The 55,903-nt window shown below is 67.2% G+C and carries 56 protein-coding genes and 1 pseudogene (1 of these 57 cut by a window edge); 19 read left to right on the forward strand and 38 right to left on the reverse strand.

Annotation, left to right across the window (positions count from 1 at the left end):
* Positions 1-86: 86 nt before the first annotated feature.
* Together RJ03_RS33670 and RJ03_RS33675 are read left to right on the forward strand one after the other, a co-directional pair.
* Positions 87-1,343, forward strand: a complete 1,257-nt coding sequence (locus RJ03_RS33670; RefSeq protein WP_083871546.1) for an MCE family protein — start codon at positions 87-89, stop codon at positions 1,341-1,343.
* Positions 1,344-1,372: 29 nt separating this feature from the next.
* Entirely contained in the window at positions 1,373-1,957 is a 585-nt protein-coding gene (locus tag RJ03_RS33675) for an Rv1363c family protein (RefSeq protein ID WP_036510987.1), read from the forward strand.
* A gap of 75 nt (positions 1,958-2,032) precedes the next feature.
* Here RJ03_RS33675 and RJ03_RS33680 read toward each other — a convergent pair whose 3' ends face one another.
* The 3 genes from RJ03_RS33680 to RJ03_RS35480 all read right to left on the reverse strand — a co-directional run bounded on the left by RJ03_RS33680 (position 2,033) and on the right by RJ03_RS35480 (position 4,369).
* Entirely contained in the window at positions 2,033-2,260 is a 228-nt protein-coding gene (locus RJ03_RS33680; RefSeq protein ID WP_036510989.1) for a hypothetical protein, read from the reverse strand.
* Between the two features lie 15 nt (positions 2,261-2,275).
* Positions 2,276-3,349 carry an oxygenase MpaB family protein gene (locus RJ03_RS33685; RefSeq protein WP_036510991.1) on the reverse strand — a complete coding sequence of 358 codons (1,074 nt, stop codon included), beginning with the start codon at positions 3,347-3,349 and terminating at the stop codon, positions 2,276-2,278.
* Positions 3,350-3,688: 339 nt separating this feature from the next.
* The gene (locus tag RJ03_RS35480; protein ID WP_167332044.1) at positions 3,689-4,369 is read right to left on the reverse strand and encodes a TetR/AcrR family transcriptional regulator; all 681 of its coding nucleotides are present in this window, start codon (positions 4,367-4,369) and stop codon (positions 3,689-3,691) included.
* Between the two features lie 82 nt (positions 4,370-4,451).
* Here RJ03_RS35480 and RJ03_RS33695 point away from each other — a divergent pair, with 82 nt between their 5' ends.
* Entirely contained in the window at positions 4,452-5,873 is a 1,422-nt protein-coding gene (locus tag RJ03_RS33695) for an amidase (RefSeq protein ID WP_036510994.1), read from the forward strand.
* Between the two features lie 340 nt (positions 5,874-6,213).
* On the opposite strand, the gene RJ03_RS33700 is transcribed toward RJ03_RS33695, so the two are convergent.
* A complete protein-coding gene (locus RJ03_RS33700; RefSeq protein ID WP_051025632.1) occupies positions 6,214-6,738 on the reverse strand; it encodes a hypothetical protein in 525 nt (174 codons plus the stop codon).
* Between the two features lie 327 nt (positions 6,739-7,065).
* Between RJ03_RS33700 and RJ03_RS33705 the strand changes: the two genes are divergently transcribed.
* Together RJ03_RS33705 and RJ03_RS35485 are read left to right on the forward strand one after the other, a co-directional pair.
* Positions 7,066-7,371: a hypothetical protein gene (locus RJ03_RS33705; protein WP_036510996.1), complete on the forward strand. Its 306-nt coding sequence runs from the start codon at positions 7,066-7,068 to the stop codon at positions 7,369-7,371.
* Positions 7,372-7,467: 96 nt separating this feature from the next.
* Positions 7,468-7,806: a hypothetical protein gene (locus tag RJ03_RS35485; protein ID WP_157163594.1), complete on the forward strand. Its 339-nt coding sequence runs from the start codon at positions 7,468-7,470 to the stop codon at positions 7,804-7,806.
* 122 nt (positions 7,807-7,928) lie between these two features.
* Here the strand turns inward: RJ03_RS35485 and RJ03_RS38765 are convergent, their stop codons facing one another.
* The gene (locus RJ03_RS38765) at positions 7,929-8,117 is read right to left on the reverse strand and encodes a hypothetical protein (RefSeq protein WP_051025634.1); all 189 of its coding nucleotides are present in this window, start codon (positions 8,115-8,117) and stop codon (positions 7,929-7,931) included.
* Here RJ03_RS38765 and RJ03_RS36630 point away from each other — a divergent pair.
* Together RJ03_RS36630 and RJ03_RS33715 are read left to right on the forward strand one after the other, a co-directional pair.
* Positions 8,064-8,600 carry a phosphatidylserine decarboxylase gene (locus tag RJ03_RS36630; protein ID WP_245552479.1) on the forward strand — a complete coding sequence of 179 codons (537 nt, stop codon included), beginning with the start codon at positions 8,064-8,066 and terminating at the stop codon, positions 8,598-8,600. The two genes, RJ03_RS38765 and RJ03_RS36630, sit on opposite strands and share 54 nt — an antisense overlap.
* A 709-nt stretch (positions 8,601-9,309) precedes the next feature.
* On the forward strand, positions 9,310-10,611 hold the full coding sequence (locus RJ03_RS33715; RefSeq protein ID WP_157163595.1) for a lipase family protein: 1,302 nt from the start codon (positions 9,310-9,312) through the stop codon (positions 10,609-10,611).
* 168 nt (positions 10,612-10,779) lie between these two features.
* Here the strand turns inward: RJ03_RS33715 and RJ03_RS33720 are convergent, their stop codons facing one another.
* The 7 genes and pseudogenes from RJ03_RS33720 to RJ03_RS33750 form a co-directional block, all read right to left on the reverse strand.
* Entirely contained in the window at positions 10,780-11,184 is a 405-nt protein-coding gene (locus RJ03_RS33720; RefSeq protein WP_036511002.1) for a DUF3052 family protein, read from the reverse strand.
* A 28-nt stretch (positions 11,185-11,212) separates the two neighbouring features.
* The gene (locus tag RJ03_RS38770) at positions 11,213-11,617 is read right to left on the reverse strand and encodes a zinc-binding dehydrogenase (protein ID WP_245552473.1); all 405 of its coding nucleotides are present in this window, start codon (positions 11,615-11,617) and stop codon (positions 11,213-11,215) included.
* A gap of 286 nt (positions 11,618-11,903) precedes the next feature.
* Positions 11,904-12,209: pseudogene (locus RJ03_RS38920) on the reverse strand (alcohol dehydrogenase catalytic domain-containing protein); the annotation flags it as partial.
* Positions 12,210-12,262: 53 nt separating this feature from the next.
* Positions 12,263-12,718 carry a pyridoxamine 5'-phosphate oxidase family protein gene (locus RJ03_RS33730; RefSeq protein WP_036511006.1) on the reverse strand — a complete coding sequence of 152 codons (456 nt, stop codon included), beginning with the start codon at positions 12,716-12,718 and terminating at the stop codon, positions 12,263-12,265.
* A gap of 1,026 nt (positions 12,719-13,744) precedes the next feature.
* Entirely contained in the window at positions 13,745-14,980 is a 1,236-nt protein-coding gene (locus RJ03_RS33740; protein ID WP_083871550.1) for an NAD(P)/FAD-dependent oxidoreductase, read from the reverse strand.
* An 83-nt stretch (positions 14,981-15,063) separates the two neighbouring features.
* Positions 15,064-16,005: an RNA polymerase sigma factor SigJ gene (gene sigJ, locus RJ03_RS33745; protein WP_036511268.1), complete on the reverse strand. Its 942-nt coding sequence runs from the start codon at positions 16,003-16,005 to the stop codon at positions 15,064-15,066.
* A 402-nt stretch (positions 16,006-16,407) separates the two neighbouring features.
* Positions 16,408-17,343, reverse strand: a complete 936-nt coding sequence (locus RJ03_RS33750; RefSeq protein WP_036511014.1) for an AraC family transcriptional regulator — start codon at positions 17,341-17,343, stop codon at positions 16,408-16,410.
* Positions 17,344-17,472: 129 nt separating this feature from the next.
* Here RJ03_RS33750 and RJ03_RS33755 point away from each other — a divergent pair, with 129 nt between their 5' ends.
* Together RJ03_RS33755 and RJ03_RS33760 are read left to right on the forward strand one after the other, a co-directional pair.
* Positions 17,473-18,165, forward strand: coding sequence for an NAD(P)H oxidoreductase (locus tag RJ03_RS33755; RefSeq protein ID WP_036511018.1), 693 nt, complete (start codon positions 17,473-17,475; stop codon positions 18,163-18,165).
* A 191-nt stretch (positions 18,166-18,356) separates the two neighbouring features.
* A complete protein-coding gene (locus tag RJ03_RS33760; RefSeq protein WP_036511271.1) occupies positions 18,357-19,142 on the forward strand; it encodes an SDR family NAD(P)-dependent oxidoreductase in 786 nt (261 codons plus the stop codon).
* A gap of 15 nt (positions 19,143-19,157) precedes the next feature.
* On the opposite strand, the gene RJ03_RS33765 is transcribed toward RJ03_RS33760, so the two are convergent.
* Complete coding sequence (locus tag RJ03_RS33765) at positions 19,158-20,063, reverse strand: class I SAM-dependent methyltransferase (RefSeq protein WP_036511023.1); 906 nt, start codon at positions 20,061-20,063, stop codon at positions 19,158-19,160.
* Positions 20,064-20,411: 348 nt separating this feature from the next.
* Between RJ03_RS33765 and RJ03_RS33770 the strand changes: the two genes are divergently transcribed.
* Both RJ03_RS33770 and RJ03_RS33775 read left to right on the forward strand, forming a co-directional pair.
* Entirely contained in the window at positions 20,412-21,224 is an 813-nt protein-coding gene (locus RJ03_RS33770) for an alpha/beta fold hydrolase (RefSeq protein ID WP_245552474.1), read from the forward strand.
* Positions 21,225-21,252: 28 nt separating this feature from the next.
* Positions 21,253-22,023, forward strand: a complete 771-nt coding sequence (locus RJ03_RS33775) for a helix-turn-helix domain-containing protein (protein WP_036511030.1) — start codon at positions 21,253-21,255, stop codon at positions 22,021-22,023.
* Positions 22,024-22,161: 138 nt separating this feature from the next.
* Here RJ03_RS33775 and RJ03_RS33780 read toward each other — a convergent pair whose 3' ends face one another.
* Genes RJ03_RS33780 through RJ03_RS33815 form a run of 8 tightly spaced genes read right to left on the reverse strand, consistent with a single transcriptional unit; the run spans position 22,162 to position 30,574 of the window.
* Positions 22,162-23,292: an NAD(P)/FAD-dependent oxidoreductase gene (locus RJ03_RS33780; RefSeq protein WP_036511034.1), complete on the reverse strand. Its 1,131-nt coding sequence runs from the start codon at positions 23,290-23,292 to the stop codon at positions 22,162-22,164.
* Complete coding sequence (locus tag RJ03_RS33785; RefSeq protein ID WP_036511037.1) at positions 23,289-23,486, reverse strand: ferredoxin; 198 nt, start codon at positions 23,484-23,486, stop codon at positions 23,289-23,291. Before RJ03_RS33785 ends, RJ03_RS33780 begins: the two co-directional genes overlap by 4 nt.
* Positions 23,487-23,500: 14 nt before the next feature.
* Entirely contained in the window at positions 23,501-24,685 is a 1,185-nt protein-coding gene (locus tag RJ03_RS33790; protein ID WP_036511041.1) for a cytochrome P450, read from the reverse strand.
* Positions 24,678-26,255 (reverse strand): bifunctional 3-(3-hydroxy-phenyl)propionate/3-hydroxycinnamic acid hydroxylase MhpA, encoded by a 1,578-nt coding sequence (gene mhpA, locus RJ03_RS33795; RefSeq protein ID WP_051025636.1) that lies wholly within the window; start codon positions 26,253-26,255, stop codon positions 24,678-24,680. Before mhpA ends, RJ03_RS33790 begins: the two co-directional genes overlap by 8 nt.
* Complete coding sequence (locus tag RJ03_RS33800) at positions 26,252-26,611, reverse strand: DoxX family protein (RefSeq protein ID WP_036511046.1); 360 nt, start codon at positions 26,609-26,611, stop codon at positions 26,252-26,254. Before RJ03_RS33800 ends, mhpA begins: the two co-directional genes overlap by 4 nt.
* Positions 26,608-28,509 (reverse strand): acyl-CoA synthetase, encoded by a 1,902-nt coding sequence (locus RJ03_RS33805; RefSeq protein ID WP_036511278.1) that lies wholly within the window; start codon positions 28,507-28,509, stop codon positions 26,608-26,610. The genes RJ03_RS33800 and RJ03_RS33805 overlap by 4 nt, the downstream gene beginning before the upstream one ends.
* Complete coding sequence (locus RJ03_RS33810; protein ID WP_036511052.1) at positions 28,506-29,444, reverse strand: fumarylacetoacetate hydrolase family protein; 939 nt, start codon at positions 29,442-29,444, stop codon at positions 28,506-28,508. The genes RJ03_RS33805 and RJ03_RS33810 overlap by 4 nt, the downstream gene beginning before the upstream one ends.
* Entirely contained in the window at positions 29,441-30,574 is a 1,134-nt protein-coding gene (locus tag RJ03_RS33815) for a VOC family protein (protein ID WP_036511055.1), read from the reverse strand. The genes RJ03_RS33810 and RJ03_RS33815 overlap by 4 nt, the downstream gene beginning before the upstream one ends.
* A gap of 132 nt (positions 30,575-30,706) precedes the next feature.
* On the opposite strand from RJ03_RS33815, the gene RJ03_RS33820 reads away from it, so the two are divergent.
* The gene (locus RJ03_RS33820; protein WP_036511058.1) at positions 30,707-31,369 is read left to right on the forward strand and encodes a TetR/AcrR family transcriptional regulator; all 663 of its coding nucleotides are present in this window, start codon (positions 30,707-30,709) and stop codon (positions 31,367-31,369) included.
* A 79-nt stretch (positions 31,370-31,448) separates the two neighbouring features.
* On the opposite strand, the gene RJ03_RS33825 is transcribed toward RJ03_RS33820, so the two are convergent.
* Positions 31,449-32,492, reverse strand: coding sequence for a YdcF family protein (locus RJ03_RS33825; protein ID WP_036511061.1), 1,044 nt, complete (start codon positions 32,490-32,492; stop codon positions 31,449-31,451).
* A gap of 391 nt (positions 32,493-32,883) precedes the next feature.
* On the opposite strand from RJ03_RS33825, the gene RJ03_RS33830 reads away from it, so the two are divergent.
* The gene (locus tag RJ03_RS33830) at positions 32,884-33,315 is read left to right on the forward strand and encodes a hypothetical protein (RefSeq protein ID WP_036511064.1); all 432 of its coding nucleotides are present in this window, start codon (positions 32,884-32,886) and stop codon (positions 33,313-33,315) included.
* On the opposite strand, the gene RJ03_RS33835 is transcribed toward RJ03_RS33830, so the two are convergent.
* On the reverse strand, positions 33,302-33,586 hold the full coding sequence (locus RJ03_RS33835; protein WP_036511068.1) for a hypothetical protein: 285 nt from the start codon (positions 33,584-33,586) through the stop codon (positions 33,302-33,304). The genes RJ03_RS33830 and RJ03_RS33835 overlap by 14 nt on opposite strands.
* Entirely contained in the window at positions 33,583-34,788 is a 1,206-nt protein-coding gene (locus tag RJ03_RS33840; protein WP_036511071.1) for a cytochrome P450, read from the reverse strand. Before RJ03_RS33840 ends, RJ03_RS33835 begins: the two co-directional genes overlap by 4 nt.
* Positions 34,789-34,858: 70 nt before the next feature.
* Between RJ03_RS33840 and RJ03_RS35500 the strand changes: the two genes are divergently transcribed.
* Positions 34,859-35,494: a TetR/AcrR family transcriptional regulator gene (locus tag RJ03_RS35500; RefSeq protein ID WP_051025637.1), complete on the forward strand. Its 636-nt coding sequence runs from the start codon at positions 34,859-34,861 to the stop codon at positions 35,492-35,494.
* Positions 35,495-35,772: 278 nt separating this feature from the next.
* Complete coding sequence (locus tag RJ03_RS33855; RefSeq protein ID WP_036511077.1) at positions 35,773-35,991, forward strand: dodecin; 219 nt, start codon at positions 35,773-35,775, stop codon at positions 35,989-35,991.
* A 35-nt stretch (positions 35,992-36,026) separates the two neighbouring features.
* Here the strand turns inward: RJ03_RS33855 and RJ03_RS33860 are convergent, their stop codons facing one another.
* Positions 36,027-37,034 carry an LLM class flavin-dependent oxidoreductase gene (locus RJ03_RS33860; protein ID WP_036511080.1) on the reverse strand — a complete coding sequence of 336 codons (1,008 nt, stop codon included), beginning with the start codon at positions 37,032-37,034 and terminating at the stop codon, positions 36,027-36,029.
* Positions 37,035-37,795: 761 nt separating this feature from the next.
* Between RJ03_RS33860 and RJ03_RS37665 the strand changes: the two genes are divergently transcribed.
* From RJ03_RS37665 to RJ03_RS33875, 3 genes are all read left to right on the forward strand, one after another.
* Positions 37,796-37,948 carry a hypothetical protein gene (locus RJ03_RS37665; protein ID WP_157163596.1) on the forward strand — a complete coding sequence of 51 codons (153 nt, stop codon included), beginning with the start codon at positions 37,796-37,798 and terminating at the stop codon, positions 37,946-37,948.
* Complete coding sequence (locus tag RJ03_RS33870) at positions 37,945-38,277, forward strand: hypothetical protein (RefSeq protein ID WP_036511087.1); 333 nt, start codon at positions 37,945-37,947, stop codon at positions 38,275-38,277. Before RJ03_RS37665 ends, RJ03_RS33870 begins: the two co-directional genes overlap by 4 nt.
* A 358-nt stretch (positions 38,278-38,635) precedes the next feature.
* A complete protein-coding gene (locus RJ03_RS33875; RefSeq protein WP_036511090.1) occupies positions 38,636-39,103 on the forward strand; it encodes a hypothetical protein in 468 nt (155 codons plus the stop codon).
* Between the two features lie 376 nt (positions 39,104-39,479).
* Here RJ03_RS33875 and RJ03_RS33880 read toward each other — a convergent pair whose 3' ends face one another.
* The 4 genes from RJ03_RS33880 to RJ03_RS33895 form a co-directional block, all read right to left on the reverse strand.
* On the reverse strand, positions 39,480-40,847 hold the full coding sequence (locus RJ03_RS33880) for a flavin monoamine oxidase family protein (protein WP_036511092.1): 1,368 nt from the start codon (positions 40,845-40,847) through the stop codon (positions 39,480-39,482).
* A 579-nt stretch (positions 40,848-41,426) separates the two neighbouring features.
* Positions 41,427-41,945 (reverse strand): TetR/AcrR family transcriptional regulator, encoded by a 519-nt coding sequence (locus RJ03_RS33885; RefSeq protein ID WP_245552475.1) that lies wholly within the window; start codon positions 41,943-41,945, stop codon positions 41,427-41,429.
* Positions 41,946-42,103: 158 nt separating this feature from the next.
* Positions 42,104-42,337: a DUF3263 domain-containing protein gene (locus RJ03_RS33890; RefSeq protein WP_036511095.1), complete on the reverse strand. Its 234-nt coding sequence runs from the start codon at positions 42,335-42,337 to the stop codon at positions 42,104-42,106.
* On the reverse strand, positions 42,334-42,966 hold the full coding sequence (locus RJ03_RS33895; protein WP_051025638.1) for a TetR/AcrR family transcriptional regulator: 633 nt from the start codon (positions 42,964-42,966) through the stop codon (positions 42,334-42,336). Before RJ03_RS33895 ends, RJ03_RS33890 begins: the two co-directional genes overlap by 4 nt.
* A 131-nt stretch (positions 42,967-43,097) precedes the next feature.
* On the opposite strand from RJ03_RS33895, the gene RJ03_RS33900 reads away from it, so the two are divergent.
* Positions 43,098-44,318 carry a PucR family transcriptional regulator gene (locus tag RJ03_RS33900; protein WP_232329620.1) on the forward strand — a complete coding sequence of 407 codons (1,221 nt, stop codon included), beginning with the start codon at positions 43,098-43,100 and terminating at the stop codon, positions 44,316-44,318.
* A 71-nt stretch (positions 44,319-44,389) separates the two neighbouring features.
* Here the strand turns inward: RJ03_RS33900 and RJ03_RS35505 are convergent, their stop codons facing one another.
* The 9 genes from RJ03_RS35505 to RJ03_RS33945 form a co-directional block, all read right to left on the reverse strand.
* Positions 44,390-45,268 (reverse strand): NAD(P)-dependent oxidoreductase, encoded by an 879-nt coding sequence (locus RJ03_RS35505; protein ID WP_051025639.1) that lies wholly within the window; start codon positions 45,266-45,268, stop codon positions 44,390-44,392.
* Between the two features lie 65 nt (positions 45,269-45,333).
* Positions 45,334-46,794 (reverse strand): aldehyde dehydrogenase family protein, encoded by a 1,461-nt coding sequence (locus RJ03_RS33910; RefSeq protein ID WP_036511100.1) that lies wholly within the window; start codon positions 46,792-46,794, stop codon positions 45,334-45,336.
* Positions 46,791-47,921 carry a Zn-dependent alcohol dehydrogenase gene (locus RJ03_RS33915; RefSeq protein WP_036511103.1) on the reverse strand — a complete coding sequence of 377 codons (1,131 nt, stop codon included), beginning with the start codon at positions 47,919-47,921 and terminating at the stop codon, positions 46,791-46,793. Before RJ03_RS33915 ends, RJ03_RS33910 begins: the two co-directional genes overlap by 4 nt.
* A complete protein-coding gene (locus RJ03_RS33920; protein WP_245552476.1) occupies positions 47,918-50,380 on the reverse strand; it encodes an AMP-binding protein in 2,463 nt (820 codons plus the stop codon). The genes RJ03_RS33915 and RJ03_RS33920 overlap by 4 nt, the downstream gene beginning before the upstream one ends.
* A complete protein-coding gene (locus RJ03_RS33925) occupies positions 50,356-51,138 on the reverse strand; it encodes a gamma-glutamyl-gamma-aminobutyrate hydrolase family protein (RefSeq protein WP_036511106.1) in 783 nt (260 codons plus the stop codon). The genes RJ03_RS33920 and RJ03_RS33925 overlap by 25 nt, the downstream gene beginning before the upstream one ends.
* Positions 51,135-52,508, reverse strand: coding sequence for a glutamine synthetase family protein (locus RJ03_RS33930; RefSeq protein WP_036511109.1), 1,374 nt, complete (start codon positions 52,506-52,508; stop codon positions 51,135-51,137). Before RJ03_RS33930 ends, RJ03_RS33925 begins: the two co-directional genes overlap by 4 nt.
* Positions 52,501-53,160 carry a hypothetical protein gene (locus tag RJ03_RS33935; RefSeq protein ID WP_036511112.1) on the reverse strand — a complete coding sequence of 220 codons (660 nt, stop codon included), beginning with the start codon at positions 53,158-53,160 and terminating at the stop codon, positions 52,501-52,503. The genes RJ03_RS33930 and RJ03_RS33935 overlap by 8 nt, the downstream gene beginning before the upstream one ends.
* A gap of 56 nt (positions 53,161-53,216) precedes the next feature.
* On the reverse strand, positions 53,217-54,644 hold the full coding sequence (locus tag RJ03_RS33940; RefSeq protein ID WP_036511115.1) for an APC family permease: 1,428 nt from the start codon (positions 54,642-54,644) through the stop codon (positions 53,217-53,219).
* A gap of 171 nt (positions 54,645-54,815) precedes the next feature.
* Positions 54,816-55,903: the 3' portion of a flavin monoamine oxidase family protein gene (locus RJ03_RS33945; RefSeq protein ID WP_036511118.1), read on the reverse strand. It continues 313 nt past the right edge of the window; the window shows 1,088 of its 1,401 coding nt (coding positions 314-1,401); its start codon lies beyond the right edge, outside the window; its stop codon occupies positions 54,816-54,818.

Here is a 55,903-nt window from a genome sequence, read left to right on the forward strand (position 1 = left end):
CCCGACGGATCCGATCTGAGCGCGTTCGCCGGCAGTCTCGCTCAGGTTCTGCAACGCGTGCTCGGCCGGCTACAGGGAGGCCATCGATGAAGCCCTCGGTGCGTACGCGGGTCACGAACGCCGCGATCCGCGCGGTCGGCGACCTCGACGAACTGCTCGACCTGGGCGCCTGGATTCTCGTGCGCCTCGGTGAGTGGGCCCGCCGCCACGTCGTGGCCTTCTCCACCGCCGGGCTGATCGTGCTGCTGATGGCCGGCACCGGATATCTCACCGTGGGCGTGGTCGGCGCCAACCCGCTGCGTCAGGTCTACACCGTGCGGGTGCAGCTGGCCGAGTCCGGAGGTCTGTTGCCCCGCAACGACGTCACCTTCCGCGGGGTACGGGTCGGCACCGTCCACGCCGTCGAACCGGCCGGAGCCGGCGTCGTCGCCCTCGCCGCCATCGATTCCTCGGTCCGCATTCCCGCCGGCGGTACGGTGGCGGTGGCACGACTGTCGGCGGCGGGAGAGCAGTACCTCGACTTCCGGCCCGTTTCCGACGGCGCGCCCTACCTGCGCGACGGCGCGGTCGTCGACGTCGCCGCCACCTCGACACCGGTCACGATCAACGAATTCCTCAGCAACACAAGCGCATTCGTCTCGGGGCTGAATCCGCGGCGCCTCGATGGCATCATCGCCGAACTCGACAAAGCCCTCGCCGGCGGCCCCGACCGGCTCCGCACGGTGATCAGCGGTCTCAGTCACGCCATGGCCGGCCTGACCGACCTGCTGCCCCAGACCCGCAGCCTGATCGAACATCTCGAGGTGATCGCCGAGACCACCTCGCACGCGCAACCGGATCTGGCCACACTCGTAGCGGGTTCCAGCGAACTGTTCAGGCAATTCAGCGACGCCGACGACGAACTGAAGCGACTGCTCGACACCGGGCCCGGCCGGCTCGCGACCCTGGGCGGGGTGGTCGCCGAAACCACCGACCCCGTCACCAACCTGGTCACCAACTTCCTCGCCATCACCCGCGCCGCCCGGCTGCGCACCCCCGCCCTGCGAGCGCTGTTCCCGGAGCTGAGGGCCGGCACGGGTGCCATGGGTGTTCCCGTGCACGACAACGCCTTTCACACCCTGATGGACATCTGGCCTCGTCCCACGTGTGAGTACGACAGCATCCCCGTGTCTCCGGTGCGGCTCAGCGACGGCAGGGCCCGCCTCTACAACTACTGCGTCACCACCGATCCGGGCATGCAGATCCGCGGCAGCGCCAACGCCCCGCGCCCGGATGCCGGTGCCACCGCGGCGCCGCCGGGCGCCGACCCCGACGCACAGACCCCGCCCCTGCTGCCGAAGTGAGCAGAAACCCATCACACGAAGGAACCACGATGACCTCGGACTCCGAGCGGACGACGACTCCCGCCGAACCCGTCACCGAACCCGCGGACGGTGATTCCACCACACCCCGGCAGCGCGGAAAGTGGTTGCGCCGCAGCGCATCCGCCCTCGCGGCGACGTGCGCCGTCGCGGCCGCGGCCTGTGCGGTGGTGTTCGGCACGAAATACGAGCAGGCCGATGCCCATGCCGAGGCCCGCGAGCAAGCACACCAGGCCGCGTGCGCTTTCGGCCCCATCCTGGCCACCTACGATTCCACGACGATCGATGCGTACTTCGCCGCGGTGCTCGACCACGCCACCGGTGACTGGAAAAAGGAATTCGACGCCACCAGCAAAGATCTTCGCGACGTCCTCACCCAGGGCCACGTGGTCGCGACAGCGGGAACCGTCCACTGTGCGATCGGATCCAACACCGACACCACCGCCGAGGCGATCCTCATCATCGACCAATCGATCACGAGCGTCGGCACCCAGGGCCAACCCCGCCACGGTCAGCTCGCCCTCACACTGACCCTGCAGAAGAGCGGAAACCGTTGGCTGATCGGCAAACTCGACTCCCCCGCCCTGCAACCCTGACGACCACGCAACACTCGAACGCCCGGCGGCACAAGGTGCCACCGGGCCCTTCATGTCCCGAGCCGTTTCCTCCGGTCACTTCAGGGTGATGTCGGAAATCACCAGCGGCGGCCACGCGATTATTTCTCCGATGACGGAAAAGAGTTTGTCGAACCCGTGCAGCTCACCCAGATGATCGTGGTGAGTCCACAGCCAGATCAGGCCGATGCCGAAGTACGGAATGCCGACCACGACAGCTGCCATGATCGCGAGATACAGCATCTGGCGGAAACTCAGCTGCCGATCGAGAAATTCTGTCAACACGCTTACTCCCCGCTCTCAGGCCATCCGACCGAGGATGGGTTCGGATTCGATGAGCCCCTCGTCACCGGGTGCCAGCCCTTTGTTCAACACCCGGTTGCGCTGCTTTTCACGCAGCTCATGATGCGCCGCAGCGGGAATCGCATACCCGTACCGCTTCTGCGCCTCTCGCGGCGTCGTCGTCACGGGAGCCACCGGCGCGATCTTCATCAACACCGGCGCCGCGATATCGACCGTCATGGGAGACAAGAAACGCAGGAGCACGATCTGGAGCCACACATTCATGCTGATCAGGGTGACTATCGCGCTGATCGGCGGAACGATCAGCAGATCCAGCCCCCGGTTGGTCGGCAAGCCGGCCATCTCCCGCATCCACCGCGGCATCGTGGCCAGCGTCGCGCGCCGCAGGAACGCTGCCACGATCGTGAAGAACGGCCTGACCACGAACGGCATCGGCGGCAGCATCACATCCGCTCGCAGCAGGTGCCGCATGGCCTTTCGCGCGATGTCGGAACCGATCAACTCCGGCCGAATTCGTTCGAAATATTCCCGGACGCCCTCCCGGGTCCTCGGTACATCGGCGGGGTCGCACGTCTGCAACTCGGCAGCGCGAGCGCACTCCTCCCAGAACTGATTCTCCTCGGCCTCCGACAGCCGCCCGGGACCGTACTTCTCGTAGGTGATCAATATCGAATGCCACGCGGTCAGATGAATCCACAACTGCGACTGCGGATCGTTGGCGTCGTAGATGCCGCCCGTCACCGGATCGATACCCACCGCCTTGGAATGCACCTTGACGAGCACGTCGGCCGCCTTCGCCGTCGACCGGCTGTCACCGAACAAGACCATCGCGAAATACCGCAGTGTCCGGTCGTAGCGAGTTCGCGGCCGACTGTAGATGGCACTGGTCTTGTCCACCGCCGCGATCAGCGCCGGATCGAGCTCTTCGATCACCACGGCTCGCTGGAAGCCGAGCGACAAACTCGTCGGATAACTCCACACCTTCCATGCGACGGAGTCGGGTCCGAAGAAGCCGTAATCCTCCGGCGGCTCCACCTCGGGCAGAAACAGCCATTCACGCAGCGTCGCCATCACAGCTCCTTTTCTACGGTTGCGTAGAGTGTTTTCTACGCTTGCGTAGGAATGCTAGGGGCGGCATTCCGCGACGTCAATAGGTGTATAGGGGCGGGGCCTACGCTCGGAAGAAGTTCGCCGTGGTCACGCTTCGTAGATGACAGCGGAGCCGATTCCGTGCCTGAAGATGCCAACAAGGCGGGCGGCCGCGCCCCATTCGCCGCTTCGAGCGACCACTCGCCGAGAGGCGCATGTCGGACGTCGGCCCACCAACTCGAACGCCGTCAGGTAAGCACCTGGCGCCGTTCGGCGTCGAGCGAAATCGGCATCCCCCGCACGCGTGAGCGAAAACCTTTGTCAGGCATCGGGTTCGGCAGATCGCCCATCATCCTCGGCCGGATCGACGTCCACCGACCCTTGTCGCCGCAGTCGCAGAGCCAGCTCGACATGTCCGTTGTCGAGCAGGAACCCCAGAAACAGCGCACGGAACGCCGCATGCACCGAATCCGGCGGCAGCGTGCCCGGGACGGCCATTTCGTGCAGCGCCAACCCGTGCGCCAGGGCGGTGAATGCCGGTGCGGCCGTGTCGGGTTCCGGCGATCCGGCCGCGCGAACGCCCGCGGCGGCGGCACGGCGTGCGGCATCCAGTGCCCGCGCGGCGGCGTCGCGGAACTCCGGGTGCCGCGCGGCGTGCAGATAGGCCTCGAACAACGCCGGTGTCTCCGGCGAGCGCGGGGTCGCGGCCGACGACAGCGCGGCGGCGATCTCGTCGGGTGTGCTGTGCGCCTCGGCCAGCGCCTCGGCGAGCGCGACCTGGGTATCGGCGTCGGCGTCGGTGTAGACGCGCAGCGCTTCCTCGGTCAGCGCGTCGATCGAGTCGAAGAAGTAGCCGACGGTGGTGAGCGGCAGGCCGGCTCTTTCGGTGACCGCGCGGTGGGTCACTCCGGCCACACCCACGGCCGCGGTGACCTCGACAGCGGCCGCGAGCAGGGCTTCGCGGCGAGCCTGAGCGCTGGGGCGGTGGCGGCGCGGAGTCACGCGGCCCACCCTAGGCCATCTCTGTAACTCCTTACAGTTTCCCTCTGGGCAGAGTCTGTAAATTCTTCTAGACTCAGCCGCCATGACGTCCCTTCACGCATTCCGCGACGATGCGCTCGGCGAGCACGACGCGGTCGCCCTCGCCGGACTGGTCCGCGACGGCTCGGTCAGCCCGCAGGAACTCGCCGCCGCCGCCATCGAGCGGGCGCGCGCGGTCGACCCGCAACTCGACGCCGTCGCCTGCGCGATCTACGACGCTCCGCGCTACCACTCGCGCTCCGATGCCGACCTCTACGGCGTGCCGACATTCGTGAAGGACAATTCCGACGTCGCGGGCCTGCCGACCAACCACGGCAGCGAGGCGTTCCGGGCGCGGCCCGCCGCGAAGAACGGCGCCTACACCGACCAGTTGCTCGGCACCGGGCTGACGCTGCTCGGTAAATCGCGATTGCCGGAGTTCGGCTTCAACGCCACCACCGAATTCATGACCGAACCGCCCGTACGCAATCCGTGGGATCTGGACCGCTCGGTCGGCGCCTCGTCCGGCGGGTCGGCCGCACTCGTCGCGGCGGGCGTGGTCCCGATCGCGCACGCCAACGACGGCGGCGGATCCATCCGCATCCCCGCCGCATGCGGCGGACTCGTCGGACTCAAGCCGAGCCGCGGCCGCCACATCGACGGCGAACAGGTGCGGAGCCTGCCGATCCGCATGATCTCCGAAGGCGTGCTCACCCGTACCGTACGTGACACCGCGGCATTCGTCGCCGCGGCCGAGAATGTCTGGCGCAACCCGAAACTCGCCCCCATCGGCGAAGTCCGAGGCCCGGCGCGACGACGGCTGCGAGTCGGTCTGGTCATGCACAGCGTCACCGGCGCCGAGGTCGACGCACCCACCCGGGCCGCGGTCGAGCACACCGCCACGCTGCTGGAAAAGGCCGGGCACGTCGTCGAACCGATCGCGCTCCCGGTCACCGAGGAGTTCGCCGCCGATTTCGTCCAATACTGGGCGCTGCTGGCCGACCTCGCGGTGAGCACGGGCAAGCTCATCCTGGATCGCTCGTTCGACGCCGCCGCCACCGACGGACTCACGCGCGGACTACGCGCCCATCACCGTCGCAACCTGCACCGCACACCGGCGGCACTGCGCCGGCTGCGACGCATCCCGGCCACCTACGCGCGAATGTTCACCCACCTGGAAGTCGTTGTGTCGCCGGTACTCTCGCACACGACGCCGCCGCTGGGCCACATCGCACCGACGGTCCCCTTCCCCGAACTCATCGACCGGCTCACCCGCTACGTCAGCTATACGCCGGTGAACAACATCGCGGGCACCCCGGCCGTCTCGCTCCCCATGGGCCGCACCCCCGACGGCCTGCCGGTCGGCGTGCAACTGTCGGCCGCATACGGCGACGAGCGCACACTGATCGAACTGGCCTACCTCCTCGAAGCCGAACAACCCTTCCCCCGCATCCAGGAGCAGGCGGCGAACTCCTCACCTCGGTGATGTCCCGATCGTTCCCGACTTCTCAGCGACCCGCGGCAGCAAACCCGCCGCGCGCAGTGGCGGCATGCCGTTCGTCGACTCGGTGCACCCTCGGTGACGTGGAGGGAAACGTCGATCGAATACTTCCGCCCAACCGGCGATTGTGATTCGAATCCGAGCGCTGAAGGTTTGCTGACGATAGCGGAGCGGGTAACAGAGAAGTGCGGCCGACGTCCTGCCCGGCGCCGGCCCGCGCGTAGGCCGACGGCATGACGGGCTGCGCGAAAGTCGTTGCGATGCCGCCGGGCCGATCGCCACCCCGGCGGCATCGCTTCGTTCGGCGACACGAGTCTGGCGTCGGTCAGGGCGACGGTGGCAGCATCCGGGACGGAGACTCCTGCACCGTGACGAGAACGACGACGTCGCCGTAGGGGGCATTTCCCCGCGCCAGCCGGTGGCCGAACTTCGCCAGCGGAATTCGCCACCGATACTTGGCCTCGATCTCGGCCTGAACGAACGACACCAGCGTGCCCGCGGTCACCACCTGCGCGTGTCCCTGGCGCTGGTGGGATCCCAGCGCCGGATGACCGCGCCAATCACCGGCCTGGACCAGCACCCGGCCGTCGCGCACCAGATCGCCGGCTTCCGGCGTCCGCGACGAGATACGAAACGCCAACTGGCCGAACCCGATAGGAACGACCAGCCGCGGGACGGTCACCAACTGCTGCGGGCCGGCGACGCGGGTGACGAGCACCGTCTTCGCCTCATGCCACTCGCTCGCGGCCCCGGTCACCGGGACCGGGCGGGCCGAGGTCGCCCGCGCGACCGGGACGGGCCGTGCGAGCCGAAGGGGTGCGGTGGGAATATCGGTCAGGGTGTCTGTCATCGCATTCGCTCCTCTCCGCGACGATTCCGTTCGCTGCTACCACCGCCAAGGTCTGCCGAGGCCGGCGCGGAACACCAGCCGTGACCGGGAGCAGGGCTCACCGTTCACGATGTGAGAGTGACGAGTCGCCAAGGGATTTCACGCATTCGGCGGCCGGGCCCGCTCGGTCCTGCACGAGCATCCTTGATCGGCCGATTTCGATAGTGCACGCACATTCGCGCGTCGGCAACGATGCTGGTCACAGCTGGTAGACCTGCCGGGAAAACCCGCAGCCGACACGAGCCCGCACACCGTGCTCGCGACGGAATCGGCGGCTAAGTTGCCGATATGGTTCTCGCGCTCGACCCACCCGTGGTCGCCTCCGCGACCGACACCGGCCTGATCCTCGACATCGCCGGCATCGCCCTCGCCGACCCCCTCGGCCGCGGCGAACCCCACCTACGACTACGCGACGGAACCACGCTCACCCTGCCCGTGCCGCTGCGCGACTGGGCGATGGCCATGCTCGTCACTCATCATCACCGCGCCGACGCCGAAGTCCCGAGCTTTCCCTGCCGCATCGAATTCGGCATCCGCGACGGCCACATGTATGCCCGCCCACTGACCGCCGGCGAACACCACGACGTGCCGTAGCTCTGCGAAGGTGCAGCACCGAGGCACCACAGGCACGGTGTAGACGAGGCTACGGGGGTAATCGGACGGTGGGGCGGTGAGCGGAAGGAGTTCGACGTGAGTGATATGGCGATCGGGCAGCGGCTCAGAGACCTTCTCGACGAGGATCCGGACTTGGCCGACGGCCTGGAGCGATCATTGGTGCAGGCGCGTCAGGTCGCCGAGCAAGGGCTGAAGGACGAACTGCTGGCGGCGTTACCGTGGCCGCAGTCGGTCGCGGAATATATCGACTACATCGATGATTTCGCTCGCTGGGTACCGCGGGAGACCGACTCGCCCGCATGGCGCGCACAAGCACCACAGCACCGGTACACCCAGGAGGTCAGCGACCGGCTTTCCCACTTCTTCTGGATCATCGACCAGAAGACGGACGACCATGACACATCCGTGGCGTAAGGCTCGGACACATTCCGGGAATGGGTCACCGACTTCGCCCGCGACTGGGGCAGCTTTCTCGACACTCCCGAATCCTTCGGGCCGGACGTGCTGAAATCGTTCGTCGACAATGCTCCGGAATATCACGTGGGCGATTCCATGATCGACGGCAAGCCGAACGCCCCCAGCAGTTCCAGCACCGTTACGGCATCGACGACGCCTCGAACATTCCGGCGACGACGATCAAAGGCACGCACAAGTACGGAAATATCGAACCGCTGCTCACCGGCAGCGAATACGCCGCGAAATTCGCCGGCGGAACCTTTGCCCATTACATGCTGCCGACCAACGCCTATCACCGCTTCCACCTACCGGTGAGCGGTATCGTCAAAGAGTCGTTCGTGACTCACGGGCAAGCGTTCATGCAGGTCGAGCTGTCCGACCACGGCTTGAAGGGCCAGGACAACGCCGAAACCGGCTTCGAGTTCTTCCAGACCCGCGGCGTGGTCGTCATCGACACCGCCGAATCGCCCGACGGCGACATCGGAACGGTCGCGGTCGTGTGCGTCGGCATGCAGAACGTCGCATCGGTCACTCTCACCTGCACCCCCGGAAAACACATGGCCAAGGGAGACGAATTCGGGCTGACCCGGTCAGCGTCACACTCGAGGCACGACGTGAACCCGGACCACACCGTCGTCGGTGCGGCGGCAAGCTGTCACCCGATATGCCGGCCTGGGCCGATCGTGATCGAATTCCCTTGCTGGACAGTCGATCCGAGGTTTTCCTCCTCCGCCCACCGCGGCCCAGCTTAGCGTTACGGCTATTTACAAGTTGTCGGCGGTCGCCTCGGTGCCGCGCTGGCGTGGACCGACGCGATCGACCTCGCGTCCTTCAGCGGCGCATGCAGATGAACGTTCTCGCTCGCATCCTACGGCGGACTTACCGGAACACCCACGCACGGCAACCCGCCGATCACATGCGGAAGCCGAACTGACACAGTCGGTTCGGCGACGAACGGTCGAAGCACACCGACGGGTGTCTCAGCCGGAACAATGTTCGTGCCGGTGCCGCTTCGGCCGTTCACCACTACTTTCCGCGAGTGGTCGGCGCGAGATCCCCTGCGCTGCCGAATCACCCAATTCATCTCTGCCGCTGTGTCATACGGCTCGAGCCCCTGGGGCACCGCATGCTTCCGACGCTGCCACGACCTTCCATATCCGGAGAGAAAAGTCCGGTTGGAGAGAAGTAGTGTGCGCGCAACGATGTCGCCGCGTCAAGACCACAACCGATATCGAATGCCGCTAGCTCACCGGCCGACACGACGCTACGCTGTTCTACGTCCTGCGCTCCTTGCGGACGTGGTGAAAGTGGTCTGGTTGTTCCGGGCGATTGCGCTCCGTAGAAAAAGCCGGTCCCGAAGCAATGATGGTCGTTCGTAGCCTCGACAGCAGAGGCGGCCGGCTTCCCGCACGAGGGAGTTGCTTCACGTGCTCCCACAGACGACGAGGGAGAGTGGCACGAATGAGTAGTGCTGCGACGGTGAACCAGAACGTCGATTCGATGATGACTCTGTGCGCCTTTTCGCCGATCGCCGCCGTTCCGCTTCCGGACGGCGAGACGTCGGTACAGCAACAGCAGCGAATGCTCGACGGAATCCGATCGATGATGGCCAAGACCCCCGGCCTCGACTCGTGGAAAGTCGTGTGGCTGGGGATGAGTTCTCTTCGCGCGAACATGGCGTTCGTGGTCCAGAACGTCAATGACACCTCGGAGTTGGCGGTCTGCTTCCGCGGGACGGTGTTCAGCTCGCTGATAGATCTGGCCGAGGATTTCGAGGTTTTCACGCAGGTGCCGTTCCCCCAGGGCGGCACGCCGCCTGCCGGTTCGAAACCCGTGATCGCGAAGGGCGCCGCGGCCGCCTTCGACGAGATCATGTCGGCGAAATGTGTCCTCGGTCTGCCGGGCGGATCCGGGACGCTGGTGTCCGCGCTGCAGACTCTCTGCGGTCCGAGCAAACCGGCTACCGTGCACCTCACCGGCCACAGCCTCGGTGGCTGTCTCGTCACGACAGCGGCGCTGTTTCTGCAGTCCCAGTTCGCGAAGTTCAACCCCAAGGTCACCTTCGACACCTATACCTTCGCCGCCCCGACCGCCGGAAACCAGGACTTCGCCACATGGTTCGACACCCAATTCCCCCATGGCCAGGCGATATGGAACAAATACGACGTGGTCGCGAACGTGTGGTGGAACCTGGGCCCGGGCCCGACCAGCATCCAGTCCTTCTTCCCCGCCCCCGGCCCGTACGCGAGCGAATGCAAGGACGATAAGGGCCGGACAGTCCAGTCCCAGATCCAGGACCTCGCGCAGAAGCTGGCCGAGAGCGGCGTCTCACCGTACGTGCAGCCGACCCAGCAGCCGCCGATGAACACCGACTACGCGCGCCACTCGACCGATGCGCTCGGCAAGACCGAGAAGGATTGGATGGGCCAGCTCGCCTATCAGCACGCCAACAACACCTACCTCACTCTCCTCGGCGCACCGACCGTGAACATCGATGTGCCCCAGATCAAGTCGCTGTCCCCCAACAAGGGCCCGGGAGGCACGACGGTGACGATCGAGGTTCCGTCGACCGCCGCGTTCGCATCCGCCTGTGTGGTCTACTTCGGGTCCGAGCGCGGCACCGACGTCAAGGTCGGCATCAACTCGATCACGGCGACCGCGCCGCGCCATCTCGGGATCGAGACCGTCGCCGTCTCCATCACGAACCTGTTGACCATCTCCGACACGAAGAAGACCCCCGCCAACGAGTTCACCTACATCTAGGCGGGATGATCCACCACTCCGGACGAAGTAGCGGCCGGTGACAGCTGCTGGGCAGGACACCGAGTCGAAACCCTTCGTTCAGGATCGCGAGTGCACCCGCCGCGACGTCCGCGCCACGTGCGGCGGGTGCTTCTCACAAAGTGCGAACCCGTTGCGGCTCCGTCTTGTTCAGTGCCGATCGGCCAGCCGGACGACGAAGCGCAGACCCGACCACGTCTCATCGATGGCACACGTCTTGTTGTCGACGAGTCCTGCGGCCAAGCCGAATTCGCGCACGACGGCATCGCTGAGATCGGTAGCTACCCCGCTGGACTTCTTGGGCCAGGCGACCCAGAGGCCGCCCGCCTGCGTCAGGCGGGCGCGCCACGTGCCGAATCCTCGCTCCAGGGACCGGTAGTCGGGACAGAAGCCGACGATCACGTCATACTGCCCGCGCCCGGCGCGCCGCTGGAGGTAGACCTGCTCGGGGAGCGGTTCGAGCGCGAATCCGCTCGGGGCGTGGGCGAGCAGCACGCGGCTGCCGGGCCGGATGCCGAGCTTGCGGGCCAACAGGGCACCGGAATATCCCGCCATGCGCTCACGATACGTGCTGCGCGAATCGTCATGGCATCAGAATGAGTCGCCCGCGGACGCCGCCCTTTTCGAGACGGCGGTGTGCTTCGGCTGCTCGCGCCAGGGTCATCGTGTCGGCGATCCGTGCGGTAAGGGTTCGGTCGGCGAGCTTCTGGTTGAGCACGGTCGCGGCGGCGGCCAGGTCGGTGACGGTGGCGTTGCTGATCGCGAACCCAGCCACGGTGACGTCGTGGGTGTAGACGCGGTCGACGGGGAGCGGCACCCTCGCCCGGGGTCCGGCCGCTGTCAGCAGGAGCCGGCCCCCGCGGGCCAGCACTGCGACCGCGACGTCGATGTCGTGGTGGCCGGAGGTGTCCCAATACACGTCCAACCCCTCGGGCGCCGCCGCCCGGATCTGCTCGACCATGCCGGGATCCCGGTAGTCGACCACCACAGCGGCCCCCGCATCCCGGACACGCTCGAGCCCGCCCCCCGGAGGCGGACGCGATGACCCGCGCGCCGGCCGCGCGCGCCAGGCGGACCGCGGCGTCGCCGACGTTTCCGGCGCCGCCGCCGATATAGACGGCGTCTCCCAGCCCGAGCCGAGCGTGCCGGAACAGTCCCAGCCATGCCGTGGCAGCCGGATGTGCGACCCCGACCGCCTGGACCGGATCCACCCCGTCGGGCAGGTGGTACAGCCGGTCGACCGGGACAACCGCGTACTGCGCGAACGAGCCCTGCCGGCCCCCGTGGCCCAGACTGTTGCACCACACCGCGTCCCCGACCGCATAGCCGACTGCACCGTCGCCGACCGCCACGACGTTTCCGACCAGGTCGCGGCCGATGACGAACGGGAAAGGAGTCGGCGTCGCATACGCCCCGGACCGCACGAACGTGTCCACCGGGTCGACCGTGACCGCGTCGACGGCCACCAGCACATCGGTGGGTCCGATCTGCGGGACGGGCAACCGTCCGTAGTGGATCGCATCGGCGGGGCCGAGCGCCTCCACGTAGGCCGCGTACATCAGGTCCGGAATCCCGGCCATCGTGTCTGCCTCCTTTCGGCCGATGAGGCGCCCGCCGGTCTCGGCCTCAGGATTTACCCGACCCCGTACGTCTTGGCCCAGGCCGCCCGCAACTGGGACTCCGTGGCGTGCCCGAACTGGTAGGCCGGCGAGTCCACCGGCAGGGCGCGGTCGACGGTCACCAGTACCGCTTCGATCGCGGGATATCCCGGTCCCTGGGTGGCGAGCAACCAGTCGTGAATCCACTCGAACACCGGGCTGCCGGGGCCGTGGAACTCGGCGGTTCCCTTGAACCGGTACCCGCGTCGTTTGAGGAAGTCGACAACGTTGATCTCCAGCCGGGGATCACGCCGCAAGTTGGCGACCGTGCCCGGCGAGGCCTGGTTCAAGAACACCAGATGGTCGTCGTCGTAGACCCGCACGGTTCCCTTCGGGGACAGGTTCGGTGATCCGTCGGCGCACACCGTGGCGACGAACCCCAGTTTGGCGCTGTCCACGATCGAGCGCATATCCTCGTCGATGACACCCATGACCCCTGCCTACCCCCGGACCTCCCGGCGAATCCGAGCCCGCGCTCGTCACCATCTTTGCGACGGGTGCACGGCGACCGGGGCCACAGCGTCCATCCTCAGTGGGAGGTCTCGCCGGGCCAGTTACTCAGTGCGTTCCGGCCGACGACAGACGTGCGAGCTGATTCCGGAAACTTTCACGCAGGGCGGGTTCTGTGAACGCCGAGCGGACGCTGGGATCTCCGGCTACCCGGGTCTCCCAATGCAGACGAGCATCGTTTCTCGAGATCCGCTTCGCTCCGTGCCCGGGAAGCGCCCGGTAGGCGCCGGGCCGAGGGACCGGGCGGTGCATGAACGCCCAGCCGCCGGTCCAATCGATCCGCAACTGCAAGCGCGCACCGGGATAGAAGTCGAGAAGCCAGCCCCGTCCTGTCAGCAGTGACCGCTCGCGGGACGGGACCTGCCGTGCCCGGCAGGTTGCCGCGATTTCAGGCGCGAGACGGTCGAGGGTACTGATGACGTCGTGCCATGCCACGGGCGCATCCGTCGCCGACGCGGACGTGTTCGATTGCGGCTCTACTTTCGGTGTCTGCCAGCGAAGCCGCTGTCCGATCCCCACGGATGAAAAGGCTCGCATGACTACTGCATTCATGCAACTGAGCGGGGCTCGAAGTGGACTCGCCGTGTTGATAGATCGGTCTATTATCCACGGGCTGCGTGCATCGGCGCTGGATCCTCGGCGTCGTTGCCGACAGTGTTCGAGATCGACTACCCCACTGGAGATTCGGGCCTCGGCTATGCACCTCACTGCCCGGACAGCGGTTCGCCTGCCGTCAGCCGGGTACTGCTTCGGTAAGTCCCCGCATCCGCCCGGGCGTATGCGGGGACCTAGATCGTGCCGGTTCAAACGAGCAGCCGGCGCGATCGCACAACGGCGTGGGTTCGCCGCGATGGCTGCGGTGGTTCCGGGCGGCCTTCGTCACGTTCGACTTGCTGCATGTCAAGGGCTGGTCGCTGATCGAGTTGCCCCGCCGGCGGCGTTGCCGATCAGATGATTGCAGTCGACCGTTGTTCGGCAGCGGCGGTCCGGTCGCTGGTTGGCCGGCCACGCCCGGTCTCGGTGGGGTTCGTGATCAGGTGGCGACGCCGGCTCGGCATCATCAAGGTGGGATGGTTGACGCTCCACACGGTCCCCCTGCAGATCAGCTCCTTCATGCGTGCTGCTTTACGGCCCACGTCGACCTTGGAGGTCGGCTCATCCTGCTTGGTGACCTTCTGCACGATGGCGTCGCGGCGGCCGAGGCTGATGCACTGGCTGTTGTAGCCGATGGGGGCGTTCGGGACCTTTCCTCCGGTCAGCCGGGCGGCGATGACGTCGCCGCCCAGCCACGCCATCGGTGAGGCGGTGGCGCAGCCCATGCGCAGCGTCTTGCCGCCTACTCCGGCGGCGTGCGCGGCATCGCCGACGGCGTAGACGTCGGGATGCGAGACCGAGCGCAGGGTGTCGTCGACGACGATGCGCCCGGACTCGGAGACGGTGAGCGTGCTGGCGGCCGCGATCGGGTGCACGGCGAAACCTGCTGTCCAGACAATCGTTCGAGCCGCAATCTCCGCACCGGTTCGGGTGACGACGCCGCCTTCGGTGACGCGAGTGACGTCGGCGTGTTCGTGCACGGTAATTCCGAAACGCTCGAAACTGGCGCGCAGGTGGGCATGTGCCTTCTCGTCGAGCCAGTCGCCGACGCCGCCGCGCGCCGCCACGGCGACCTTCAGATCCGGGCGCGCCTCGGCGATCTCGGTCGCAACCTCGATGCTGGTCAGGCCGCCGCCCACGATCAGCACGGTCTCGCCCGCCACCAACTCGTTCAGGCGTTCCCGCAACCGCAGCGCGGCCTGTTTGCCGGCCACATTGTGGGTGTGCTCGGCGACCCCGGGCACGCCCATGTCGGCGATGGTGCTGCCCAAGGCGTAGACCAGGGTGTCATAGGCCAGGGTCTCGGCGCCGTTCTCGCCGAGCAGTTCGACGGTCTTGCGGTCCGCGTCGACCGAATCCACCCACGCGACCCGCACCCGAACTCCGGTGCCCGCGAAGATCGTTTGCAGCGGACGGGCCGGCAGATCCTGTCCGGCGGCGAGCTGGTGCAGGCGGATCCGTTCGACGAAATCGGGATCGGCATTGACCAGGGTGATCTCGATGTCGTCGCGGTGCAGTCGCTTGGCCAGGCGGCCGGCGGTGATGGCTCCGGCGTACCCGGCTCCGAGGACGACGATGCGGTGCTTCATGGTTGTGCTCCTGTCTCAATGGGGGTTCGAAACCTGAACCGGACAGGAACACGAAGACTGACAGTCACGAGATGTGATGTGCATCACCACAAGTCGGGCAGGGCTGATCCCGGCGCGCGGGTGGCCCACTGCCGGTTCGCATATGCCAGCTTGTCGGGGTTGACGTGGGCGTGCACGGCGGCGATGCCGTCGACGGTGACCTGCAGGACCACGATGCCGACCACCCGATCTTGGGAGACCAGCACCAGCGCGGGCATCCCGTTGGCGATCGACGCGAACATCTCCGGCTTGCCGCCGAGCTTGTTCCACGTGCCGTTGGAAGGTTTGATCGCCAGACCCACGAACCGTGCGATGCGCTGCGCGCCGAGAAGCGGCCGGCTCAGCGTCGCGAGGAATCCGCCGCCGTCGCCGACAATCGAGGCATCATCGGTGAGCAGTGCTACCAGCTTCTCGGTCTGCCCACTGACCGCCGCGGCCAGGAATTCCTCCACGATCCGTCGAGCGGCGGCCTCGTCGACCTCGATGCGCGCCCGTTCCACCGACAGATGTTGTTTGGCGCGGCGGTAGACCTGCTGGCAGTTGGCTTCGGTGATGTCGAGCAGCTCGGCGATCTCGTGGTGCGGGTAGCCGAATGCCTCGCGCAGCACGTACACCACGCGCTCCTTGGCGGTCAGCCGCTCCATGAGTGTGAGCATGGCGATCGAGACCGATTCCCGCTGCTCCACGGTGTCGGCCGGCCCCAGCATCGAGTCGCCGGCCAGCACCGGCTCCGGAAGCCACTGTCCCACATACGTTTCCCGGCGGGCGCGGGCCGTGGTGAGCTGGTTGAGGCAGAGGTTGGTGAGCACTTTGGTCAGCCACGCCTCGGGTGTCCGGACGTACTCACGGTCGGCGGCCTGCCAGCGCAGGTAGGTCTCCTGTACCGCGTCCTCGGCATCACTGGCTGAGCCCAGCAGGCGATAGGCGATCGCTTCCAGACGGGCCCGGAAACTTTCGAACACATCGGCTTCGCGCGTGAGCAACATGCCAACATCGTCGGCCACATATATCGGGAGCGTCCACCCGAGCCACCGGTCCTGGTCGTGACCGATCATGGAATGCTGTTCGACCACACCGGACGTGAACAATTCAGGGTGATCCACCGGCGAATGACCGAGGCGTGTGCGCGGGATGGTTTCGGCCCGAACCGTACATGCGCCACAGACGAGGGGCCCGGCGGCTCGGATCCGCCGGGCCCCTCATTGCTCACCGTAGAAGAAGGCCAGCGGATCCGCGCGACGAATCGGGGTGGCGGTGACCCGGTTGCGCTGCGGGCCATCGGCACCGAACGCGCCGTGATCGTCGCCGACCACGCCGGACTTCGTTGGGCCCTAGGCGATTACAGGCGCAGTCCCGAGCTGTGAGCGATACGGTCCGCCCGGACCGGTTCACGCTCCGATATCGGCGGTGGCGCGGAAATCGCTGGGGCGGATGCCTCGACGGCGCTTGAACGCCGCACTGAAACCGAAAGCGTCCGCATAGCCGACGGCCTTCGCCACCTGTGCCACGGTGAGACTCCGGTCGGCCAGTAGTTCCTCCGCCTCATCCATGCGGCATTCGGTGAGATACGCCAGCGGCGACTGTCCCATGACCTCGGAGAACCGTCGTGCGAACAGCGCCCGCGAGACCCCGGCCTCGACAGCCAGGGACGCGACCGTCCAACCGGCGGCGGGCCTTCCGTGCATGGCCTCCAACGCCGGGCCCACGACCGGATCGGCCGGTCCGCGGTACCAACCGGGCGCGTCCGCCTCCAGCCCGTCGAACCAGTCGCGCAGTGTGCACACCAACGCCCAGTCGAGTAGGCGGTCCATCATCGCTTGCGCTCCGGCCGGTCGCCGGGCCGCGTCCGCGGCCATCGACTCCATCCACGCGCACACCTCCACGTCGTCGTGCACGACCAGGACCGGGGGTACCGCTCGCAGCAGCCGTTCATGGCGCCGCCCGGACGCCCGGTAGGCGCCGACGATCAGAGCGGTCTCGCCGGCGGGGTCGTCGTCCCAGCGAACACCGTCCAGTTCCGGATCGCATTTCGCGTCCGGCGCGAAGCAGGCGACCTCGTATTCCTCGCGCGGCAGGGCGGCGGTGTCGCCATTGTCGACGAGGATGAACGTTTCCGGGCCGCGCACGATCGCGGTGTCCCCCACCGTGATTCGACGTTCGAGACCGTCCGGTAGCAGCAGTGTGCCCCCACCCCGCAGCACGGTGACCATGGTCAACGGCGCCTGATCGGCGAATCGGATGCGCCACGGTGCTTCCAGGACCGCGGTGGTGAGCACAGCTCCCTCGGCACGAATACCGCCCAGCAGTTTGCTCAATGGATCCACACGATCGAGCGTAGACGAACTCCTATCGAATGTAGATCTTTACCCATAGATCGTCCATCGTCCTCGGTGTGGAATTGATCCCGGAACGCACAACCGAGCGTTCGGACACCCCGCATCCAGGAGGCCCCCGTGCAGCACAACCCGACCGTGGATACCTCGACCACCCGCACCGCGCTGGTCGTCGTCGCTCACCCCCGGCCCGAGTCGCTGACCGCCCATATCGCCGACCTGGCGACCCGCCGGCTCACCGCCGCCGGCTACCGAATCGACCTGCTGGACCTGCATGCCGAGAACTTCGATCCCCGGATGACCGCCGCCGACCTCCCGGAATGGGGCCACCGGGAGAAGGCCCACTCCCCCGAAGTCGCGGACCATATGCGACGCATCCTCGCCGCCGATGTGATCGTCGCGGTGTTCCCGGTGTACTGGATGCAGGTCCCGGCGATTCTGAAGGGCTGGATCGATCGCGTGTGGAACTACGGATTCGCCTACGGCCGAAGCAAACCGCGGCTCGCAGGCAAGCGGATGCTGTGGCTGGGCCTGGCGGGCGTGGCGGACGACGACGCGCTCGTCCAACCCATGCAGGATGCGCTGAGCGCGCAACTCGACGACGGAATCGCCTACTACTGCGGCCTCACCCAGTCGTCGGTAGGGCTGTTGCCGGGCGCGGAGGAAAAACGACAGCGCCTGGATGCCGCGGGGAATCTGCTGCTCGACGAGGCACTCACCGGTGCGGTTCGCGAGGCCCACTATGCGGGTTTCGAAGACCGGGCGCTGGGCTTCGTCGACGATTTCCTCGCCGCCGACCAGGTTCCGGCCTGACCACGCAGGCTCAGGTGACTTACCGGACACCAGCGGTGGGGATTCCGCCATGCCCCACCGTCCACCGGACGCGACACCCCGCGGAGCCAGATTCGCCCTGACCGTGCGGGCAGGTGGATAGGCTGACCGCGCCGACCCGTGGTCGGCGGCCGTACCGGATTCGGTTCTCACTCCACCGAGGGAGAGTGATCATGGATCTGCATCTCGACGGAAAGATCGCGGTTGTCACCGGCGCGAGCCGAGGCATCGGGCTCGCGATCACCGAACACCTCACCGACGCCGGTGCGCACGTGGTCGCGGGAGCACGCACCATCAGCGATCGCATCGCCGAGCTCCGGTCCGAGGGAAGCGTGACGTTCGTGCCCGGAAACCTCGCAGGCACCGAGGCCTCCGCACAGCTGGTCGCGGCCGCCTCCCGGCTGGGAGGAACCGACATCCTGATCAACAACGCCGGCGCCGTCACCGCGAGACCCGGTGGATTCACCACCGTCACAGACGAAGACTGGCAATCCTCCTGGACCCTGGGCATGATGGCGGCCGTCCGCACCACCCGCGCGGCGATCCCCGAAATGCTCCGCCGGGGTGGCGGCGCGATCGTCACGATCGGGTCCGTCAACGCGTTCTACCCCGACCCCGGCGTGGTCGACTACTGCGCGGTCAAGGCAGCTCTGACCAACCTCACCAAGGCGCTGTCGAAAGAGTTCGGCCCGCAAGGCATCCGGGCGAATTCGATCAGTCCCGGCCCGGTACTCACCGACCTGTGGCTCGGCAACGGAGGAGTCGCCGAGACGGTCGCGCAGGCCAGCGGCAGCAGCGCCCGGGAAGTCGCCGACCGAGCAGTAGCCGGCACACCGACCGGACGATTCACCACCCCCGACGAGGTCGCAGACCTCGCACTGTTCCTGGCCTCGGACCGGGCAGCCAACATCACCGGCACCGACATGACGATCGACGGTGGCTTCATCACCACCTTGTGAGAGTTGCCGGCCTGCTCACCGGGGTGAAGGTTGTCTCGCGCCGGATTTGGTGCAAGTGAACTGCATGACGTCGAGGTGTCCGCGGCGGAAGTTGTCGGCGGACTCGGTCAGATAGCTGCTGTAGGCGTCGTAGGTGCGTTGCCCAGCGAGTTCGATCGCCCGGTCACGGTGCTCGTGCAGAGAGGTCGCCCAGCTGTCCAGGGTGGTGGTGTAGTGAGACCCCAGTTCCTGAATGCGGGTGAGAGTGAATCCGGCGTCCTGCGCGTACTCGGTGATTCCCCTGGGGTGGTGGCCTGTCGATCGCGGGAGCTGACTGGCCGGGAATACGGTTCCGCGGAGGAACGCGAATTCGGCTTCGGTCGCCAGGCCGGGTCCCCGGTGCGCCTGGACCGCGTGCGGATCATGGGCGACGACGGTTTGCACCAGCAGCACTCCGTCGTCGGGCATTATCCGGTAGGCGAAGTCGAAGAAGTCCGGGTATCGCTGTGCGGGCATGTGTTCGAGCACGCCGATACAGACGATGCGATCTACCGGACGGTCGAATTGGTGCCAGCCTTGCCGTCGCACACCGCCGTAGGGGCAGCCGCGGACGAGCCGGTCGACGAGGCGGTCTCGTACGTACCGGTGCTGGTTGCGGTGCGGCGTCAGCCCGATCGCGTTGACACCGTAGGTGTCCATGGCACGCAGCATCGTCGAACCCCAGCCGCAGCCGACGTCGAGCAAGGTCATCCCCGATCGCAGATCACATTTGGCCAGTGCAAGGTCGATCTTGGCGGACTGGGCCTGTTCCAGGGTGTCGTCCGGGCGAGTCCAGTACGCGCAACTGTAGGTGCGAGTCCGGTCGAGGAACTGCGCGAAGAACTCGTCGGGTAGCTGGTCGCGCGACGGGATTCGACGGTCGGCGGGGGCATAACCGGTCATCGTGCGGGTCTTTCCTTGCGGGCAGGGCCGAATCGTGTCGATGCCCTCCCGCCGAACAACCGAAGTTGGACCGCCCTTCAGGGCGCGCGTGCTTACGAGTCGCCGATCGAGCGGCTGGGGTGACCTGGGTCGGATGGCATCCGAATCCGAGATTACCGATCTCACAGGTGAGAGAAGCGGCGCGTGAGCACCATTTAACCAGGTAGTAACTACAGCGCTCGTCGGAGACGGAGGCCCGCCAGGGCGCGGACTGTGTCGGTTGCTCGGGGCCCTCGTCAGGGATGCGCGGACGACATCACGCTGCGGCAGTTGACCCTGACGCACGGGCAACCCCGCAACATGATCGGCATGACTGCGAAAACCGATCACTTCATGGTCCACCGCGACGGCGTCACGATCGCGGCGTCCCGCGGCGGTCGGGGACAACCGCTGGTCCTGTGCCCCGGGCTGCTCACGACTCAGGCTGACCTGCACGAGCTGACCGAGCTGCTGCGGCGCGATCATGACGTGGTGACCTTCGATCTGCGGGGGCATGGCCTGTCCTCTGCCGCCGATCGGTACTCCTTCCAGGCTTTCCTGGGCGATTTCGTCGCTGTGATGGCGGAAGTGGGGCACCTCGGCCTGTCCTCGGCGCCCGTGCTCGTGGGCCACTCGCTGGGCGCGGATTTGGTGGTGCACTACGCCTGCGCGTATCCCGGCACCGCCGCGCGGATGGTTCTCATCGACGGGGCGAACCCGGTGCCCGAACCATTCATCACCGAGGCCGACCTGCCGGAGTTCCGTGCGATGTTCGACGGCCTCGCGACAGGGACCGAGGGTGCCGAAGGGTTCCCGCACCGGGTGATGCTCACCCCACAGGAAATACTCGACCTGAATCTCGAGGTGGATGCGGTGCGCTCCGCAATTCTCGACCGGTATCGCAAGATCGACTGTCCGATCAGCATGGTCATGTCGACTTCGATGGCCGGCGACAGCGGCGAAGGGCGCGCACCATGGCGCAATCGAAACTGGCGGGCCGGTATCGAGCGACTGGTCCGCGACCAGCCGCACATCTCCGCGACGTGGCTCGACGCCGGTCACGGGCTGCTCGGGACCCACGCCCGGGAGATCGCACGGATCATTCGGGACACCCCCGGCCCAGCCTGCCGGGCAACGTCGTAACAGTTTCCAGGTCGAGCAGACTGGTCCGATGCTGACCATCAGCGAGGTCGCCTCGTACGCCGGAGTGACGGTACGAGCGGTGCGGCACTACCACGCCATCGGACTGCTGCCGGAGCCCGAGCGCGACCACTCCGGTTATCGCAGGTACGACGGAGCTGCGGTGGTCGAGCTGATCAGGATCCGGACGCTCGCCGAGGCCGGGGTTCCGTTGGCGCGCGTGCGGAAGCTCCTGGAGGCAGATACCGAGGACTTCGCGGCGGCGGTCGCAGACATCGACAAGCAGCTGCGGGCAGAGATTCGGCAGCGGCAACAGCTGCGCAAGCGGGTCGCCCGCCTCACTACCGGGGACAATCTGGCGCTGCCTCCGGAACTGATCGAGTTTCTCGACCACCTGCGGGCACTCGGAGTCGACGAGCGGATCGTCCAGGTCGAACGCGACGGCTGGATCCCGCTGGTCGCGCATTCGCCGGAACGCGTTTCGGAGTGGATCACACGCAAGCGGAAACAGATCGCAGACCCGCAGCTCATCGACTTCTATCTCACGCTGAGCCAGGCTCTGGACACCTCCGACGACCGAAACCTTGCCGAGTTGGCCGACAAGATGGCCTCATATATGACGCGGATAGCCGACGAGCAGGGCGAGGACTATCTCGATGATCCCGACGTCGAACCACCGTTGGTCGAGGTGCTGGACACGCTGGCGTTCGACACCTGGCCGCCGGCCCGTCGACTGACCGAACTGTTGACGAAGCGCGGCTGGAACGGCTGGACCAAGCTCGAGCGAAGAGACCCACCGTAGGGTTGGAGACTCCGACCTGCGCCGATAGACCAGCGGAAGATCGACCTGACGCTCTGCGATGCAGTAGACGCAGTCCGGCTCGACACGCACGACCTGCGTCCCCAACTGGCAACGGACAACTGCTGACCGAGGCGGAAGCTAGCTCGGTGAAGCAGCCAGTGCGCGCAGCCGTGCGATGGGTTTGCGTACTCCGTAGGCGACGACGGTTGCCTGCCCTGTGTCATGGTGCCAGGTGAGTAGCGCCGATCCGGCGGCGACATCGCCGTCTACACGGGTGGGTGCGCCGCTGAGGGGCAAGGGCCCGACGACTTTGATTGCTGTTCCGAGGATTTCGGTCCAGAAGTAGTTGTCGTCGGGTGCTCCGGTCGGCTCCAGTCCCAGGGCGGAAGCGGCGGCGACCTTGCCTTGGGCGACGGCGTTGGACCAGAACGGGGCACGCCTGTTGTCGGCGCGCCGGTAGGTGACATCACCGGCGGCGTAAACATCGGGGACTGTGGTCCTGCATGCGTTGTCGATGCCGACGCCGTTGCGATCGGCCAGACCGTTGCCTGCCAGCCAGGAGGTGTTCGGGACTTCGCCGGCGCATGTCACCACCAGATCCGCGGTCAGTACCGCACCATCGGCAAGGGTCACCCCGCTGACCGGGTCGCCGGACAGAGTGACGAAATCCGTCGTGTGCACTACTCGGACGTTGTGTTGTTCGGCGCGGGCGCTGATCACGCTGCTCAGGTAGGGGCCGAGGATGGTGTGCAGGGGCGGCTCGACGTCGATCACGGTGACCGGGATCGCACGGGCGACACAGGCGCTGACGACTTCCATTCCGAGAAACCCCGCGCCGACCACGATCACGGACGTGGCGGTGTCGAGGCGTGATCGCAGCGTGCGTGCATCATCGAATGTCCGCAGCACGAGTTCGCCGTGTTGCCCGGGTTTCGCGATGCGGCGGGCTTCGGCGCCGGTCGCGATGATCAACGCGTCGTAGGACAGTGTGTGGCCGTCACCGGTGACGATGGTGCGCCGGTCGACGTCGGCGCTGACCGCGCGCGAGCGCACACTGGTGAGGTCGAGGTCGTCGAGTCGGTAGCCCAGGGTGTCGTCGGCTGCGGAATCCTCGAGCACCGCCTTCGACAGTGGGGGCCGGTAGTAGGAGCCGTATGGGTCGGCGCCGACGAGGGTGATCGTGCCTCGGTGCCCGAGAGCCCGCAGTTCGCGTGCGGCGGTGACACCGGCGACGGATTCGCCGACGATGACGGCGCAACGCTCGCTCACAACGCTTCCCGCAGGGCGGCGACCGGGCAGGAAACTATGGCGGCGCGCGCCGCGGTGACCTTGTCATCGGGAACGTTCTCGCCCTCGAAGTGGTAGATCAGTTCGGCGTCGTCGTCGAGGCCGAACACCTCAGGTGCTTGTTCGGTGCACAGTCCGTGTCCTTCGCAGCGGGCGTAGTCGACGGTGATTTTCATCGGTGTCCTCTCTTTCAGGCGGGGATGAGTCGCAGGGGCAAACGCGCGTAGCGGTGAATGATGTTGTTCATCGCCCATTCGGGCTGTCCGGCCACCTCGATGTGGTCGATACATTCGGTGAGCGCACGCAGGATGGCTTGAGTCTCCAAGCGGGCAAGGCCTTGTCCGGCGCAGCCGTGGGTGCCGTGTCCGAATCCGAGTTGGCGGGCCGCGTCGCGGCGAATATCGAAGGTGTCGGGGGTTTCCCATTCGAGCGGGTCGCGGTTGGCCGAGCCGTAGATCACCACGACGCGCGCTCCCTTTTCGATCGAGGCTCCGGCGATCTCGACGTCGCGAACGACCTTGCGGGAGAACGCCCTGATCGGAGAGTGGTAGCGGACAACCTCGTTCACCGTGTTCGGGATCAGCGAAGGGTCCGTTTTCAGCAGCCGCCACTGCTCGGGATGTGTGGCCAGCAGGTACAGGGCGCTGGAAATCGCGCTGATCGTGGTGTCCAGTGACGGTGCCAGGTAGTCGATCAGCAGGGCTGGGCATTGCGCACGCGGCAGCGTGCCTTCGTCGGCGGCTCTCAGTATGTCTCGGCCGGCGCCGCCGGGCAGGATGGAGCGCTCGCGGGCGACCCGGCGGGCGAAGCGCATCATCTCGACGCCCGATGGTGTGGACCGCGCGGTTTGCCAGTTGCAGGGTCCGAGTGCGTCGAAAGTCGCTCCTGCCCAGCGCAGGAGGTGTTCGCGGCCTTCGTGCGGCCATCCGATGAGGTCGGGCACGACCGACATGGGAAGGGCGGTCGCCAATTCGACGCCGTCGACGTGGCCCTGGTCGGCCGCGGCCGCGACGACCGCGTCCGCCTGCTTGTCGACAGATTCCCGCATCGCGCGCAATGCTCGTGGCGTCAGATGGGGCGACAGTAGCGCTCGACGGCGTGCGTGGTCGTCACCGTCGCTGTTCAAGGTGGTGCCGCGCGAGAGCCGGTTGGTGAGCGGGTTCAGGGCGACGCCGGCGCCGGAGATGAAGGTCGTGTCGTCGAGCAGCGCCTGCTTGCATTCGGCGTATCGCGGCAGCGCATACGCTTTCTGGCGCGCCAGCCACACCACCGGGCCGAGTTCCCGCAACCGCGCATAGTGCGGATAGGTGTCTCGAACTGCCCGGGGGGAGTACAGATTCGGTTCGTAGGTGGGGATTCGGGCGTGTTTACGCATCGGAACTCCTGTACAGATCGGGGTGATCCCCGCACTGGGATCGGTGCAGGCCGGCGGGCCCGGAGCCGCTGCCCGGGAGCGCGCCGAGCACCGAACCGACTGTCCGGGCTGCGGTCTGGACCGTGCCATCGGGGCGGACGAATGCGGCGCGAGCCCACTTCCGCCGCAGCCACGCACCCAATTCGCTGCCCGGCTCGACCGGAACGAGAACAGCCCCGCGCCGCGCGATCTCGATGCGCTGCACCAGGGTTGGTTCGGCGACGGTGACAAGGGCGTAGCGTCCGCCGGCGACGGTGTCGAATCGGCGGTCGGCGTCAACCATCACGTTCGGTATCAGCGTGCCCGCCAGGCCCCGGCCGAAGCGGCGGCGGGTGTTCAGCGCCGATCGCCGCAGCGGTGGCGTCTCGTCGCCGGTGACGACTCCGGTGAAGCCAGGTATGCGTATCAGCCACGGCACGATCAGGCGGCGCAGTACATTGCCGAATTCGCCGCCTTCGGTCATCGCCCTTCCGGTCAGTGTGGCCAGCCGGATCAGGCTGCGCGCGTGAGGTTTGCGTTCGATCTCGTAACTGGAGAGCACCTGCGGCGGCAGAGAGCCGCTCAGCACAGCAGCCAGCTTCCAGGCGAGATTGGCCGCATCGCGCACACCGGCGCCCAAACCCTGACCGATAAACGGTGGAGTGAGGTGCGCGGCGTCGCCGAGCAAAAAGATGCTCCCGGAATGCCATCGATCCGCGATCTGGGCTCGTGAGATGTACTCGGCGACGCGGACCAGCTGGAGTTCGTCGATCCCGATGGTCTTGGTCCAGGGCCGGATCAGCGGATACAGATCGGCGATATCTTGGAAGTCGGCGTCCGATTCCCCTGGCAGCAGGCGAAATTCCCACCGGTATCGGGTTGCTCCGATGCGCATATAGGTGGCCGCGCGGGCCGGATCGCAGACCTGGTGCACCCCTTCCCATTCGCCGAGTTCGGCGGTGGTGGCGATATCGACGACGAGCCAGCGCTGTTCGAACCCGAGGTCGCGCATGGCCGACCCGATCGCGGCGCGAACGACACTGTTGGCGCCGTCACAGCCCAGGACGTACCGGCCCCGGATCGATGCGGCGGCGCCGCTGGTGCGGTCGGTGTAATCGGCACGCGCCCAGTCGCTTTCCTGCACCACTGCGGTCACCTCCACGCCGCCGCGGATCGTGATCTCGGCGTGTCGCCGTGCGTTGCGACGTAGTACGGCCTCGAGGTCTGGCTGGTCGAACAGATTCGCTTCGGGAAAACCGCTACGCCCGCCGACCGGGTCGCGATCGAATTGGGCAAGAACCCGCAGTGCGGGATCGACCAGCCGTAGCCCGAGCGCGGGCCGGGAGAGGGCGGCGAACTCCTCGTCGATACCGAGGCGGGCCAGGATTCGCCGGATCTCGCCGTCGAGGTGCACCGCCCGCGGCTGCGGGTAGACGTCGTGCCAGCGGTCCAGCACCACCGATTCCACGCCGTACCGGGCAAGCAGACTCGCCGCGGTGAGCCCGGTCGGGCCGGCACCGACGATGACCACCTCGGTGTCGAGGGTGTTCATCGGCTCGCCCCTGGCAGCGTCACCAGGTAGCAGACGCACAGAACTCCGACGACGACCGCGGGCGCGAACTGTTGTACGCGGTCACGCACGCGCAGGTGGGACACGAGAGCGCCGATCATCAGCAGTGTCAGACCGAGACCGGCGGTGGCGCCGATCGGCCACGACGCGATGCCTATCAGCAGCCCGAGGGCTCCGGCGATCTCGAGGCATCCGATGACTCGAAATGCGTCGACGGAGAAGCCGGCGTGGTCGGCTCGTCGCCGAATGTGTGGCAGAGCCGCGATTTTCGCGGCACCCAGTGGCGCGAACAGCACCGCGAGCACGACAGCCAGGATCGTGGCCAGGGCAGTCGTCATCGAACCACAACTTTCCATTCGATCGCGTATGCGCTCAAAACGGCTTCGGCACGGGCGCGATGAGCGTCCGATTCGAGTTCGACCGTCGTGATGATCGAACCGTCCTCGATGACGGCGGCGACGCTGGTTACCCCGGCGACTTCGGAGAGAGCGTCGCGGACTTCTCGTCGCGTGGCATCGGCGCGTAACCCGAGCTTGTAGGGCTTTCCGACATCGGTGACGGGCAGAGCGTCCAGCACGACAACCGCTTTCGGCGCGGCGGCCCGTTCAGGGACGTGCTCCCCCGCCCAGGCAAGCAGTTCGGATTCGGTGGTCTGGTCACCGGCGGTCAGAGTGACGTAGACCACCGGCACCTCGCCCGAGTGCGCATCGGGTCGCCCGACCGCACCGGCGGCGGTCACCGAGGGATGCGACAGCAGGGCGTCTTCGATGAGCGCGGGGTCGATGTTGTGTCCGCCGCGGATGATGAGATCCTTTGCGCGCCCGTGCAGATGGATGAAGCCGTCCTCGTCGATATGCGCGAGGTCGCCGGTGTCGAGCCAGCCGTCGACGAGTTTGCCGCGACCGTCGAGGACATGTCCGTGCTCGTCGTGACCGCTGACATATCCCGCGAAAACGGTCGGCCCGCTGATTGCCAGCACCCCTGTCTCACCGGCGGGAAGGTCGTGCCACGTTCCGTCGTCCCCGACGCGGACGACCTTGATCCGCTGGTATGGCATGCGTTGCCCGACCGCGCCCGGGCGCGGCTGGTTCGGGAAGCTGCGCGCGCTCGCGCAGGTGGCCTCGGTGAGGCCATATCCTTCGACAAGGGTGACGCCGGTGTGGGTTTGGAAGTTGTCCCGCACGGCCGCCGGCAGCGGAGAGGCACCGACCATGGCGTAGCGCAGCGTGCTGATGTCGGCGTCGACGGGGCATTGCGCCAGTACCGCATACACCGTCGGGACCGCGCTCATCGCGGCGATCCGATAGTGGGCCACGATTTTCCAGAATTCCGCGTAGAGGGCGAAATCGCGATAGCCCAGCGGGCCGGCCCACACCACCGCTTGCCCCTTGAACAGCGGCGCGAGCAAGGTGACGACAAGTGCGTTGACGTGGAACAGCGGCAGGGCGGCGAATACCACCGCTTGCTCGTCGAGCAACGAATTGGCCGCGATCATCCAGGCGTTGGCCACCTCACCGCGATGGGTATGTGCGGCCAGCTTCGGAACCCCGGTGGTACCGCCGGTATGAAAGAGCCCTGCCGAATCGTGCGATTGTGGCAGCTGTCCGGCGAAGCCGCGGGCGTCTTCGTCACCGGCCGCCTCGTCGAGGTAGCCGAGGTGAACACCGTCGGCCAGCGAGACGGGCTCCGGGGTCGACGCCGCGGCGGTGGGTCGCAGCAGCAGGATCGAGTCGAGCAGTCCCTGGGCGGCCAGCTCACGCGCGCAAGCCCACGTGGTGGCGTCGAGTTCGGGGCCGGCGGCGATCAGTACCCGCGCACCCGAACGCTTCAACAGTTCTGCGACATGATGCTGCGAGAGTGCGGAATTGATCGGGGCGGCGATTCCGGCCAGTTGCGCGGCGAGAGTCGCCGGGATCAGCTCGGCGCAGTTGGGGGCCATCAACGCGACCGCGTCCCCACGCCGGATGCCCAGGCGGTGAAGAAGGTTCGCGTACCGGTGCACCTGTGCCAGCAGATCGGAGTAGGTGCACTGCCACGGTTGCCGCCACCGGGCAGCTTCCGGAAGGACGGTCAGCGCTGTCCGATTCGGCCACAGCTCAGCCGCTCGCACCAGCAGCGCGTAGGTCGATTCGGGCAACCCCCGCTCTTCCAGGGGTATGGCCTCGACAGCGGACAGGTCGGCGGGTTCGGCGTACCGCGGCCACAGCAGTTCATGATCGATCAGTTGCTCGGTCATCGCGCGCACCTCACAACGGTGCGCTGACGCCCGAGGTCGATCTTGCCGTCGTCGGTAGCCACGCTCGCTTCGATCACGTCACCGTCCTGTAGATACTTCCGGTTCTTGGCTTGGGCTTTGAAGAACAATCGCCATTTCGTCGCGGCGGGAAGCAGCGAGCCGATGATCTCGACCGGTTTGGGCGGGGCACTGAGCGCGGTGCCGACCGGCGTTCCGGTGAGCAGCAGGTCACCGGGGGCGATGTGCTGGAATCCGGTCAGCGCCTGCAAAGTCCGCACCGGGTGGTAGATCATGTCCGCCACGGTCATGTCCTGGCGGATTTCACCGTTGACCGACAGCCGCAGCCGCAGTTCGGTAAACCGTTGCAGCTCATCGGCATCCAGTAGCACCACCGCCGGGCCGACCGGGGTGAAGGTGGGATAAGACTTGCCCTCGTAGAACTGGGTTTTCGGTAGCTGCACATCGCGAGCCGAAATGTCGTTGGTGACCACCAGACCTGCGACGTAGTCGGCGAGATTCTCAGCGGTGATGGTGGTGCCCACCGGCATGTCCCTGCCGAATACGAGACCGATTTCGACCTCGTAGTCCAGCAGCCGGACATGAGCGGGCCGGATGACCTCGTCGAACGGACCGCTGATCGAACCGGAGGACTTCCGGAAGAACGTCAGGGGCACGGTGTCCGGGTCTCCGCCCGCGTCGGTGACGTGAGAAGCGAAATTGGTCATCTGAGCCACCACCCGGCACGGTGTGGTCACCGGCGATACCAACGACAGACTGCCGGCAGGTACGAGTCGAGTGCTCGCCGATGCTGCCGCCAACGCCGCCCGATCGGCCAACAACTCCCCGGTGGATGTCGCGGTCGTGTCCACCCGGGCTGCGCCGGCAGGTGTCGACACCCACCAGCCATCGGTGGTGCGAAGAACGGAAATACTCATGACGAGGCCACTTTCAACAGGCCGCGCAGGCGGCGGAGATCGAATTCGTTGTCATCGCGCAAGGCGCCGAGCGCGGCCCGCGCCTCCCGCAGCACTTCTCGGCTGGGACTGATCCCGAGGAAGTCTCTGCTGACGGGCGGGCCCCACTGGGCAAGGCCCGAGGCAGTCATGGGTGCCCAGCCCGGTTCGACCGTGCAGTCGAACATGTCCCCGTCGGTGAAGTGTTCGACAAGGAATCCGTCCGGATCGCGCCAGTAGTCGAACAACTGGCTGCCCTGAACATGACGTCCGATCCCCCAGGATCTGCGGTAACCGCTGTCACGGAGGTATTCCCCGCCCGCGGCGAGGGCATCGAGATCGGCGACCTGATAGGCCGAGTGGACATACCGATTCCGCGGCCCCAGTACCAGAGCCAGCGTGTGGTGGTCGGCGGGAGTGCGGCCGCGGTCGCAACGGATGAAGCTCATGACCGGCCCGCGGTCACGCTGACCGCGGTAGTACTGGAAATCACTGACGATCATGCCCAGGTATTGCAGATACCAGTCCAGGGTCCGGCGGTACTTGGTCGTCTGAACTACGACGTGGCCCAGGCGCTGCACCCGGGATGGTTCTCGCGGTGGTCGCTGTGTGCGATTGGCGCGGGCGAGTGCACGGCCGACGTTGAGGGTGTGCGGTGGTTGTGCCGGCAACTCCGCGTGAACATGGGTGTCGGAGACGAGTCGGACCCGCAGTCCGCTGGGATCCGCGACATCGACACCCACGCCGCCGAGGCTTTCCGGCAGCGGGGCCGCCGCCGCGCCGGTCGCAGCCGAAAACCGTGCCAGATCTTTCCGGTCGGCCACCGAAAAGGCCGGACCGACGAATCGGGAGAGCGCGCCGCGGCGAATGATCACACACGGTGAACCGGCGTCCACGCCGCGCAGGTGCAGCTCGGCCGGGGTTCGCACGATGGTCGTGAAACCGAAAGCGGTGGCGAACTTTTCGGCACCGACAAGATCGCGCTTTTCGAATTCCAGCCATGCGAGGTCGTGCACCTTGACGATCGGATTCAGCGCTCGCCCCGGATGTTCGCCGGTGAAGGCGCCGTGCTCGCTGTGCAGATCCGCATGGGGGTCGTGCAGGTCGTTCATCGACCGCTCCCTTCGGTGTATCTGAACATATCCTCACTTACGAAGAAGTTCTCAGTCAAGACCTATCTGAACATTTCCTCATAACTGACAACGCGAGGTAGGATCAGGCGGAAATCAGAGGAGGCGAACAGGATGGCCGAGGAGGCAGTCCAGGGACCGAACCGCCTGCAGAGACGCAAGGCACGCACCCGCGCCGCACTCGTCGGCGCGGCGCAGATGTTCATCGCTCGAGGCAAGATGAACGTCCCGATTTCGGATATCACTCAGGCGGCCGATGTCGGGATGGGGTCGTTCTACAACCACTTCCAGACCCGCGACGAGCTGTTCGCCACCGCCGTCGAAGAGGTGCTCGACATCCTCGGCGCGACCCTCGACACGCTCACCGAAGACATCGAGGACCCGGCCCAGGTATTTGCCCAAAGCTTCCGGCTGACCGGCCGCCTGCACCGCAGCAATCCCACCCTGAGCAAAGTCCTGCTCAACAGCGGGATGAGTCTGGCAGTGTCGGAGAAGGGCTTGGCGCCACGTGCTCGCCGTGACATCGAGGCCGCCACCCGAGCCGGCCGATTTCACACCCACGATGTCGAACTGGCCATGACCGTCGTCACCGGGGCCGCGTTATGCCTGGGTCAACTACTACACGAGCATCCCGAACGCGATGACGCCGAAGCCGCCGATCAGGTCACCGAAGACTTGCTGCGGATGTTCGGTCTCTCCGCCGACGAGGCCCGCGAGATATGCCGGCGACCACTGCCGATCGTCGAAACGCAGCCGGGCAGCGATGACGCGGCGTAGGCAACAGCCCCCACCGTGCGAGATCCTGCCGCCCCGGCCGTGATCGGATCGCCCGTCCAGGGTGAGGCACGACCGATGTTCAGGGCAGGGCCATCACGGCCAGCAGGACGACCAGAAGCGAGACCGCGACCGTGATGTGGCTGCGCCGGTAATGGGTCGCCAATACCGCGACGAATTCGCGCAGGAAGGCGGCGGGCAGGAAATAGGCGGCGGTCCGAGATCCCAGGACCTGGGCATCGATACCGAGGCGGCGGGTCAGCCCGGCCGTCCGGAGAACGTGAAAGTTACTGGTCACCACCGTGATTCGGAGCTGCTCCGGATCGATGCCGCGCCGGTTCAGCTCGCGCAGGCAGTTGCGCAGATTCTCGGCGGTGTTGCGCGAGTGCCGTTCTCGGACGATGGCGTGTCCGGAGACGCCGCGCGCGGTGAGGTAACGCGCCATCGCGTCGGCTTCGGTCGTCGCTTCGTCGGGACCCTGTCCACCACAGGTGACCAGGACCGGCCGGCGTCCGGACCGCAGCGCTGTGCGGTAGGCGTCGATACCGCGGTCCAGTCGCGCGGCCAGCAGGGGTGTGACGGATCTGCGGTTCAGGCCGCAGCCGAGAATCACGACGGCATCGGCTTCGGGACGAGCTGCCAAGCTGCCGTAGATCAGTGCGTAGCCGCCGAACGCGATCAGATGCGCCACGAAATAGACCGCGACCGCGGCGACCAGAACGGTGGACCCGATGGCCCAGCTCGGCATCCTCGGACCGGACGCGACCGTGACGACCGCGGCCACCGCGCCGATCAGGCCCGCCCCGAGCACGACCGGCAACGCGGTGGTCGCCGCGAACCCCTCCCGCGACATCAGCTCGATTCCGTTGACCAGCAACGCGATACCGGCCACGGCGAACGGAGCCGTGAATACCACGACCACCCCGAACGACGACGGCGCGTCGGGGCCGAGTCCGACGACCGCGCTCGCACCGCCGACGCCCAGCAGGGTGACCGCCGCCAGCAGAACGAATCCCGTCGAGAGCCGACGAGGCTCCAGGGCTACGCGGATCGCCGCGATGAATGCCAGGATCGCTCCGCCCGCCACCAGGAGCCCGCCGATCGACAGGTACGTCGCCGTCTGCATCCGTCCGAGACTCCTTCCGGCCCCTGCCGGGCCGCCGCGCCGAAGACACTTCGAAGTCGTCGGCGCGACGAGAAATCCGCGGCGACCTGGCGACGTAGCGACGAATTCCCGTTCCGGGGCGCCGGAAACAGGTCAGCGGGGCAGACTGCGGCCCGAATTGATCAGTCCACTTCGCACCGAACTCTTGCGTCACGACCTCACCTGATCGAACCGCGGCTGGCCGCGATTTCAGCGTGAAAGCGGTTGGGTTGAGCCACGTTCCGAAGCGCCTCACGCCGCCGCGCTGATCATCGACCCGTGCCGGGTCGGAGTGGACTCGGGGGCGGTGCGGTCGATGGAACCTGAACCCGTGTGTCGATAGCGTGTAAGGCCTGAACTGCGAGAGGACACCATGCACGCTCCTGCCTTTGTTTCCATCCTCGCTGCCGTCGGTAGCGCGTTTCTGTTTCAGGCCGCGCCGGCCTCAGCCGAATCGCACACCGGTATGCCGACGCTGACTGCACAGTTCGATGGCGGCCCGTGCGCGACGACCATCAACGCCAAGGCCAACATCTTCGATGACAGCAACCAGGTCTCCATCGGCTACCAGACCGACGACATCGCCGGCACCGGCAGCGCGGGATGCGGGTCGTCGCTGGTCGCGGTCGTCAATTGGCGCAATCTGGACAGCGGCGGGGTGGGTAGCGTCTCCCGGCACATGTTCCACAACGAGACCAACTCGATTTCCTTCGCCCCCGGCCCGGGACGGATCGCGATCGAGCTGACCACGCTCAGTGCCCACTTCCCCGACGCTTCCCGTCTCGAGGTTGTCATGCACGGCTGAGGATCCAGAGCAGTGCCGGGCCCGGCGCCCGGGAACCGGTGTCGCCGAACACACGGACCCGCGCACCGCCACCGAGATCGGTGACCACGGCGGCGCGATGCGGGCGGGTGCGTGCGGCGAGGCGGCGCATCAGCGGCAACGTGCGTGGGCTGACGGTTTCGCGGGGGTAGTGCCAGCGCGTACGGGCGAAGGTCGCGGTGGTAGCGCCGGCATGGCGGAACCGGTCGACCGGGTTCGTGCGGGGCGCCGGTGGGGTCGCTGCGCTGATCATGCGGGGGTGAGCGACAGGTTCAGGTGCGCCAGGCGGCGCACGATCAGGCTCGGAACATAGGCGGGTTCGGGGCCGCTCAGCGAGACGGTGGCGGTGGCGGCGAGCAGTGCGCGCACGGCCTGGGTGGTTTCTTTGCGGGCGAGGTGGGCGCCGAGGCAGAAGTGGATGCCGCGCCCGAAGCTGTGGTGCAGTTTCGGCTGGCCGCGGTCGAGGTCGACGCGGTCGGGGTGGTCGAAGATGCGGGGATCGCGGTTGGAGGCGCCCCACATCAGCATCAGTCGTGCGCCCGGTTCGAGGCGTACACCGGCCAGCCGGGTGGGGGCGGTGGTAACGCGGAAATGGCCGCGGAACGGGCTCTCGATGCGCACCGCTTCCTCCACCAGCGCACCGATCCGAGCGGGTTCGGCGCGCACCGCGGCTTGCAGTCGCTGATCGTCGGCCAGCAGCCGTACCGCGGTGCCGAGCAGGCTCGCGGTCGATTCCGCGCCCGCGGTGACCAACTGCACCAGCAACGTCGCACCCTGCTCACGGGTCACGGTTCCCGACGCGACCGCCGCGGCGACGCTGCCCAATACCCCCGCGTCCGCGCCGGGGCGGGCCTGGTCGAGGCGTTCGCCCAGATACTGTGCGAATTCGAGCACCGCGAGTGCGGCCTGGCCGGCGCGTTCGGTACTTGCGACGCCGGAGACCAGATCGATCGCCGCGTCCGACCAGGCGGCGAGGCGCTGATGGTCGGCGCGCGGAAGCCCGATCAGCTCGCCGATCACCTGCACCGGGACCGGATGGGCGACCGTGGTCATCCAGTCACCGCCGCCGGAGGCGACCAGTCCGGCTACCGCCGGGGCGACCGCGGCGTCGATCAACTCGGTCGTCTCGGCCACCGCACGCGGGCTGAACCGCGACATCACCAGCGCCCGCTGCGCGGTGTGCGCGGGCGGATCCGCGGTCGCCAGCACGTCCACCCCGCCACCGGCCTCGACCACCGACACCGTCGCCGACCCCGACATCGCCGACAGCACCGCGACCAGATTGCTCGAATAGGTCTGCGGATCGGCCAGCACAGTGCGGATCGCATCGAACCCGAGCACCACATATAACTGCTGATCGGGCAGATAATGCACGTCCCCGACACCACGCAACTGCTCGAGCAGCGGATACGGGTCCTGCAATGCCTCGACGCAGAACAGATCGGGAACAGTCATCACAACCAACCTTTCACACGTTGTATAACACGTTATACAACGTGTTCTCGCTCTGCGGTACCCTCGAACGGTGGTCGACGACACTGCTGCCCTGCTGCGCGAGTCCCGCGATTCGTTGCGGATGGTCCGCGAATTCGGTCCCGCCGAACGCGCGCGCCGCGCCGAGATCGCCGCGGTCGCCCGCACGATGGCCTCCCGGCACGGCTACAAGGGCGTCACAATCCGCGAGGTCGCCGCCGAGGCCGGCACCACCCCGGTCACCGTCTACCGCTACTTCGGTTCCAAGGACGGCCTGATCCAGCACCTCATGGCCGACTGGGCCCTCGACACCCTCGACCGCCTCACCCGGCTACCGGCCGACCCCGGCGCTGAGCCCGCCGACCGGATCGCCTCCGCGTTCTCCCAATTCATCGGCTGGGCCACCGAAGACCACAACCTGCTGCAAGCCGGAATGAACTCCGTGCACTCCGGCACCGGCCCCGGAATCAGGGTGTGGCGGCCCCTTTTCACCGAACTCGTCCGCGCCGCGCTGGCCGACCCCGACTGGACCGACGACCACGACCGAGCCCTGGTCCTCGGCCATGTCCTGACCACCTGCCTTCTCGACCTAGCCACCAACCCCGACAACATCGCCGACATCCGCCACACCATCACCCGCGCAGCACAACTGCTCTTCACCACGCCCGACCCGCCGCATCACCTATAAACCAGCGCATTCAGCTCGGCCACGATCTCGAATTCGATCTGTTCGAGGCGCTGCAGATGGACAATTCCTTTGCGGCGGTCGCCCAGCCGGTGTACGCCTGCCGGCCCCGTCGAACACCACATCCGGGCGAACAAAAACGGATCCGGCGTGATGCCGACGGCCGCAGCCGCATGCATCCTCGAGCTCGGCGCCACCGTCCCGGCCTTGATTACGCCGTCAACGGTTGCCCCGGTGGCATAGTCGAACCGTCCACCTCCGCTGAACCGGAAGGCATCGACATGACCGATCACACCTATCGAGTAATCGAAATCGTCGGCACCTCCCCCGATGGCGTCGACGCCGCTATTCGCAGCGGCCTGTCGCGCGCCGCGCAGACAACACACAACCTCGACTGGTTCGAAGTCCAGTCGGTCCGCGGCTACCTCGAGGAAGGAACCGTCGCCTACTACCAGGTCACCATGAAGGTCGGTTTCCGCATCGAGGACGCCAGACAATAGCGCTGCCGCCGAGGTGACGGAAGGGTGCTCCCCCCTTACCTGCCTACTGTGCCGGCGAGCTCCGCGGCCAGCAACTCGAACGACTTGCGCTGGTCGTTCGGGTCGTAGAGGTCGGTCTTGATCAGAAGTTCCTCCGCGTCGGTCGCCTCCGCCAAGGCGTGCAACTGCGACAACACCGTTGCGGCTGCCCCGACGAAAACCCCGTCGAGTTCATCCGCGATGTCTCGTCCGGCCGCATATCCGTAGTGATCCGCGGTCTGCGGGCTGGGTAAGCGTATGGGCTGCCCCTCTTTTCGCCGCGCGGTCTTCATTCTCAGCGATCCGGACAGCCACTGGGCGCGTTCATCGCTGTCGGCAGCGATTGCCGACACGCTGACCATGACCCGCGGCCCGGGACACAACGGCGAGGGCTGAAAGGTCTGCCGGTAGACACGAGTGGCCGCGATGGCGTTTCCCGGCTCGAGGTGATGAGCGGCTACGAAAGGAAGCCCGAGCACACCGGCGACGCGCGCCGTGTAGTCGCTGCTTCCGAGCATCCAGATCTCAGGTCGGCTGCCTTGTGCGGGCACTGCCACGACGCGGCCCTCCGTCGTCGGATCGAACATGCCCAGCAGATCCCGGATCTGTTCTGCGAAGGGGACGGCCGCCCTCTCGTGTGGGCTGCGGATACGGTCGACAACTTCGCGTGGCCCGCCAAGGGCCCGTCCCAATCCGAGGTCGATACGGCCGGGGTGAAAGACCTCCAACGTGCCGAATTGTTCTGCGATCACGAGGGGTGAGTGATTCGGTGTCATGACACCGCCGGCTCCCACTCGCAGATGACGGGTCACCGACGCGACGCGGTCGATGACGACTGCCGGTGCGGCACTGGCCACTCCGCGCATACCGTGATGCTCGGGTACCCAAAACCGGTGGTAGCCGAGCCTGTCGACGAACCGTGCCAGCTCGATACATTCGAGCAGTGCGGTCTTTGCGTTCGAGCCCTGCACGATCGGCGCCGTATCCAGGATCGAAAAACGCAGCGCGGCGCGATGATTCGTCATCGAGCGCTCAGAATAGTCACCAACACGGTGCGCATCCCGCGTCGTGCGTACAAACTCAAAACACCTCCCGCACTGGTGGATTCATCGTCCGGATGGGCCATCACCACCATCAATGCCGGCGGCGAGGCCGAGTCGGACATCATCGGGGCCCTTCTGTCGTCACCCGTCCTATCCCACCACGATCGAAGACGCCTCAGCGCAATTCGAGGTGAGTCCGGTCCCCCTGGCACGGCTGCACTCATCCCCTTCTCCTCGAGCGGCATGTGGACTCACCGAAGACGTTGTTCGGCCGAACCTCATTCCCCTGGATTATCCGCAGGGCCTCGTCATCGATTCGCCGCTGCAACTCCGTCATGGGGGCGTCGTCGAGACCGGTGAATGCGCGCAGAAACGGCCCGAATAGTCGCCAGCCGAGCTCGAGTGCTGCCACATTCGCCACCGCGAGCGCCGCCGCCGCGGATATCGGCTCGCCGTCGTCTGGTCGGTCCAATGCCGAAGCGACCCGTTCGGTCCTCGAGCCACACCATGTCCGACTCTGCAGGTGCACAGGTTTGGGAGCCAGACACGCCGGGATGAGCGGACGTGTCGGCCGGTGCGGGCGGTGCGCCTACCGTGGTCGCGTCGGGTTGTCTGCCCGGCGCCGCGCGTGAGCGCGGCCGGCCTGTCGATCAGCTTGTCCAGCAAGTTCTTGCGCTGTCGCGGGGAGAAGGCGGCCTCGTGGCGGCACGACCGGATCGGTACGACACCCCAGGAGGTCGAAAATGCGTGATGCTCGTTGTGCCCGGCCCCTTGTGCCCACCGTCTTCGTCGCCGTCGCGGCCACGGTGACAGTGTGGGCGCCGACGGCCTCAGCCGAGCCGCTCGGTCCGCTGCCGGTCTACACCTGCGACATCGCGGAGCAAGGTTCGGTGTGACGGAACTCGACGGAACCAAGGCCATCAGGGGGCAGAACTGCCAGGCCGGCGAGGGCACGCCCACCAGCGGGAAGGTCGAGGAAGCGACTCTCATCCAGCCCAGAGATAACGACCTCGCCTACATCTGCAACGGCACGGTGTTTGTCCACCAGAACATCATCAACGGCCGGCTCTGGACGTCAAGACCGATCGTTGCCGCATCCCCGGGCAGTGAAATTCGTATACGTGCCTACAGATCTGGGCTTGTCCGGCGTTGCGAGCACAGACCGATCGAGACACCGCCAGCCGGCACGGACAGTGGTTACACCCTCGGTTCCGCGGCGTTGTAGCGCGCAGCATGCTCCGGGACATCTCGGAGACGAACTTGCGGCCCTCGGCAGCGGAGTTGTTGAAAGTGAGTTGGTCATCGCCGAGATCGCCCGCTTGGCAAGCACCGTATCTTTGATCTCCGCCTGCACGCTAGCCCGACGAGGCATCCACCCGACGACAGGAGCGCCTACCGAATCCGATGACCACGAACATCACATTTGCCACACCTGCATCAAAAGGCGTGAAACACCCAGCTGGGCGCGAAACAGGAAAACAACGATATTTCCGCAGATCAGACGGCTACACGGGCCAAAAGCCAACCTAAGACAACGAAAGGTCAGAACCCAGAAAAGCCTCTGACCAGACATTATAAAAATTGTGGACCTGGCTGGGCGTTACGCGAAACGGGATGACCTGCGCAAACTCGAAAGCCTCACCGCCGGAATCCAATCCGACAGCCCCGAACCGAAGCGGCGGCAGCGAAAATCAGCCACACCGCCACACGCCAAGCCGGCCCGGAACATCCAACGCCGACTCCCCCGCCACACCATCGACCAACTCGTCCAGGACTACCGCGACGGCGCAACCGCACTCGAACTCGCCCAGCGATACGGCATCTCCAAAACCGCCGTCCTGAACCTGCTCACCCGAGAGGGCGTCACCCGCCGACACCAACCTCTGACGGACGCCGAGGGCGACCACCTCGAACGGCTCTACCTCGCCGGCCACTCCCTCACCTCATGCAGCCGACTCACCCGCACACCCGCCAGCACCATCAAAGACGCACTCCACAAACGCGGCACACCCATGCGCCCCGCCGGCGGCCACCACAGCAACCACACATGAGCCGAGCCGAATGTCGACACACCCGAAAAGCCCGTCCAATTCAGGCCGATAGCGAATCTTCAGCAATCATCACACGATCAAGCTGGCCCGCCGGTTCGGGCAGCGGAAGCGATGACAAAAGTCCGGCCTCAATGTGCCGGCAGCTCCGATCGAAGTGGCTGCGTTTCGAAGCCGTGAGGAACGCCGAGGACTTCACCTAGCAATGCGGCCACCTCGTCGAACATCAGCACATCGTGTCCGTTATCGAGGTCTTTCGGAGGTGTCCGCCGTCACGGGAGAGCTGGACCGCCGCGCACGCCGCGCCGACATCGACACACGCCATCCGGTGGTTGTAGGGAACAACCACCGCACGCTGCGCGGATGCCCGGTGGTGGTCTTATCGTCGTCGGCTCAGGTCGGCCAGTACGGCTTTCGCGGCGCGCTCACCCGAGGTGGCAGCGTCGGCGAGGGTCGGCAGGTCGAGCTGGTAATCACCGGCGAAGTAGATGTTTCCGAGTGGATCACGCAGCGTCGGAAGCGAGTTCCGCCGCCCGGGAGCCCAGAAGGGTACGACGCGGCGGTGCCGCCGGACTACGCTGTGGCCCAGCTTTCCTTTCAATTCGGGGAACACGGTGACCAGGTCCTCGGCGAATCGCGACACGATTTCCTCGTCGGTCAATTCCAGCAGTTCGTCGGCCTGTGCGCCGCCGGCAAAGCAGGCCAGTGCTCCCCCGGGTTTGCGATTGCTCCCCCTGCGCATCGCCGCGGCGTGGTTGAACATCGCCTGGAATGACAGTTGCGGTGTCGAGACGGCGACGTATTCGTCCCAGCGCTGTGGTCCGGTTTCTTCGGTGAAGAAGCCGACGATCACGTACCGACCGTAGGTGATGTCGCTCAACGCGTTTCGGTGCTGCTGCGGCAGGTCGGCGATGATCTGCTCGGCGACATCGGCGGGTGCGGTCACGATCGCACGCTTCGCGCGCAGGCGGATCGTGCGTTCGCCTTCGAGGTAGTCGACGACAACACCGTCGCCATCGCGGCGCACCGACCGCACCGGCGAGTTCAGCCTGATCCGCGGCCCGAGATCTTCAGCCAGCACATCGGTGAGGGTCTGATTACCACCCACGGGTAGCGAGAAGTTCGGGACCTTCTCCGGGTCCGAGAGAGCGAGGCCGACCGAGGTGACGAACTGGGTGGCGGCGGTCTCTTCCACCTCGCACCCCATCCACTGCGCCGACCACGCCCGGACGATAGCGGCGGCCAGTTCCGACCGGACCCCTTTGAGCAGGTAGGACGCCAGCTTGGTGTCGAGTTTGGCGCGAACCCGTTGCGCGACACGGCTCTGCGACTGAAGGAAGGGCAGGACCGCGAGGATCCGAGCACCGACAATCCCCATACCGATCCGGTCCAGCACGCTCATCCGCGAACCGAACATGAGTTCCACGGGATTGGAGGTGTCGACCAATCCCCCGTTGAGGTACAGCGCGACGCTCTTACCCGCGAGCGAGCCCATCTCGATGCGGTGCCGCTCGAGAGCATCGAACAGCGGGCCGGTGCCCTCGGTGAACTGAGTGCCGACATTGATCCAGTAATCGCCACGTCGGACGCTGTCGACTCGTCCGCCCGTGCGACCGGAGGACTCGAGCACCACGACATCGGTGTTCGGTGACAGGGTGGTCGCCGCCATCAATCCCGCCATTCCGGCGCCGACGACGACCACATCGGTGGTCTCCTCGTGCACTTCGTGCGTGTCCTGCGCTGTCATGTCAACTCCTGACTCTCGATTGATAACTCAAAAAGGTCCACGAATCGGCGCTCGCACCCCCTGCTCGTAGCGACGCACTGTGGGTCCGGCGGTGCGCCGGCGGCACACTGCGGTAGCCAGTTTCGAACTGGGTTCGACTTTATGGCAGCAACATGAGGTTGTCAACGCTCACTCTGCTTCATAGTGGCCGCCACCGAAACGGCGCGCCAACGCCAATGGAGAGTTCGAGAAACCTACCACCAACTGGAGAAATAGTCTCTCCAGCGGCTTAGCTTTCCGACGTGACAGCATCCACGCCACGCTGGTTGACGCGGCGGACAGCCCAGACAAAATCCGAATCGAGGTCGACTTATCGTGCTCTAGCACAGCCTCGGCGGTCCGGCCGCCGGTGCCAGCACAGCACTGACCGCAGACCGGGAAGCGAACATCCAGGCGTAGGGCCATTCAGACTTCGATGTCGGCCGCGCGCCCTCGCGCAAAGCAGGCCGAGATTGTCCGGCCCGAAAACATGGAGGAATTCGAAGAATTCGGCTCCTACGACGACTAGACATATGTTTCGAGATACGCGGTGATGAAGCGTCACGCTTTTTTCACGGCAGTGTCGTCGCCGGTTCGGGACCGACGGAATGCGACATCGAATAGACGGTTTCCCACCTCGAACACCAGCTCGAAAACGAGCGGTGACACATCCTGCCGAACCCACTCTTTCGACAAGGCCAGACCTCGAAGTTGCTCCGCCTGTTTTCGGTCGAATGCCAGCGCCATATCACTGATCGCCGGATTGCGGCCACAAAACCAGAGCTCGACGAAACAACCCGGGTGCCCACGGAAATAGCTCAGATAGCCGTCGATCATGACATCGACCGCTTTACGCAGGCTGCGGGGCGCGGACCTACCACTCCAGACGGTGCCGAGCCGCTCCTCGAGCTGCGTCGAATGCCTTTGTAAGAGCGCGATTTCCAACTGATTGCGGTCTTCGAAGTAGTGATAAATAGATGCGATCGGGATACCGGACCGTTCGCTGACCGCCTTCAAAGTGGTGGCCTCATACCCCTTTTCGCCGAACAGAACGTCGGCGACATCGAGAATGGTCCGCACACGCTCGACACTGCGACGCTGCACCGGCGCTGTCCGCGTGGCTGACGAAATCGCTGCCGATGCTTTTCGAACACAATTCGAAATCGTATCACTTCGATTACGCCACACGCCGACGATCCGCCGGACGAACGACGCCTGCCGAAGATGGCGGAGCTTCGTTATCGCGATGTTTGGACAGCCGAGCGCGCCAGCCGTTCACGGCACTGTTCGCGAAGCGCGCTGAGAGTCGATCCGCCGAGCACACGCGCGGGCGGGGTTCGAAGCAACCGCAACAACCGCACGTGGAATTCCTTCGGCCGCAGACCGAAGCGGATGAACGCTTCTTCGTCGTTACCACCGTAGGGTGCCCATGCGGTGGCGAATTCCAGCATTTCGATATCGAACGGGGTCATGGCCACCGACCCTGCGGGTCGGAGTCGGATCCGTCGGGAGTCCCGAGACCGTCGAGGATGACCATCGCCGCGCGTTCGACCTGCTGCTGTTTTCGCTCGTCGACGACACCCTGAATGTCCAATGCCCAGTGCGCTTCGAACAGACACACCAGCGCATAGGCCGCTGCCGAGACATCCTCCGCGCCCACGGCGGGATAGCGCTCGGCCAGCACCGCTTCCAGATCGGGCAGCCACCGCTGCGTCCACAGGTCGTGTAGACGCTCGCGGACCGCCGGGTCACGAGCGCTCAGCGCCACCAGCTCGGCCCACACCACCATGTCGTCGCGGGAGCGGTAGGCGCCGGGCGCATACGCCGCCGCCACCCGCAGCCGTAGCGGCAGATCGCCGTGCCGATGCACGATCTCGCTGCCCATAGCGCCGACGACGTGGTCGATGAACGCGCCGATCAACTCGTCGCGAGACCCGAAGTAGTGCAACACAAGTGTGCGCCGCAACCCCGCGGCGTCGGCGACCTTCGAGAAGGTGACACCCGCCAGGCCCTCCCGCACGGCGACCGCGAATGTGGCTTCGAGTATTTCCCGAATCCGCTCGTTCGCCTTGCTCGGCCGCCCGACCTGATTGACTGTCATGACAGTTAATTTATCACGGGAGCAAACTGAGGTGTGCCGATTCCGGGCCCGAAACCGACCGCTGCACCGAAAACCCGTGGCAATTCGTGAGTTCCGATAGCCGGCGCGTCGTGTGGCGCTAGAGTGCGGCCGTGGACTTACCATGGCCGCAACCGAGCCGACGCACCGCTGAGTTGATGCGGGATGTCGCCGAGCGCCTTCTGGCCGCGTCCAGCACTGCGGTCGACGAGGTGGTGGCCGCGGCTCACCGGGACGCCGAATACCGGGCACTGGTCGATGATCCACAGCTCGCGGCGGCCGACCGCCAGATGAGCAAGACGTATATGCGGCACTGGCTGTCGGCCACTCTGCACGACCCCGGAGCTCGAGTCCTGCCGTGCGTCGAACCGGAGGTTCTGCAGTTCGCACGCGACCTGGTGCGGCGTGGCCTGGACATGCACGACCTCGGGTCGTGGCGAGGCGCCCAGCACGGCGCGTGGGAGCTGTGGGTCGACACCTGTTTCGCGGCGACCACCGTTCTCGACGAGCTCCGCGACGTGATGAAAGTATCCGAGCGGTCGATGGCGGCCTTCATCGACGATTCGATCGCGGCGCTCGACGAGTACGTCGAACGGGAGCGGGCGGACCTGGCACGGGGCGCCAGCGCCGAGCGGCACGCCACCGTCCAGCTCTTGCTCGAAGGTGCGCCGATCGGCCGGTCCCGGGCCGAATCGCGTCTCGGGTACGCGCTGACGGGTAGCCACGTTGCCGCGATCGTCTGGAGCGACTCCGCCGACCAGGCCGCGGGTCTCGACGCGGTTGCCGAGGCGGTGATGCGGATATGCGAAGCCCCACGCCGATTGACCCTGAACGCCAGCACCACCGCGCTGTGGGTGTGGGTCCCGGCGGAGATGGTCCCCTCGGCCGAGATGGTCGACGCCGCCCTGGCCACTCACCCGGGTATTCATGTCGCGTTCGGACGTTGCGGGCGGGATCTCGACGGTTTTCGCCGCAGCCACCTGGACGCCGCCGCCGCGCAGCGGTTACTGGCGCGGATAGGCTCGGCGCGCCCCGTCGTCCGGTACGAGGACGTCGCGTTGGTGTCCGCGCTCACGGCCGACATGGCACAGGCCGATCAGTTCGTCACCGACACCCTGGGCGACCTCGCGACCGCTGACCCGGTGCTACGGCAGACGGTGCTGACCTATGTCCGCGAACGGTTCAACGGCTCCGCCACCGCGGAACGGATGTTCACGCATCGCAACACCATCGAGCGACGGCTGGCCCGGGCCGATCAGCTGCTGCCGGCGCCACTCGCCGACAACGCCGCGAGCGTGGTCGCGGCGCTCATGCTCGTGCAGTTGCGAGACTGACGTGCGGACACTGGCCGCACCGGATCAGCGGCCGGCATCGCTGATCGAGTCCCTGATCGGACGGGACGGGGTTACTCTGTGCCGATGATTTTCGTCTGAGCTGCGAAGCCGAGGTCACCCAGTCCGGCATCGACAGCTGCGGTCAGATTCTCGATTGCGGCGAAGAACACTCGGGGGTTCAGCCCGGTCTCCTTCATGATGTCGATGGCTCCGCCCAAGGCTTGGGCGTAGGTGGCGATGGTTGCTTGATCCGTGGTGAAATCGCCGCTGGCAATGGCCGTCGCGACCCTCGCCGTCTCACTCTGGATGGACCCGAACGCGGCAGGCGTCAGGGCGTCGAGGAGGGCCTGATCCACTCCTTGTCCGAGCATGTAGGTCGTTGCCTCCACGTAGGCACTGACGGCCGGGACCAGGAACATGCCGACGAGTCCTGCGTTCAGAACACTGGCGATCTTGACGTCTGGGGACACCCGGACGGACACGGGAGTCAGCAAGGTCAGACTCTCGGCGTGCTCGGCCCAGGCGGTTTCGGATCCGGAATAGAGGATCGCCGCCCCCTCGGTGCCGATCTGTTCCGGATATCCGAGGATCGCCCCGTCCAAGTACTCGGCGCCGCGCTCGCCGGCCCAAACCCCGAAGGATTCGACTTCTGAGGGAGCGGCGCTGCCGACATTGACGAGCGTTGTGCCGGTCAAGTCCGACACGGGCTCGAGGGCCGCGAGGGCGCCGTCGTATGTGGCGAGGCACACGAGGACCAGCGGCGCGGCACGGACGGCGTCGTCGATCTCCCGTATGGGCGTAATCGTGTTGTCGGCCAGTGCGTCTGCTCTGTGGTGCGTCCGATTCCAGACGGCGACGGACTTGCCGGCGCCGGCGATTGCCCGCGCCAGGGCAGATCCCATCAGGCCACAGCCGAGAACTGTGACGTCATGTGAGGTGGTCTTCTCCATTTGTTCTCCCTCTCTTCGATGACGTGCCGTGGTGTCGACCGCACAGGCCAGTCGATGACCGCCGTCTAGAGCGGCAGATCCGCCGAGTCCACGCCGACGACCCGGTCGCCGCAGAACACCCGCACCGATTCCGCCGGACCGTGTCCGCCGATGCCCGACGGGCCCCAGAAACTCTGAGCGGAGTCGTCGCCGAGATCGGCGAGCTTCGCGCCGTTGACGCGCACCTCGCCGGACACGACCCGGGCACCGATCGCGATCGCGCGGTCGGTGTCGGTGCCGAACACATAGGCGTCCAGGCCCGAGGGGTGCGCGTTGGCGGCGCGCAGCGCGTCCTCATCCGAGTCCACGCCGTGCAGGGAAACGACCGGCCCGAACAGCTCGGCCGTCGTGCGGTCCGGGTCGGACCCGGTGGCGATCGTGGGTGACAGGAAGAAACCCGGCAGCCCGGGCAGCTCCCCGGGCTGGTCGATCTCGGCACCGAGCCCGCGCAGGCCCTCGATCCGCTGGATCAGGGTCCGGTAGTGCGGCTCGTTGGAGATCGGGCCGATGTCGGACTCCTCGTCGAGCGAGTGCCCGATCCGTAGCCGCGCGATGCGCTCGTCGAGGGCTTCCCGTAGCGGCTGCACCAGCCGGTGCGGGGCCAGGACCTTGCCCGGCCCCTCGCACCACTGGCCGTTCAGATTCGTCATGCCGGTGAGGATCCCGTCGGCGGTCACGTCAAGGTCGGCGTCATCGAGCACGAGGACGGGGTTGTTGCCGCCGAGCTCGAGCTGGAGGACCTTGAAGTCCTCGACCGCCGCGCGAGCGATGGCGCGCCCGGCGCCCGGGCCGCCGGTGAAGGACACCACCTGGACCCGTCGGTCACCCGTGAGCGCGGCGCCGATGTCACCGGCGCCGTGTACGAGTTGCAGCGCACCGTCGGGTAATCCGGCATCCACGAAACACTCGACGATCACCTGCGCGCTGGCGGGGGCGTGCTCGGACGGCTTGAGCAGCACCGGGCACCCCGACGCCACCGCGCTGGCCACCTTCGCCGCCGGGATGAAGCTGGGGCCGTTCCACGGGGTAAGGATCGCGGCGGGCCCCCACGGTACCCGATGCAGCCGGACATCGCGGCCGCCGGCGGCGAGCGCGGTGACGCGGGGGATCGCACGGGCTTCGGTGGCCGCAGCCCGGATCCGGGCCGGGAGGAATGCGGCGAGCTTGCGAGTGGCAGTGATCGCCGTGCCGCTCGTGATCGCATCGGTGCGGGCGATCTCCTCGAGCCGCTGCTCGACGTTCGCCGCGGCCCGTTCGAGCGCCTCGGCCCGCTCGAGCCGGAAGTCGTCATCGGCCCAGTCCGCCGCCTCGTAAGCGCGCTGTGCGTGTCGCAGCGCGCGTTCCAGGCCGTCCGGCGACGTGGTCACCGTGCGGTGGACCGGCTCGCCCGTGTTCGGGTCGAGGTTCCATGCGTCGAGCGCCTGGCATGGCACCCATTCGCCGGCGATATAGCTCACCGGCTGGGCGAGGGTCGTCGTAGTGTTCATCGGATCTCCTGCACAGCGGGGATGTCGGAACCGGCCGGCATGGCGACGACAATGCGGGTCACGTCGCCGGACTTCATCGCCTCGAAGCCCTCGTTGATCCGGTCGAAACCGATGACCTGGGTGACCATCTCGTCGAGCAGCAACCGGCCCTGCTGGTACAACCGGGCGAACTGGGCGATGTCCTCCCGCGCCTGCCCCGAGCCCATATACGAGCCGATCAGGCGCTTTTCGCCGAAGAAGAAGTCCGACGCGGGAACGGTCAACTGCGTGCCCTCGGGGGCGATGCCGACGAGGCAGGCCGTGCCGGTGGAACGCACCACCTCGAGGGCGGTGGCCGCGGTGCGGGCGGATCCGACGGCCTCGAACGAGTAGTCGACGCCGTCGCCCAGCAGGCCGCGCACCGCGCCGGCCGGGTCGTTGGTTCCTCCGTTGAGGGTGTGAGTCGCGCCGTAACCGCGGGCCGCGCGGAGCCGCTGCTCGTCGAGATCGATCGCGACGATCGCCGAGGCACCCGCAAGGCGCGCGCCCTGGATGATGGCCGAGCCGACGCCACCGCAACCGATCACCGCCACCGTGGCGCCGGGACGCACCCGCGCCCCGCGGAACACCGCGCCGACTCCGGTGACGATGCAACACGACAGCAGGCAGCCGACCCGGGTGGGCACGCCGTCGGGCAGCTTCACGGCGGCGTTCGCGCGCAGCAGCATGTGCTCGGAGAACGCGCCCAGGTCACCGAGCCGGGCGACCGGCGTCCCGTCGGGCAGTGTGTACGCGGGCCGCGGGCGGCGCCGGATCTCGTCGACCCGTTGACACTGGGTCGAACGGCCCGCGTTGCAGTTCGCGCACTCGCCGCACGACGGGGTGAGCGCGCCCGTGACGTGGTCGCCCGGACGCAGGCTGGTGACGGCCGAGCCGACGGATTCGACGATGCCGGCCACCTCGTGACCGACTACGACGGGCAGCTCGGTGGGGACCGTGCCGGTCATATAGTGCAGGTCGCTGTGGCACAGCCCGACGTGCGTGACGGCGATCCGCACCTCGTGCGGCTCGGGGTCGTCGACGTGGATGTCGGTCAGGTGCAGCGGTTCGCCGACCCGTGTCAGTACCGCCGCGCGGGTGGTGATCATCGGTTCTCTCCGGTCGTTGTGGCCGGCTTCCTGGCGCTCCAGAAGCCCGCGATACCCGCGGTCAGCGCTCCGCTGTTCCATGACGCGTCGGCCGCGGCGTCCTCCAGCTCGAAGGCGCGTTCGATCTCCTCCGACGAGGGCCGCAACAGCGCGAGGTGTAAGGCGGTGTTGTTGCCACCTTCCGGCGTCCAGGCACGGACGGTCTCGATCGCGCGGTCCAGCAGTTCGTCCGGCTCGACGATCTGATCGATCAGGCCGATCCGCAGCGCCTCCTCGGCGGCGATGCGCTCCGAGCCCAGGACCATCCGCATCGCCTGGTTACGCACGATCCGGGGAAGCAGCACGCTCGACGCATTGGAGATCGTGAGGCCGCGGGCATTCTCCGGCTGGAAGAACGTGGTCTGCGGCGTCCCGAGGCGCGCGTCGCAGCACAGGGTGATCTCCGAGGCGCCGCCCACCGCGATCCCGTTGATCGCCGCGACCACGGGGACCCGAGTCTCGATCACCGCGCGGGTGACGTCGTGGAAGGTCTCGAAGGTCTCGCGCATCTCGGCGAACGTGGTCGGCGCCGCGCTGAGGTCCTCGCCCGCGCTGAAGGCGCGGCCCGCGCCCGTGATCACGATGCCCCGGACCCGCTCGCCGGTGCCGTACTCGCGGATGAGCGCGGCGAGGCGCAGGCGCATCCCGACGGTCAGCGCGTTGAGCTTCGACGGCCGCTGCAGGGTGATCACGGCGACGTCGCGGATCACCTCGATGAGCACGTGCTCGGCCGCCGCGTCCGGCGGCGTGACGTCCAACGGCGCCACGGCCGTCGATGCGGCGAGGTCCGACGGAGGCCGTTCGCGCAGGTCGAAGGTCGTGCCGGGAACTTCGGCCGCCCGGGCCTTCAGGGCGGGCTTGGACACCCGCTCCGAGGGGGTTCGGGGGAAATCGGCGACGAATTCGACGTATCGAGGCACTTTGAACCGTGCGAGCTGCTGGGTAGCCCGGTCGATGATCGCCTCGGCCGTGGCGCGGTCGCCGGTGGCGCCCCCCGCGAGCTGGACGAAGGCCTTGACCTCCTCGCCGAGCACCTCGTCGGGCTCGGCGACGACAGCGGCCGCGACGACGCGATCGTCGGTTTCGAGCGCCGCCTCCACCTCGGCGCTTGCGACATTCTCGCCACCACGGCGCACCATGTCCTTGATGCGACCCACCAGGCGGATCTCGCCCCGGTCGTCGGCGATCGCGATGTCACCGGTGTGCAGCCATCCGTCGCGTAGCGTCCGCGCGGTCTCCTCGGGCCGGTTCCAGTAGCCGAGCATCATGGGCGTGCCGGATACGGTCAGTTCCCCAGGGGTGCCGGCGGGGGCCTCGGCGCCGTCGGCGTCCACGATCCTGACCCGCTTATTGGGCACAGGCCGCCCGATGGCGCCACCTCCAACGGATGCGGCGTCATCGAGCGGGCTGATCAGGTCGATCCCGCTCTCGGTCATGCCGTAGACCTCTCGCCACGGTGCGCCCCAACGGTCCTCTAGCCGGGCGTGCAGCGCCGCCGGGATCGCGGAACAGAACACCGCGCGCAGGTCGTTGTCCCGGTCGTCGGCGGCGGGCGGCTGCTTGAACAGCAGGGTCGGCATCGATCCGAGGACGTAGCAGAACGTCACGCGATGGCGGCGCGCATCGGCCATGAACCCTGATGCGGAGAACCGCGGCAGCACCACCAGCGGCGCGCCGGCGGTGAGGGCGAGCACCGTGTTCCACTGCGGGTCCATGTAGGAGAAGGGCTGCGCCGTGAGCAGCACGTCGCCGCCGCCGAGGCCGGCAGCCGCGGCACAACCCCAGGCGATGCGGGTCCAGTAGTCGTGGGTCAGCATGCACGCCTTCGGGAATCCCGTTGTGCCCGAGGTGTACTGGAGGTTGGCCAGTGTGTCCGGAGTGATCGCGAGATCGGGGGCGGTGGGCGGGAACCCTGTTTCTCCCGCGTCGGCGACGTCGACGATGCGGATGCCCGCGAGGGCGTCGTCACCGGACACCACCTCACGCACCAGCGGAAGGTGCTCCGCGTCGCTGACGATCACCTTCGCGCCCGAGTCGCGCAGCACGAACGCCAGATCAGCCGCGCGGTACGCCGAATTGACGGGCACGGCGACAGCGCCGGCCTTGAGCACCGCGAACCAGGTCAGCGGCCACTGCACGACATTCGGCAGCATGATCGCGACGCGGTCGCCCGGCGCCACGCCGTCGACCTCGATCAGGCGGTGCGCCAACCGCGACGACGACGTGTCGGCCTGCTCGTAGGTCCACGAAGCGTCGCCGAACCGCAGCAGCTCGGCGGCGGGTGTGCGAGCGGCACCGTCGGCCAGCAGGCCGGTGACGGTGCGCACCCGGGGCGTCGCTCCCATCCGGTCGAGGGCGACGGCGGGACGCCGCGGTGCTTCGTCCCTGGGCGTCGTCACGACTGTCGTGTCAGCGGGCATTCCCCGGCCTCCTGTCGTTTTCTCGATTCGTCGACGATCCAGGCCATGGCCGGATCGTCTCGTTCCATCCACTCGGGGTGCCATTGCACCCCGAGGATCGGCGCGCCGGGCGCCTCCACGGCCTCCGCGACCCCGTCGGGCGCGCGGCCGGTGACGACGAGTCCCGCGCCGCACCGATCGACGGCCTGGTGATGCCACGAGTTGGTGACGGCGCTGCCACCGAATATCCGCGCGGCCGTCGAACCGGGATCGAAGGTCACGAGGTGCTCGGCGTCGCCGTCGGTGGGTGCCGCCAGCTTCGACAAGTGAGGCACCGGGCCGGGCGGCAGGTCCGCGATGAGCGTTCCGCCCAGCGCTACGTTGAGCAGCTGCATCCCGCGGCACACTCCCAGCACGGGGATACCTCGGTCGATGGCGGCGCGGGTCAGGGCGAACTCGTAGTCGTCGCGTTCGGAGTCGTGCGCATGGGGATCGAGCTGAGGGTCGACATCCCGGACGACGGAGACGTCGCCGCCCCACCGGGCCGGGTGCACATCCTGTCCGCCGGTGATCACCACCCCGGACAGCCACTCGCAGGCCTCCTGCGGATCGGCGTCGTAGGGCAGGTGCACGGGCACGCCACCCGCCTTCGCGACGCGGGTGGCGAAGGCGGACATGAACGAGTCCACGCACGCCGCGGCGTAGCGCTCGTCCATGCCGGCGATCAGGCCCAGCTGGAACCGGCGGCCGGTGATCCCGACCAATGGCTTGCCGCTCACGGGAACTCGAAATAGCGACGGGACTCCCACTCGGAGAGCTCGGCGTAGGGGTCCCCGCCCTTGGTGTGGAACTCCATCCACTCCCATCGCCGCGACGCCACCCAGAAGTCGACGAACTCGTCGCCCAGGTACTCGCGCAGCACCGCGTCGCCGTCCAGCGCCGCGATGGCCTTCGTGATCGAGTCCGGGATCCGCTCGACTCCGCAGTCGTCGGGCAGGCACCACGCCATGTCGTCGACCTGCGGCGGGGCCTGCATCTGCCGTTCGATACCGGCCACGACCCCGGCGAGCACACCGGCCAGCGCGTAGTACGGGTTGACGTCCGAGCCGGGCAGCCGGTATTCGAGCCGCGAGTACTTGGGATGCCCAACGATGGCTCGCACCGCCGCGGTCTTGTTGTTGACGCCCCAGGAGATGGTGGTCGGCGGACCGCTGATGTCGACCAGACGCCGGTACGAGGTGATCTGCGGCAGCGCCAGCAGGGTGTTTCCCGCCATCGTGGCCAGCAGCCCACCAACGGCCTGCAGCATCACCTCGGACGGCCCGTCCGGTGCGAAGAACTGATTCTCACCGTCCCGGTGCAGCGAGAGGTTGATGTGCGCGCCCTGCCCGAACCCGGCGGTCGGCTTGGCCATGAAGGTCACCGTCCGGTCCTGCTCGAACGCGACTTCGCGCATCACCTGCTTGGTGCGCACCCAACGGTCGCCGAGCGACACCGGATCGGTGGGCGCGAGGTTCAGTTCGGTCTGACCGGCGGCGGCCTCGTCGGTCCACGCCTCCCAGGTCATGCCGAGCTCGTCGAGCCGGTCGGTGACTGCGTCCATGTAATCGACCCAGTCCTTCGACCTCGCCAAGTGATAGGTGGCGCCGGTGTCCCCGCCGAGCGGGGTGAGATTGCGGTAGCCGCGGGCCCGCGCCTGCTGGACGGACTCTTCGAACAGCGTCGTTTCGATCTCCACCGCGACCGTGGCGGTGTAACCGAGTCCCTTCAGCCGCTCGACCAGCCTGCGCACCATGTTCCGCGGGCAGATCGGCACCGGCCGCCCGTCCCGGAGCCAGTAGTCGCCGATGACGGAGTCCAGGCCGGGCTTCCAGTGCACCAGCGTATTCATGTCGGGGATCATCGAGATGTCGTAGAGGTTGCCGCGCCAGTCGGGGAAGGCGTCGCCGAAGACGAACGCATCGCCCAGGTCGATCGCGAACATGATGTCGGCGAAGGCGAAGCCCGACTCCTTGCCGGCGGCGAATTTCGCGGGCGTGACGGTCTTTCCCAGGAAGCTCCCGTCGTGGCCGGTGGCCTCCAGGCGGATCGCCTTCGCGGGGACCTCCCACGCGGACTTGATGGATCGGGACCGGATGATCTCAGACATCGAATCGAACCTTCCAGGAGGCGGCCGTCATGACCGACATCTGCGAGAGCGTCCCTTGGACCCGCAGGCCGGAGTCCAGGGAGGTGAGCAGGTAGTCGGCGCCGGTGAACACGCCTGCCAGCGCGTCGGGCGTGCCGACCATGCGGTAGGTGGACGGGCCCGAACCGAACCGGGCCTCCTGGGGGCCCTCGGCTTCCTGCGCGACCGCGACGAGGACGTCTGGGATGCCGCGGATGCCGCGGGTCAGGTTCCAGAAGCGCTCGGCGGCCTCGCGCCACGGTGGCAGCGGGGGTCGCAAGGCGCCGAGGACCGCCTCAGCCAGTTCCGGGTCACCGTCCGGGCCGCGAGTCGGCGCGAAACGGGATTCGAGATCGACGACCAGCGTCGCGTCGGCCGGCGCGAAGACGCCACCTGTCACGGTGACGGCGCCCTCACCCAGCGTGACGGTGGCCGCCTGAGGGGTGTCGTGCGAAAGCACGGCGACCGTCCCGGTGCCACGCTCGAGCACCTCGGGGGCGTGGCCGATCCGGACCGCGTCGCGCAGGGTCCGGCCGAGCAGCCGGACGACAGGCGTGGCATCGTCGTCGACCTCGACCCGGACCGGCGCGCGCGGCGCCGCCAGGCCCGGGGAGATCGTCGGGGTTTCCGTCATTGTCGTACCTTTCTCCGAAGACGGGGTTGGTGCTTGTGGGGCTGTGGGCGCGGCGGTCATTCGAGGGCCGCGTAGATTTCCGGCCGGCGCCGGGACAGGAGCGCCGCCCACGCGAGGCCACCGGCGAACGCCGCGGCGACGACCGTGAGGAAGACGTTCGCCCCGGTGCGCGAGCCGATCAGCAGCTCGAAGTTGCCGATGACGAGCACGAGGATCGTCGCGAGCGCGCCGAACGCGAGGGCGAGGGCGACCGTGCCCGTCCACGCGGTCGCCGTGCGAACCTTGCGGAAGTGCACAAAGACCGCCGCGCAGGTCAGAGCCAGTAGCACGATCAGCCCGAGGGCGCCGGCACCGCCGAACCAGGCGTAGATCTCGACAACGGGCTCGAGCCCGGCGATCGCCGTGGCCGCGAGCACGGTGGCGATCACCCCGGAGGTCAGCAGCGAGGCCACATGCGGCGACCGGTGCGCGGGGTGCACCGAGCCGAGCGAGACCGGCAACGCGCCCTGACGTCCGAGGGCGAACAGGTAACGGGCCACCACGTTGTGCGCGGTGAGCACGCAGGCGAAGAAGCTCGTGACGAGCAGAACCTGCATGACATCGTGGGCGGCCCGAGACAGGTAACGGGTAGCCAGCCCAGGCGCTAGTCCTTCGGGGTCGTTCGCCGCGAGCTCGACGGCGTGCGCGACGCCGAGGCCATTGACCATGGCCCAGGACGAGAAAGCGTAGATCACGGCGATCAGGACAACCGCGATATAGGTGGCCCTCGGGATGGTCCGGTCCGGGTCCTTCGCCTCGGACCGGAAGACGGCGGTGGCCTCGAACCCGACGAAGCCGAAGACGGCGAACATGATTCCGGTGCCGGTGGCGCCGCTGGTGAACGCGTCCCAGGTCAGCGGGTGCGCGGAGAGCCCGCTCTCGCCGCCGCGCAGCACGATGGCGAGGTCGACGAGAGCGACGATCCCAACCTCCGCGATCAGCAGCGCGCCGAGCACCCGCGCGCTGACCTCCACGTTGCGGTACCCCAGGTAACCGATAGCCGCGAGCCCCGCGCCCGCAAGGACCCACCACGGCACCGCGACGCCGAGGAAGGTCTCGGCCACAGTGCGCGCGGCGGCCCCGAGGTAGGCCGAAACGGAGACCATGAGCAGTGAATACGTAACCAGGGCGAGCGTCGCGGCGCCCAGCCCGGTGCCGGTACCGAGACCGCGTTGGACGTAGGAGTAGAAGGCACCCGCGTTGCGTACCTCAGGGGTCATCGCCGAATACCCGACGGTGAACAGCACGAGCACGACTCCGACGAGCACGAAGTCGACCGGCGTCCCGATGCCGTTCCCCGAGCCGAGCATCAACGGGATGAGTCCGGCGAACACCGTCAGGGGCGCGGCCATCGCCACGACCATGAAAACGATCTGCGGAACGCCCAGTGTCCGGTCCAGGCCGGCCGTGACCGCTCGTGCCCGTTCTTCGCGCTGCTCGGTCATGACAACTGCTCCATTCGGTGATGCTTTCCTAGTCCGCCTGCCAGAGGTCCGCAGTGACCGACCGCCGGTCCCACGGAGATAGCCCCCTGTGCGACAGATGGAAGGCGCACCGGCTCGACACCCCGCGGGAGGGCGGCGGAAGACCCGCCCGCGGACCGGCGACGGACGCGGCTACCCCGCGGGCCGACTCGGAACCTTGACGAGTCCCGCGTCCAGCACCTCTCGGACGGCGCGTTCCGCAGCACGGACAGCGCCGTCGAGATAGCCCTGATTGACCGTCGCGGTCTCCGTGCCGGCCCAGTGGATCCGACCGACCGGCCGGCGATCCGCATCCGTGTACTCGGTCAGCGAGCCCGGAGGGCGGGAGCCGACGCAGCCGCTGATCCACGGCTCGTGCGTCCAGCCCTTCTCGAGGTACGCGATCGGATCGGCCGCTTGCGCCCCGAACAGCACGGTCAGGTCGGCGAGGAACGCCGAGCGCCGCACGGCGGGGTCGTCGAGGATCGCGTCGGGCCCGGGCCGGCCGACTCCCTCCCCAGCGGTCGCGAGGAAGGCCAGCAGGATCCCGACGCTGCCGTCCGGCGGGGAGTTGTCGACGACGAACTGGGCCACCGGCAGGTCCGTAACCGCCTGCCCGTTCAGGCCCTCCTCGCGCCAGAACGGGCGGTCGTAGACGGCGAAGAGTTTGCTCTCCGCGCCGCTGCACCAGCGACGCTGCAGCATCGTGCGGCGGGTGGGCAAGCCCGGTGTCACACGGATCCGGGCCGCGTCCGCGGGCGACATCGCGACGATCACCCGGTCCGCGCGAACGTCGACCCGCGCCGACCGGACCGAGACGCCCCCGGCATTCTGCGCGATCTCGATAACGGGCGAGTCGAGCACCACCGCGTCCCCCAGATCCTCGGCCAGGCGCTCCGCGATCCGGACCGAGCCACCGACCACCCGCGACTCCTGCGCCCCGCCGGTGATGTTGAAGATGTGGTCGATTCCGCCGGCGCCCCGGATCCGCGCCAGCTGCACCAGCAGCGAGGTGGAGTGCAGGGCCTCGGCGTTGCTCACCGAGAAGCCGACCGAGAACAACTCTCTGGCCTCCGCGGTCATCGCGTTCGCATCGACCCAGTGCCCGAAGGTCGTGGCGTCCCACGAGCGGGCGCGACGCGCGGTCCACGGCGCGTCGAGCGGCACAGTTCTCGCCATCCGCTCCAACCGCAACTGCAACTGGGCGAAGTCGGCGAGAACGAGCGGACTCAGCGGCGGGA

It is taken from the genome of Nocardia aobensis NBRC 100429, assembly GCF_000308375.1.
In the GTDB taxonomy this organism is placed as follows: domain Bacteria; phylum Actinomycetota; class Actinomycetes; order Mycobacteriales; family Mycobacteriaceae; genus Nocardia; species Nocardia aobensis.

What these genes read in the sequence shown, in the direction of transcription:
- mhpA (WP_051025636.1), bottom strand. Translation starts at nt 26,255, where the DNA reads ATGAACACCCTCGACACCGAGGTGGTCATCGTCGGTGCCGGCCCGACC.
- RJ03_RS33670 (WP_083871546.1), top strand. Translation starts at nt 87, where the DNA reads ATGAAGCCCTCGGTGCGTACGCGGGTCACGAACGCCGCGATCCGCGCG.
- RJ03_RS33810 (WP_036511052.1), bottom strand. Translation starts at nt 29,444, where the DNA reads ATGAGTATTTCCGTTCTTCGCACCACCGATGGCTGGTGGGTGTCGACA.
- sigJ (WP_036511268.1), bottom strand. Translation starts at nt 16,005, where the DNA reads ATGTTGCTCACGCGCGAAGCCGATGTGTTCGAAAGTTTCCGGGCCCGT.
- RJ03_RS33820 (WP_036511058.1), top strand. Translation starts at nt 30,707, where the DNA reads ATGGCCGAGGAGGCAGTCCAGGGACCGAACCGCCTGCAGAGACGCAAG.
- RJ03_RS38765 (WP_051025634.1), bottom strand. Translation starts at nt 8,117, where the DNA reads ATGGGCAAAGGTTCCGCCGGCGAATTTCGCGGCGTATTCGCTGCCGGT.
- RJ03_RS33830 (WP_036511064.1), top strand. Translation starts at nt 32,884, where the DNA reads ATGCACGCTCCTGCCTTTGTTTCCATCCTCGCTGCCGTCGGTAGCGCG.
- RJ03_RS33930 (WP_036511109.1), bottom strand. Translation starts at nt 52,508, where the DNA reads ATGTCTGAGATCATCCGGTCCCGATCCATCAAGTCCGCGTGGGAGGTC.
- RJ03_RS33940 (WP_036511115.1), bottom strand. Translation starts at nt 54,644, where the DNA reads ATGACCGAGCAGCGCGAAGAACGGGCACGAGCGGTCACGGCCGGCCTG.
- RJ03_RS33730 (WP_036511006.1), bottom strand. Translation starts at nt 12,718, where the DNA reads ATGGGTGTCATCGACGAGGATATGCGCTCGATCGTGGACAGCGCCAAA.
- RJ03_RS33685 (WP_036510991.1), bottom strand. Translation starts at nt 3,349, where the DNA reads ATGGCGACGCTGCGTGAATGGCTGTTTCTGCCCGAGGTGGAGCCGCCG.
- RJ03_RS33765 (WP_036511023.1), bottom strand. Translation starts at nt 20,063, where the DNA reads ATGACCGGTTATGCCCCCGCCGACCGTCGAATCCCGTCGCGCGACCAG.
- RJ03_RS33760 (WP_036511271.1), top strand. Translation starts at nt 18,357, where the DNA reads ATGGATCTGCATCTCGACGGAAAGATCGCGGTTGTCACCGGCGCGAGC.
- RJ03_RS33835 (WP_036511068.1), bottom strand. Translation starts at nt 33,586, where the DNA reads ATGATCAGCGCAGCGACCCCACCGGCGCCCCGCACGAACCCGGTCGAC.
- RJ03_RS33675 (WP_036510987.1), top strand. Translation starts at nt 1,373, where the DNA reads ATGACCTCGGACTCCGAGCGGACGACGACTCCCGCCGAACCCGTCACC.
- RJ03_RS33715 (WP_157163595.1), top strand. Translation starts at nt 9,310, where the DNA reads ATGAGTAGTGCTGCGACGGTGAACCAGAACGTCGATTCGATGATGACT.
- RJ03_RS33720 (WP_036511002.1), bottom strand. Translation starts at nt 11,184, where the DNA reads ATGGCGGGATATTCCGGTGCCCTGTTGGCCCGCAAGCTCGGCATCCGG.
- RJ03_RS33790 (WP_036511041.1), bottom strand. Translation starts at nt 24,685, where the DNA reads ATGCGTAAACACGCCCGAATCCCCACCTACGAACCGAATCTGTACTCC.
- RJ03_RS33700 (WP_051025632.1), bottom strand. Translation starts at nt 6,738, where the DNA reads ATGACAGACACCCTGACCGATATTCCCACCGCACCCCTTCGGCTCGCA.
- RJ03_RS33705 (WP_036510996.1), top strand. Translation starts at nt 7,066, where the DNA reads ATGGTTCTCGCGCTCGACCCACCCGTGGTCGCCTCCGCGACCGACACC.
- RJ03_RS33855 (WP_036511077.1), top strand. Translation starts at nt 35,773, where the DNA reads ATGACCGATCACACCTATCGAGTAATCGAAATCGTCGGCACCTCCCCC.
- RJ03_RS37665 (WP_157163596.1), top strand. Translation starts at nt 37,796, where the DNA reads ATGCGTGATGCTCGTTGTGCCCGGCCCCTTGTGCCCACCGTCTTCGTC.
- RJ03_RS35505 (WP_051025639.1), bottom strand. Translation starts at nt 45,268, where the DNA reads ATGGAGAAGACCACCTCACATGACGTCACAGTTCTCGGCTGTGGCCTG.
- RJ03_RS33775 (WP_036511030.1), top strand. Translation starts at nt 21,253, where the DNA reads ATGCTGACCATCAGCGAGGTCGCCTCGTACGCCGGAGTGACGGTACGA.
- RJ03_RS33770 (WP_245552474.1), top strand. Translation starts at nt 20,412, where the DNA reads ATGACTGCGAAAACCGATCACTTCATGGTCCACCGCGACGGCGTCACG.
- RJ03_RS33895 (WP_051025638.1), bottom strand. Translation starts at nt 42,966, where the DNA reads ATGACAGTCAATCAGGTCGGGCGGCCGAGCAAGGCGAACGAGCGGATT.
- RJ03_RS33915 (WP_036511103.1), bottom strand. Translation starts at nt 47,921, where the DNA reads ATGATCACCACCCGCGCGGCGGTACTGACACGGGTCGGCGAACCGCTG.
- RJ03_RS33840 (WP_036511071.1), bottom strand. Translation starts at nt 34,788, where the DNA reads ATGACTGTTCCCGATCTGTTCTGCGTCGAGGCATTGCAGGACCCGTAT.
- RJ03_RS33860 (WP_036511080.1), bottom strand. Translation starts at nt 37,034, where the DNA reads ATGACGAATCATCGCGCCGCGCTGCGTTTTTCGATCCTGGATACGGCG.
- RJ03_RS33935 (WP_036511112.1), bottom strand. Translation starts at nt 53,160, where the DNA reads ATGACGGAAACCCCGACGATCTCCCCGGGCCTGGCGGCGCCGCGCGCG.
- RJ03_RS33800 (WP_036511046.1), bottom strand. Translation starts at nt 26,611, where the DNA reads ATGACGACTGCCCTGGCCACGATCCTGGCTGTCGTGCTCGCGGTGCTG.
- RJ03_RS33890 (WP_036511095.1), bottom strand. Translation starts at nt 42,337, where the DNA reads ATGACCCCGTTCGATATCGAAATGCTGGAATTCGCCACCGCATGGGCA.
- RJ03_RS33805 (WP_036511278.1), bottom strand. Translation starts at nt 28,509, where the DNA reads ATGACCGAGCAACTGATCGATCATGAACTGCTGTGGCCGCGGTACGCC.
- RJ03_RS33740 (WP_083871550.1), bottom strand. Translation starts at nt 14,980, where the DNA reads ATGAAGCACCGCATCGTCGTCCTCGGAGCCGGGTACGCCGGAGCCATC.
- RJ03_RS33825 (WP_036511061.1), bottom strand. Translation starts at nt 32,492, where the DNA reads ATGCAGACGGCGACGTACCTGTCGATCGGCGGGCTCCTGGTGGCGGGC.
- RJ03_RS33920 (WP_245552476.1), bottom strand. Translation starts at nt 50,380, where the DNA reads ATGCCCGCTGACACGACAGTCGTGACGACGCCCAGGGACGAAGCACCG.
- RJ03_RS33785 (WP_036511037.1), bottom strand. Translation starts at nt 23,486, where the DNA reads ATGAAAATCACCGTCGACTACGCCCGCTGCGAAGGACACGGACTGTGC.
- RJ03_RS33910 (WP_036511100.1), bottom strand. Translation starts at nt 46,794, where the DNA reads ATGAACACTACGACGACCCTCGCCCAGCCGGTGAGCTATATCGCCGGC.
- RJ03_RS33815 (WP_036511055.1), bottom strand. Translation starts at nt 30,574, where the DNA reads ATGAACGACCTGCACGACCCCCATGCGGATCTGCACAGCGAGCACGGC.
- RJ03_RS33695 (WP_036510994.1), top strand. Translation starts at nt 4,452, where the DNA reads ATGACGTCCCTTCACGCATTCCGCGACGATGCGCTCGGCGAGCACGAC.
- RJ03_RS33880 (WP_036511092.1), bottom strand. Translation starts at nt 40,847, where the DNA reads ATGACAGCGCAGGACACGCACGAAGTGCACGAGGAGACCACCGATGTG.